General features: G+C 29.8%; 42 protein-coding genes, 1 other RNA gene, 1 riboswitch and 1 other annotated feature (2 of these 45 cut by a window edge). Of the genes, 36 read left to right on the top strand and 7 right to left on the bottom strand.

Features of this window, described 5'->3' with window-relative positions:
* The 17 genes from RSD37_RS08485 to RSD37_RS08405 form a co-directional block, all read left to right on the top strand.
* Nucleotides 1-1552, top strand: partial view of a hypothetical protein gene (locus tag RSD37_RS08485; protein ID WP_346946290.1) — the 3' portion only. Its footprint begins 554 nt before the window's first position; the window shows 1552 of its 2106 coding nt (coding positions 555-2106); its start codon lies beyond the left edge, outside the window; its stop codon occupies nucleotides 1550-1552.
* 19 nt (nucleotides 1553-1571) lie between these two features.
* Nucleotides 1572-2075: a prepilin-type N-terminal cleavage/methylation domain-containing protein gene (locus RSD37_RS08480; RefSeq protein ID WP_346946289.1), complete on the top strand. Its 504-nt coding sequence runs from the start codon at nucleotides 1572-1574 to the stop codon at nucleotides 2073-2075.
* Nucleotides 2076-2116: 41 nt separating this feature from the next.
* The gene (locus RSD37_RS08475) at nucleotides 2117-5074 is read left to right on the top strand and encodes a VWA domain-containing protein (protein WP_346946288.1); all 2958 of its coding nucleotides are present in this window, start codon (nucleotides 2117-2119) and stop codon (nucleotides 5072-5074) included.
* 208 nt (nucleotides 5075-5282) lie between these two features.
* Nucleotides 5283-5380: riboswitch (purine riboswitch) on the top strand.
* 333 nt (nucleotides 5381-5713) lie between these two features.
* Complete coding sequence (guaB, locus tag RSD37_RS08470) at nucleotides 5714-7168, top strand: IMP dehydrogenase (protein ID WP_346946287.1); 1455 nt, start codon at nucleotides 5714-5716, stop codon at nucleotides 7166-7168.
* 140 nt (nucleotides 7169-7308) lie between these two features.
* The gene (guaA, locus tag RSD37_RS08465) at nucleotides 7309-8838 is read left to right on the top strand and encodes a glutamine-hydrolyzing GMP synthase (RefSeq protein ID WP_346946286.1); all 1530 of its coding nucleotides are present in this window, start codon (nucleotides 7309-7311) and stop codon (nucleotides 8836-8838) included.
* Between the two features lie 846 nt (nucleotides 8839-9684).
* Entirely contained in the window at nucleotides 9685-10659 is a 975-nt protein-coding gene (locus RSD37_RS08460) for a hypothetical protein (RefSeq protein ID WP_346946285.1), read from the top strand.
* A 424-nt stretch (nucleotides 10660-11083) separates the two neighbouring features.
* Complete coding sequence (locus tag RSD37_RS08455; RefSeq protein ID WP_346946284.1) at nucleotides 11084-12439, top strand: glucose-6-phosphate isomerase; 1356 nt, start codon at nucleotides 11084-11086, stop codon at nucleotides 12437-12439.
* Nucleotides 12440-12441: 2 nt separating this feature from the next.
* Complete coding sequence (locus RSD37_RS08450; RefSeq protein ID WP_346946283.1) at nucleotides 12442-12888, top strand: YaiI/YqxD family protein; 447 nt, start codon at nucleotides 12442-12444, stop codon at nucleotides 12886-12888.
* Nucleotides 12889-13085: 197 nt separating this feature from the next.
* Nucleotides 13086-15095 (top strand): triple tyrosine motif-containing protein, encoded by a 2010-nt coding sequence (locus tag RSD37_RS08445; protein WP_346946282.1) that lies wholly within the window; start codon nucleotides 13086-13088, stop codon nucleotides 15093-15095.
* Nucleotides 15096-15314: 219 nt separating this feature from the next.
* Nucleotides 15315-16139 carry a lytic transglycosylase domain-containing protein gene (locus RSD37_RS08440; protein ID WP_346946281.1) on the top strand — a complete coding sequence of 275 codons (825 nt, stop codon included), beginning with the start codon at nucleotides 15315-15317 and terminating at the stop codon, nucleotides 16137-16139.
* A 319-nt stretch (nucleotides 16140-16458) separates the two neighbouring features.
* On the top strand, nucleotides 16459-17175 hold the full coding sequence (locus RSD37_RS08435) for a pseudouridine synthase (protein WP_346946280.1): 717 nt from the start codon (nucleotides 16459-16461) through the stop codon (nucleotides 17173-17175).
* Between the two features lie 656 nt (nucleotides 17176-17831).
* Nucleotides 17832-20027 (top strand): ribonuclease R, encoded by a 2196-nt coding sequence (gene rnr / locus RSD37_RS08430; protein WP_346946279.1) that lies wholly within the window; start codon nucleotides 17832-17834, stop codon nucleotides 20025-20027.
* Nucleotides 20028-20374: 347 nt separating this feature from the next.
* Nucleotides 20375-21541 carry an iron-containing alcohol dehydrogenase gene (locus RSD37_RS08425; RefSeq protein WP_346946278.1) on the top strand — a complete coding sequence of 389 codons (1167 nt, stop codon included), beginning with the start codon at nucleotides 20375-20377 and terminating at the stop codon, nucleotides 21539-21541.
* A 583-nt stretch (nucleotides 21542-22124) separates the two neighbouring features.
* Nucleotides 22125-22592: an SsrA-binding protein SmpB gene (gene smpB, locus RSD37_RS08420; RefSeq protein WP_346946277.1), complete on the top strand. Its 468-nt coding sequence runs from the start codon at nucleotides 22125-22127 to the stop codon at nucleotides 22590-22592.
* A 266-nt stretch (nucleotides 22593-22858) separates the two neighbouring features.
* The gene (locus RSD37_RS08415) at nucleotides 22859-23764 is read left to right on the top strand and encodes a DUF1002 domain-containing protein (protein ID WP_346946276.1); all 906 of its coding nucleotides are present in this window, start codon (nucleotides 22859-22861) and stop codon (nucleotides 23762-23764) included.
* Nucleotides 23765-24040: 276 nt separating this feature from the next.
* Nucleotides 24041-24395, top strand: a transfer-messenger RNA (tmRNA) gene (gene ssrA / locus RSD37_RS08410).
* Nucleotides 24396-24510: 115 nt separating this feature from the next.
* Nucleotides 24511-25479, top strand: a complete 969-nt coding sequence (locus RSD37_RS08405; RefSeq protein WP_346946275.1) for a tyrosine-type recombinase/integrase — start codon at nucleotides 24511-24513, stop codon at nucleotides 25477-25479.
* Between the two features lie 289 nt (nucleotides 25480-25768).
* On the opposite strand, the gene RSD37_RS08400 is transcribed toward RSD37_RS08405, so the two are convergent.
* Together RSD37_RS08400 and RSD37_RS08395 are read right to left on the bottom strand one after the other, a co-directional pair.
* Nucleotides 25769-26002 carry a hypothetical protein gene (locus RSD37_RS08400; RefSeq protein WP_346946274.1) on the bottom strand — a complete coding sequence of 78 codons (234 nt, stop codon included), beginning with the start codon at nucleotides 26000-26002 and terminating at the stop codon, nucleotides 25769-25771.
* Between the two features lie 97 nt (nucleotides 26003-26099).
* The gene (locus tag RSD37_RS08395) at nucleotides 26100-26504 is read right to left on the bottom strand and encodes a replication initiator protein A (RefSeq protein ID WP_346946273.1); all 405 of its coding nucleotides are present in this window, start codon (nucleotides 26502-26504) and stop codon (nucleotides 26100-26102) included.
* 624 nt (nucleotides 26505-27128) lie between these two features.
* On the opposite strand from RSD37_RS08395, the gene RSD37_RS08390 reads away from it, so the two are divergent.
* Nucleotides 27129-27764, top strand: a complete 636-nt coding sequence (locus RSD37_RS08390) for an HD domain-containing protein (RefSeq protein ID WP_346946272.1) — start codon at nucleotides 27129-27131, stop codon at nucleotides 27762-27764.
* Between the two features lie 262 nt (nucleotides 27765-28026).
* Nucleotides 28027-28311, top strand: a complete 285-nt coding sequence (locus RSD37_RS08385) for a hypothetical protein (RefSeq protein WP_346946271.1) — start codon at nucleotides 28027-28029, stop codon at nucleotides 28309-28311.
* Nucleotides 28312-28665: 354 nt separating this feature from the next.
* On the opposite strand, the gene greA is transcribed toward RSD37_RS08385, so the two are convergent.
* Entirely contained in the window at nucleotides 28666-29133 is a 468-nt protein-coding gene (gene greA, locus RSD37_RS08380) for a transcription elongation factor GreA (RefSeq protein WP_346946270.1), read from the bottom strand.
* A 188-nt stretch (nucleotides 29134-29321) separates the two neighbouring features.
* Between greA and RSD37_RS08375 the strand changes: the two genes are divergently transcribed.
* From RSD37_RS08375 to RSD37_RS08315, 13 genes are all read left to right on the top strand, one after another.
* Nucleotides 29322-31049, top strand: a complete 1728-nt coding sequence (locus RSD37_RS08375) for an NAD(P)/FAD-dependent oxidoreductase (RefSeq protein ID WP_346946269.1) — start codon at nucleotides 29322-29324, stop codon at nucleotides 31047-31049.
* 271 nt (nucleotides 31050-31320) lie between these two features.
* A complete protein-coding gene (locus tag RSD37_RS08370) occupies nucleotides 31321-32484 on the top strand; it encodes an SAM-dependent methyltransferase (RefSeq protein WP_346946268.1) in 1164 nt (387 codons plus the stop codon).
* 229 nt (nucleotides 32485-32713) lie between these two features.
* The gene (locus RSD37_RS08365) at nucleotides 32714-33157 is read left to right on the top strand and encodes a MarR family transcriptional regulator (protein ID WP_346946267.1); all 444 of its coding nucleotides are present in this window, start codon (nucleotides 32714-32716) and stop codon (nucleotides 33155-33157) included.
* Between the two features lie 71 nt (nucleotides 33158-33228).
* Complete coding sequence (locus tag RSD37_RS08360) at nucleotides 33229-33582, top strand: carboxymuconolactone decarboxylase family protein (protein ID WP_346946266.1); 354 nt, start codon at nucleotides 33229-33231, stop codon at nucleotides 33580-33582.
* A 123-nt stretch (nucleotides 33583-33705) separates the two neighbouring features.
* Nucleotides 33706-35397 (top strand): dihydrolipoyl dehydrogenase, encoded by a 1692-nt coding sequence (gene lpdA, locus RSD37_RS08355; RefSeq protein ID WP_346946265.1) that lies wholly within the window; start codon nucleotides 33706-33708, stop codon nucleotides 35395-35397.
* Nucleotides 35391-36338: a lipoate--protein ligase gene (locus RSD37_RS08350; protein WP_346946264.1), complete on the top strand. Its 948-nt coding sequence runs from the start codon at nucleotides 35391-35393 to the stop codon at nucleotides 36336-36338. The genes lpdA and RSD37_RS08350 overlap by 7 nt, the downstream gene beginning before the upstream one ends.
* A gap of 94 nt (nucleotides 36339-36432) precedes the next feature.
* Nucleotides 36433-36669: a binding site (T-box leader), on the top strand.
* Between the two features lie 122 nt (nucleotides 36670-36791).
* A complete protein-coding gene (locus tag RSD37_RS08345) occupies nucleotides 36792-38084 on the top strand; it encodes a dicarboxylate/amino acid:cation symporter (protein WP_346946263.1) in 1293 nt (430 codons plus the stop codon).
* A 381-nt stretch (nucleotides 38085-38465) separates the two neighbouring features.
* Nucleotides 38466-39851 carry a peptidoglycan binding domain-containing protein gene (locus RSD37_RS08340; protein ID WP_346946262.1) on the top strand — a complete coding sequence of 462 codons (1386 nt, stop codon included), beginning with the start codon at nucleotides 38466-38468 and terminating at the stop codon, nucleotides 39849-39851.
* Nucleotides 39852-40242: 391 nt separating this feature from the next.
* Nucleotides 40243-43467 (top strand): two-component regulator propeller domain-containing protein, encoded by a 3225-nt coding sequence (locus RSD37_RS08335; protein ID WP_346946261.1) that lies wholly within the window; start codon nucleotides 40243-40245, stop codon nucleotides 43465-43467.
* A 26-nt stretch (nucleotides 43468-43493) separates the two neighbouring features.
* Nucleotides 43494-44024 (top strand): DUF5662 family protein, encoded by a 531-nt coding sequence (locus tag RSD37_RS08330; RefSeq protein ID WP_346946260.1) that lies wholly within the window; start codon nucleotides 43494-43496, stop codon nucleotides 44022-44024.
* A 141-nt stretch (nucleotides 44025-44165) separates the two neighbouring features.
* Nucleotides 44166-45362 (top strand): sodium/glutamate symporter, encoded by a 1197-nt coding sequence (gene gltS, locus RSD37_RS08325; RefSeq protein ID WP_346946259.1) that lies wholly within the window; start codon nucleotides 44166-44168, stop codon nucleotides 45360-45362.
* A 176-nt stretch (nucleotides 45363-45538) separates the two neighbouring features.
* Nucleotides 45539-46252 carry a GNAT family N-acetyltransferase gene (locus RSD37_RS08320; RefSeq protein WP_346946258.1) on the top strand — a complete coding sequence of 238 codons (714 nt, stop codon included), beginning with the start codon at nucleotides 45539-45541 and terminating at the stop codon, nucleotides 46250-46252.
* 86 nt (nucleotides 46253-46338) lie between these two features.
* A complete protein-coding gene (locus tag RSD37_RS08315) occupies nucleotides 46339-47196 on the top strand; it encodes an undecaprenyl-diphosphate phosphatase (protein ID WP_346946257.1) in 858 nt (285 codons plus the stop codon).
* Between the two features lie 338 nt (nucleotides 47197-47534).
* Here RSD37_RS08315 and RSD37_RS08310 read toward each other — a convergent pair whose 3' ends face one another.
* Together RSD37_RS08310 and RSD37_RS08305 are read right to left on the bottom strand one after the other, a co-directional pair.
* Nucleotides 47535-48344, bottom strand: coding sequence for a TPM domain-containing protein (locus RSD37_RS08310; RefSeq protein WP_346946256.1), 810 nt, complete (start codon nucleotides 48342-48344; stop codon nucleotides 47535-47537).
* Nucleotides 48345-48346: 2 nt separating this feature from the next.
* Nucleotides 48347-48916 (bottom strand): LemA family protein, encoded by a 570-nt coding sequence (locus tag RSD37_RS08305; RefSeq protein ID WP_346946255.1) that lies wholly within the window; start codon nucleotides 48914-48916, stop codon nucleotides 48347-48349.
* Nucleotides 48917-49622: 706 nt separating this feature from the next.
* Here RSD37_RS08305 and RSD37_RS08300 point away from each other — a divergent pair.
* From RSD37_RS08300 to RSD37_RS08290, 3 genes are all read left to right on the top strand, one after another.
* A complete protein-coding gene (locus tag RSD37_RS08300) occupies nucleotides 49623-51143 on the top strand; it encodes a carboxypeptidase M32 (RefSeq protein ID WP_346946254.1) in 1521 nt (506 codons plus the stop codon).
* A gap of 224 nt (nucleotides 51144-51367) precedes the next feature.
* A complete protein-coding gene (locus RSD37_RS08295) occupies nucleotides 51368-51751 on the top strand; it encodes a metalloregulator ArsR/SmtB family transcription factor (protein WP_346946253.1) in 384 nt (127 codons plus the stop codon).
* A gap of 2 nt (nucleotides 51752-51753) precedes the next feature.
* Nucleotides 51754-52125: a NifB/NifX family molybdenum-iron cluster-binding protein gene (locus tag RSD37_RS08290; RefSeq protein ID WP_346946252.1), complete on the top strand. Its 372-nt coding sequence runs from the start codon at nucleotides 51754-51756 to the stop codon at nucleotides 52123-52125.
* A 219-nt stretch (nucleotides 52126-52344) separates the two neighbouring features.
* On the opposite strand, the gene RSD37_RS08285 is transcribed toward RSD37_RS08290, so the two are convergent.
* Together RSD37_RS08285 and uvsE are read right to left on the bottom strand one after the other, a co-directional pair.
* Complete coding sequence (locus RSD37_RS08285; RefSeq protein ID WP_346946251.1) at nucleotides 52345-53283, bottom strand: AEC family transporter; 939 nt, start codon at nucleotides 53281-53283, stop codon at nucleotides 52345-52347.
* A 227-nt stretch (nucleotides 53284-53510) separates the two neighbouring features.
* Nucleotides 53511-54410: a UV DNA damage repair endonuclease UvsE gene (gene uvsE / locus RSD37_RS08280; protein WP_346946250.1), complete on the bottom strand. Its 900-nt coding sequence runs from the start codon at nucleotides 54408-54410 to the stop codon at nucleotides 53511-53513.
* A gap of 382 nt (nucleotides 54411-54792) precedes the next feature.
* Between uvsE and RSD37_RS08275 the strand changes: the two genes are divergently transcribed.
* Nucleotides 54793-57671, top strand: partial view of an AAA family ATPase gene (locus RSD37_RS08275; protein WP_346946249.1) — the 5' portion only. 493 nt of this gene lie beyond the right edge of the window; 2879 of the gene's 3372 nt are visible here — the first part of the coding sequence; it begins with the start codon at nucleotides 54793-54795; the stop codon falls past the right edge of the window.

Genomic DNA, 57671 nt, shown 5'->3' with positions numbered 1-57671 from the left:
AGATGATTATAAAATTATAGATAAAACAGATGGTAAGGTTTCAAATATTCTAAATTATTCTATAGCTACAGATGAGAACCTTATTATTAAGAACAATTATGGAAATAAGACGAGCATGATAGTAGAAGGGAATGTTTGGGTACAAGGAACTAGAAGTGATAAAATTGCAATGAATCCTACTGTAGATAAATATAAAGGTGGAATAGAGATAATTAATACTAATGTTGATTTTATTGGACAAGTTAATACATCTTCTAATATATCTGTAGATGGAGGAAGTGTTAGTTTTGAAAATAAAGATTCCAATAGACAACAAATTGATACCAATGTGTTTGCAGAAAATATTTTTTTAGGAAACCTAGAAAATGCTGATGAGACTAGTGAGATAGAGTTAAATGGTGACAATGCTAATGTGTATCTAGCAAATGACTTAGTTATTAGCTCTAGTGATGCTAAAGTAAATATAAATAATTTATATGGTTTCAACGATATTAATGTTAAATCGAATATAGAAAATGAAAAAGAAGTTAGAGAATCTAGTTCTATAATAATAAATTCAATGAATTGGCCTAATAATAAGGGGAATTTAACCCTTAAGGGAAGTGCTTATATAATGGGTGCTGCTTATATTAAGACCAATACAACTCCTTATCAAACAGGTGAATCAGTGGCATTAAAAGGGAATTATAAGGCGTATACTCAACCAGTAATAGATAAAGATGGGAATATACTATACGACAAATATCAATATGAATATTTAAATCCATTAGTATTAGTAACTAAGAATGAAAAGGGTGAAAAATTAACCATAGAGGAAAAAGCAAATTATTTTAAAGAGTATAGTAATAGCAAAGACATACAATTAAGAACTGAAGGTATTTCACTTCCAGTAAACAATACATACACAGCTGGAGCATACATTTCAAATGATTCAATTAATAAACCTATGGCTACTGTTGAAAAACAGAATGGTGATATATTTAAGTTTAAAGGTGACTTTGTGAAATCAGTATATTATATGAATAGTGATGACTATAAAGAAGAGACTTTAACTGAAGATTTTTTATATGGAAGTCCTAAGAATACTGTTGCTAGTGAAGTTAATTGGAATGGTGTAGATATCTTAATTGCTGAGCATGGTAATATTATAGATTTAGGAGATATAAAGGTTATTCTAAATAATGAAGATGAGAGAACTGTAGAAGTTGATGAGAAAAATATAACTATTTTAGACAAAGATAAAAAACCTATTGCTGATGGGAAGATTTCATATGATAGTAACTACAAGTATGTGATAGTTACTAAGGGTGTAGTGAACTATAAGAGCTCAGCAGGGTATAATGGTACTATTATTTCCTTAAAGGATATAAATTTAAATAACCAAAGCGGAACTGTAGGATTAATAAATAAACTAACACCAGATGAAATAAGTAGAAAAGAAAATAAAGGGGTACTAGATTTTATCTTCGTCAGAGGAGAAAATCTTATTACAGAAAGAGTTATTACGGCTGCAGATATAATTAGTAAAGAAAAATGGACATTAGAAAAGTAAGCTAAGGGGGTTATAAACTATGAGTATTTATAAAAGTAAAAAAGGCGTTACATTAATAGAATTAGTTATAGCCCTAGGACTTTTATCAGTAATTGTTGCATTTGTTTTTTCATTTTTCTTTGCAAATGAAAAAAAATTAGATGAAGTAACTATAAAGTCAGATTTACAGTACGAGGCAAAGGTTGTAATGGATGCAATTTCAAAGTATGCAATGTCAGCTACAAAGGTGAAATATGATACATCGATAGATCCGAATACAATAACTTTTTCATTAGTAGATGAAGATGGAGCAATAATTGAAGATGGAGCCATGTTTAATATAAACAAGCCTCAGATTACACTAATAGAAAAAAACGCTGATGGTACAGAGATAGTAAGTAAAACAATATGTTCGAATTCAAAAATTATAAAAGTTTCAGGAAACAAAGAAAAAAACATAGACGTGAACTTGACATTAGAAAAAGATGGGGTAAGTTACTCCATAGAAGAAGGTTTTTTATTTAGAAATAGTCATCTGAAATAAATACATTATAAAGGCTACCAATAATTAAGGGGGTAGATAGTGTGAGAAGAAAAATTAATTACAAGTTTTTATTATCAATAGTACTTGTAATTTGTATAGGAGCTACTTTAATAGGACAAACAACTATAAGTGCAGAGGCAGAAGTGACAAATAAGCCTTCTTTTGATGTTAATATAACATCAGTAAATCCAAATCCTGCAAAAATAGGTGAAGATATTACTGTAAAAGGAGTTATAACGCCTAAGCCTTTTGAATCAGAAGTACCAAGTAAGGAGATTGTTTTAGTACTGGATGTATCGGGAAGTATGGAAGATACAATACAAGTTGAATGTACAAATGAGAGAGTTAATAATTATTGTACAATTCATAGGAAGACTGATTGTAAAGAGGATAAAGAGTGTAATATTGGATGGATACAAAAGGATAGAGGGGGTTATTATTATTGGTATTGTTATGAGCATAGCTCACATGTGGGTTGGGATTGGAATAAACCAAAGCATTGCTCAAATTATAATAACCATAACATTGTAGATAATTATTGCATAGAACACAACAAAGAAGGTAGTCATTCAACAAATACAACAAAAATATCAGAACTAAAAAAAGCAGCTAAGAGCTTTGTGGAAAAAATGAAGAATGAAGGTAACTTAAAGATTGGAATAGCTGCATACTCAAGTGAAGCTGCTGTAAATCCAAATGGAAAGGATAATAACAATCCTTATAAAAATGTTACAAGCTTAGGTAGTAATAGTAGTCATCAAATTCCAAATTATAAATCTATTGAAGCTCCATTTCTAGACATAAATGATAGCAGGCTTGAATCCATGATAGATGGATTAGAGGCTTTGGGAGGAACCAATACTGGTGACGGGTTAAGAAAGGCTGAATACATGCTTGAAAATGGTGATTCCAATGCGAATAAAACTATAGTTTTGATGTCCGATGGATTACCAACATTTTATTCAGTAGCATCAAGTCAAAAGGATTTTTATAAAACTATAGATAAGACAAACCCAAGATTTGCTGGCACAGGTAGTGGAACTGATGATACAGCAGTTTCATATGCAACCCAAATAGGTGGAATTATCAAGGAGACCGCTAATAATGTATTTTCTATTGGGTATGGATTAGGAGATACAAATAGTAATAGTAATAAAACTTTAAAGAAAATTCATGGGTCAATGGGTGGAGGAGAAAGTAACTTTTTTGCATCAGATGATGGAGCTATAGATAAGGTATTTGATCAGATAGCTACGGAAATACTTAAAACCTATGCTATAAGTAATATAGAAATGGAGATGAACCTTACATCAGGATTTGAACTAAGTATAGGTGGGAATATAGCAAGTGTTGACAGTGTTATGTATACTACAGATGGCGTACTTAACAATGGAAGAGTAACATATAAAGCAGAGCCCGTAAATTTTGAGTTTATAATTAAGGGGAATAATGCTGGAGACTATAATAAGTTATTTGACGAAACTCAAGTGAAATTTCCATGGAATGGTGAGATAATAACTGTAGACAAGGTAAATTCATTACCAATAAGTATAATAAATAATGAGTTGCCTAATATAGAAGCTAAACTAATAGGGGATACAACTAATCTAGCTTTAATTAATCAAGATGTGACAGTAACTTATGAAATTAAGCCTGAAAGCTTTCGGTTCCAAGATAATCAAGGAAAGCTAGTACCGAAGGATGTAGCTATTGTAATGGATTTATCACAAGGGCTAGATGATAAGCATATCCTTAAAGAAATTAAGACTGGACTAACTAATCATTTATTAAAAAAATTGGATTCTAAAAATGACAAAGTGAACTATGGATTAGTAACTTATAATGAAGCTATTATTAATACTATAGGACTTGGAAGTAATGACAATATGATGACGGAAATAGGTAAGCTTCAAGTTACTAAGTCTAATAAGAGAAACATAGGACTTGCTATGGAAAAGGCAATAGAGGTTTTATCATCAGGAAGAGTTGATTCTAATAAATTCGTCATATTAATATCGTCTGGAGATGTTATCTATACTGAAGAGCAAATAGAAACCTTGAAGGCAAAAAATTATAATGTTATAAGTCTAGAAATACAATCGCCTAATAGCATTAATAAAAGATTAGAAGATGTTCATAATGAATTAGGTGGAAATAAGGAAGATTATTTTATTAGTATTCCTAATAATGGTGGAAACCATAATGATATACAAAGCAAAATAATAAAAGATATTGAAGATAGAATATCCGTTAATAACTATATGTCATATGTATTTTCAAAGGCTAAATTGAATTTTAATATAGGTGATGAATTAAAAGTGGTTTCTGGGCTTAAGTTGGTAGAGGATAACCCATTAAATAACTATGTGTTAAACTTGCCTGAGATTAAGTATATCTATGATAATGGTGAGTATAAATCAAATCCATTTGAAGTATCCTTTGTGATTAAACCAACAAAGCATGGCAAACATATATTTAAAGATAAGAATGAGATTACTTATAATAGTCTTATAGGAAATCCTTTGAAAAAGAATATAGTAACTCCAACTATACTAGTTTCAGCACAAGAAGATATTAAACATGGTATTTATAATGGGGTTAATGGTACAGAAAAATCTATAATTATAGATACAGTAGAAAGAACTTTAGCAAAGGAATCAAGTGTAACCTTTGCAGCTGCCTTTGAAACTTATAATAATAAAGCAGCTATAGGACTTAAGATTGATAAAAATATACAAGTAGTAGGCAAACCAAAGGTTTATAGAATTGCTGAAGATGGAAGCCTTAAGTTATTAGGTGAAATGACTAATGAACATTTAGATTTAGGATATTCATACACCTTACCAGAAGGTGTAAAGGAAAAAGACGATATAGTTGTTCTGTATAGCGGTGTTTTACCAGTAGAAATAGGTACCTACACAAATATGATTTGTGTTGATGGTAGTGAAGAATCAGCTACAGTAAAGGTTGGAGAGGATAACCTTCCAGATTTATTCTAGACCCAGAATATAAGCCAATTAAAACAAGCTTACTGTGATGACTGAAATTATTACAGTAAGCTTTATTGTAAGCAAATAAATATGCGAATAAATCTTATTTGTATATTCTAATGAAGAAATTTATTGCTATTTATAACAGCAAAGGTATACATGAAAATTATCCTTGACAAAAAGGCTTATTTTAAATAAAATAGGTGTAATCAATTAATAAATATTAACAAAATTCACTCATATATACCTTGAATATGGCAAGGAGTATCTACCAGAAACCGATAATTTCTGACTATGAGTAAAATAGATGTATTTTTTGTGCAAACAAATGGACATGCTAATTTTACTTATAAGTGACACTCTAAATCTTAAATATGAATATAAATATCTAATTTAGGTATTCTAACTTATATAAGATGTGATTTAGTCAGTGAAACTTACTCATTCAAGGAAAGCGAGAATGAGTTTCTAATATTCAAAGCAATATGACAGGTTCAAGAAATTGAGAAGTTTTGCTTATGAATAGGATAAGGTAAAGTGGGCATGTTTTTCTCGTTTTAAATTTTGTGTAATTTAGTTATTACAACTTATATAATCAAAACATTGATAATTTTTATATAAAAAAGAAGAAGGAGAGGGTTTTTAATTATGGCAACAATATTGAAGCAAGCATATACGTTTGATGACGTTTTATTAGTTCCAAATAAATCAGAGGTTTTACCAAAGGATGTTACTTTTAAAACTAACTTAACTAAGAAAATTGAGTTAAACCTACCATTAATGAGTGCGGGAATGGATACAGTAACTGAATCTAAGATGGCAATCGCCATGGCTAGAGAAGGCGGAATTGGCATTATACATAAAAATATGTCAATCGAAGCACAAGCTAGTGAAGTTGATAGAGTTAAAAGACAAGAAAATGGAGTAATTGTAAATCCTTTCTCAACAGGAAAAGATAACATAATACAAGATGCATTAAGCATAATGTCAAAATACAGAATATCTGGAGTGCCAGTAACTGAGAATGGTAAACTAGTTGGAATAATTACAAATAGAGATATAGTTTTTGAAACTAATTATTCTAAAAAAATAAGTGAAGTTATGACTAGTGAAAATTTAATAACTGCACCAGAAGGAACAAGTATTGAAGAAGCTAAGGCAATTCTTGCAAAGCATAAAATAGAAAAATTACCTTTAGTAGATAGTGAATTTAATCTAAAAGGTTTAATTACAATAAAAGATATAGAGAAGGCTATTAAATTCCCTAATGCAGCAAAGGATTCTTCAGGAAGACTACTTTGTGGAGCAGCAGTTGGAGTTACAAAAGACATGATGATGAGAGTTGATGCTTTAGTTGAAGCTCACGTTGATGTTATAACTATAGATACAGCTCATGGACATTCTAAGGGCGTTATAGATGCAGTAAGAGAGGTTAAGACAAAATATCCAGAACTTCAAGTTATTGCAGGTAATGTTGCAACAGCGGGTGGAACAAGAGCATTAATAGAAGCTGGAGCAGATTGTGTTAAAGTTGGTATAGGACCAGGATCTATCTGTACTACAAGAGTAGTTGCAGGGGTAGGAGTTCCTCAACTTACAGCAGTTATGGATTGTGTTGAAGAAGCTGAGAAATCAGGAGTACCAGTTATAGCTGATGGAGGATTAAAATATTCTGGAGACGTAGTTAAGGCACTAGCTGCTGGAGCGAAGGTTTGTATGATGGGTTCAATGTTTGCTGGATGTGAAGAAGCACCAGGTGAAATTGAGATGTATCAAGGCAGAAGCTATAAAGTATATAGAGGAATGGGCTCTTTAGGAGCGATGGCTAATGGTAGTAAGGATAGATATTTCCAAGAAGATAATAAGAAATTAGTACCAGAAGGCGTTGAAGGAAGAATTGCATTCAGAGGAACTGTAGTAGATACTATATATCAATTAATCGGTGGTATCCGTTCTGGAATGGGATATCTAGGATCAGCAACTTTAACTGACTTATATGAAACTGCAAACTTTGTAATTCAAACTTCAGCAGGTTTTAGAGAAAGTCATCCACATGATATAGTAATAACAAAAGAAGCTCCAAACTATAGCGTTAACCAGTAATTTACGTTAAACTAAAATATATGTTAAATAAATAAAATGTAGACATTGAACAGGTAACTTCACCTCATGTTTATTCGGTGAAGTAAGTTCCACTAGCCAAATTACAGATTTGGAGTGTCACTTAAGGAGAGCTTATATATATGAAGAGAGAATTAGTATTAGTTGTTGACTTCGGTGGTCAATACAATCAATTAATAGCAAGAAGAGTAAGAGAACATGGAGTATATTGTGAGATAATTCCATATAGTACTTCTGTAGAAAAAATAAAAGAATTAGATCCAAAGGGGATAATCTTTACAGGTGGACCTAACAGTGTATATGGTGAAGGTACTCCAAGAGTAGATAAAGAGTTATTCGAACTTAATATTCCTATCCTTGGAATATGTTACGGTGCACAACTTATGTCTCATGTTTTAGGTGGAAATGTTAAAACTGCCACTGTTAGAGAATATGGTAAGACAGATGTTGAATTAGCACAAAACAACCCATTATTTGAGGGAATAACTGAAAAGCAATGCTGGATGAGTCATACAGATTTCATAGAAAGCGCACCACAAGGGTTTGAAATCATAGGATATACAAATCAATGTCCAATAGCTGCTATGGCAAATGTAGAGAGAAAACTTTATGGAGTTCAATTCCATCCAGAAGTTCAACATACTCTATTTGGAACAGCAATGCTTAGAAACTTCTTATACAATGTATGTGAAGTTAAGGGTGACTGGTCAATGTCAGCTTTTGCAGAAGAGAAGATTGCAGAAATTAAAAAATTAGTTGGAGATAAAAAAGTACTTTGTGCTTTATCAGGTGGAGTTGATTCATCAGTAGCAGCAGTACTTGTTCATAAAGCAATAGGTAAAAACCTAACTTGCGTATTCGTAGATCATGGCCTACTTAGAAAAGATGAGGGAGACCAAGTTGAGAAGATATTCAGAGAAGGTTTCGATATGAACCTTATAAGAGTAAATGCTCAAGATAGATTCCTTGGAAAACTTAAAGGAGTTTCTGATCCAGAAACAAAGAGAAAAATCATTGGAGAAGAGTTCATAAGAGTTTTTGAAGAAGAATCAAATAAGCTTGGTAAAATGGATTTCCTAGTTCAAGGAACTATCTATGCTGACGTTGTAGAAAGTGGAACAAATTCTTCTGCTACAATAAAAAGTCACCACAATGTTGGAGGACTTCCAGAGGATATCGAATTTGAACTAATCGAACCATTAAGAGAATTATTTAAAGATGAAGTAAGAGCTGTAGGTGAGGAGATTGGAATTGCCCATGATTTAGTATGGAGACAGCCATTCCCAGGACCAGGACTTGCAATAAGAGTACTTGGTGATATTACAGATGAGAAGCTACACATAGTAAGAGAAGCAGATGCTATATTCAGAGAAGAGGTTGCTATAGCTGGTCTTGAAAGTGAAATCTGGCAATACTTCGCTTGTTTACCTAATATAAAATCAGTAGGAGTTATGGGTGATGAAAGAACTTATAGCCATACTGTAGCTCTAAGAGGAGTTACATCTTCTGACGGAATGACATCAGATTGGGCAAGAATCCCTTATGATGTACTAGATAAGGTATCTAGAAGAATTGTTAATGAAGTTAACGGAGTAAACAGAATTGTTTATGATATAACTTCAAAACCACCTTCAACTATTGAGTGGGAATAAAATACATTTTAAATTAGTATTTAACATTTATATATGTTTAAATAAAATCACACCCAAACTTAGCCCTAGGTAAGAAATTACCTAGGGCTATAACTTTTACTCCGAATTTTATATTTGGTTAAGTGAAGGATACGCTACTGAGCACATGCGAGTGGGGAATAGGCTTAGGTGGCTTCAAGGCAGTAATATAAACCAATAGAGAGTTTTATTAGGTGTTTGTGATTAGTGGATTTTTAAAAGCTAATCATAGACACCTTTTTATATTCCATATCTAAAGGTGCAGTAAACCACACAAAGAATAAGAAGTCGAGGTAGTAATTCACTTGCAGAAGTATTAGAGAAGTATATACAACTTAGAGGTGGCAATGCAGAAGAGTATCTATTTCCAAGTATATATAACGACCAATTAGGATTAAAGAAAACAATCTTCTACAAATTGGTTAAAGAATATGAGAGCCAAAAATAATGGGCGTCCAATAATGGATACTCTTTTTTCATTGGTACTATGCAATGGTTATTAATGGGGATATTATCAATCTCACCTCACCCCCCTATTTTGAAGTTTTTGCCAATACATACTTAGACCCTTTTGCAACTCCAAGGATTTTGTAATGATTCGATTTTGACAAGAAATAAAAATTTAACTCAATTGTAAATTAGTATTTGGTTGGATGAAAGATGGTTTAAATTAAAGGTTCAGTCTAAGAATAATGTTAAAAGTTTGTATTTTGTGAATAACATAGCATAATATGACTATGTGAATGATTAAGACCCTTCATTTACTATATCATTGTTAATGTTCGCCTAGTATAATATGACTATGCGAATGATTAAGGAGGAATTGGTTTGTTAGTAAAAAAAATTATTAAGACATTAAAAATTACATATTTGATATTTGCGGTATTACTTACTATAGCTATGCTGTTTGAAGTGCCATCATTTTCAACATCTAGTAAAGATATTTTGATTTATAGGTTAAGTAATTTTTGTTTTTTTGCTATAAGTTTTGTATTACCAGCAGTATTCATTTTATTGCAATCTATTAGAAAGAAAATACCTTTATTTAAGAAAGAGAAATTAATATTCACTATTCTTGGGTGTTCATTGTTGTTTGTTATAGGAATGATAGTATATGGTGGTATTGATTCATTTCATTCTGCTGAATATAATGTTGCGAAATCTAAATATGATACAGTAATTGAAGCGAAAAAAGTAGAAGTTAATAAAATAAAAGCAGAGGCTAAAGCACAAGCAAAAGCTGAAGCTAAAGCTAAAGAAGAGGCTGAAGCTAAAGCTAGAGAAGAAGCAGATGCTAAAGCTAGAGAAGAAGCAGATGCTAAAGCTAAAGAAGAAGCAGATACTAAAGCCAAAGAAGACGCTAAGGCTAAAGAAATAGCAGATGCAAAGAAAGTAGCCGAAGATAAAACAAAAACAGATGCTGATGCAAAAGCTAAAGCTGATGCAGAAGTACAAGCTAAAGCTGATGCAGAAGTACAAGCTAAAGCTGATGCAGAAGTACAAGCTAAAGCTATCGCAGATGCTAAGGTTAAAGCAGAAAAGGATTTTGATGATTGGGTAAATAGTCAGTTTAGTCCTTGGGACGGTTCAAATTATAATCTTGTGGATCTTATAAAACAAAATATGAATGATCCAAAAAGTTTTGAGCATATAGAAACAACACAAAGTATAGAAAAAGGAAAAGGTATAACCTTATATATGAAATATAGAGGTAGAAATGCTTTTGGTGGGTTAATTATAAATACTGTAGAAGCCTATGCTGATTACAATACACAAGTTTTACAGGTTACCAAAGTTAATTGAGTAGATAATAAATAATAGAATTTATTAGGAATAGCTATTTCAACATTAATATTTTAACAATTTTAATGAAGCTTGTATTTGCAACAAAAGACTGGGAATTGACATTCATTTGGAAAGCTAGATATGAAATCTCAATTTAATTTAAAATAATAATTTAAACCTCTGATTAATTTCAGAGGTTATTTATTTTAAATGAGTGCATTAGATAAATAAGATGAATATTCATTCTATATAATAGTAAAAATTAATATGTTAATTGATAAATACATAAAATTGAAAAAAATTGCATAATAATGTATACTGCTAGTAGAGAAATAGTACAGTATTTTAAGAAAAAGGGTATAATGCGTATTAGTGTTTATACTATATATAGGTTTTTATTTTTAATGCTATAAATACACTATAATACAGGAGGGTGATATAAATGACAGAAGCTATAAACTTAGGACTTAGAAATCTTGGGGGATTTGTAAGCGAGAGTCAGATTAATAATCTTAATCCTATGGTAGCCGCTGCACATAAGGTCTTACATGATAAAAGTGGTGCAGGTAATGACTTTTTAGGGTGGATGGATTTACCTGTTAATTTTGATAAAGAGGAAGTTCAAAGAGTAAAGGAAGCAGCTAAGAAGATACAAGAAAATTCTAAGGTTCTTATTGTTATAGGAATTGGTGGATCATACCTTGGAGCAAGAGCTGTCATAGAGTCTCTTACAGGAAACTTTTTTAATAATATGTCTGATGAAAATAGAAAAATTCCAGCAGTATATTTTGCAGGAAACAACATAAGCTCAACTTACTTATCACAACTTTTAAGTGTTATAGAGGGTAAGGATTTTGCTATAAATGTAATATCAAAATCTGGAACTACTACAGAGCCAGGAATAGCCTTTAGAGTATTTAAAGAAATAATTGAAAATAAATATGGAAAAGAAGAAGCTAAAAATAGAATCTTTATAACCACAGATAAATCTAGGGGAGCACTTAAGAAGCTCGCAGATACAGAGGGTTACGAAACCTTTGTTATTCCAGATGATATAGGAGGGCGATTCTCAGTTTTAACACCAGTAGGATTACTTCCAATTGCAACTGCAGGGATAGATATTGATGGGTTGTTAAAGGGTGCACAAAATGGAAGAGAAGCCTATGGAAATGAGGATGTGAATACAAATATTTGTTATAAATATGCAGCTATAAGACATCTATTATATAACATGGGAAAAACTACAGAGATACTTGTTAACTATGAACCTTGTCTTCAGTATTTTGGTGAATGGTTTAAACAATTATTTGGAGAGAGTCAGGGTAAGGATGGCAAAGGAATATTCCCAGCATCGGTTAACTTTTCTACAGACTTACACTCCATGGGTCAATATATTCAAGATGGAAGAAGAAACATTTTTGAAACAGTAGTAAATGTGGAGAAAGTGCCTGTAGAATTATCTATAAAAGAAGATAAAGAAAATGTAGATGGTCTTAACTTCTTAAGTGGAAAAACTATAGATTTTGTTAATAAAATGGCTATGGAGGGAACAGCTCTTGCGCATACAGAAGGTGGAGTTCCTAATATGTTTATAAATATTAAAGAGTTAACTACTGAGGTAATTGGAGAACTTATATACTTCTTTGAGAAGTCTTGTGCAATAGGTGGGTATTTACTTGGAATAAATCCTTTTGATCAAGAAGGGGTAGAAGCTTACAAGAAAAATATGTTTGCACTACTTGGAAAGCCTGGATATGAGGAACTTCAAAAGAATCTTCTTGAGAAGTTGGAGAAATAGCTATGGCAATTATAGTAGACGGTGATGGATGTGCAGGAAGAGGAATAATAGAAGAAGTAGCAAAAATGTATAATATTCCTCTAAAAATATATTGTGATATACATCATGTAATAACTTCAGAGTATGGAGAGGTTATTGTGATGGATAGTGGATTTCAAGCTGTAGATATGAAGGTTGCTAATGAAGCTAAGAAAGGCGATATTATTGTAACACAAGATTATGGAGTAGCTGCCATGGTACTAGGTAAAAAATCCTATGCAATCAGCCCGAAAGGATATGTTTTTTCTGAAAATAATATAGATAAGTTATTATTTGAAAGACATATTAGTGCTAAGGTAAGACGTAGTGGGGGTAAGACTGGTAAGCATAAAAAAAGAAGTGAAGATGATAATATAAGCCTTAGAGATAATCTTATAAAGCTTGCTGAAAGAACCTTAATGGATGAATAGCTAACCATAGAATAGAATTAATAGACTACTTGTAGAAATATATTCTGCAAGTGTTTTTTTTCATGGATTTTGTCTAATAAATTATAGGGAATATACAACAATATGTCTTGTTACATAATATGGTAAGGTATATAATATAACTACAACGATAAAATGTAACAATAATACAATATAGGCATATATTTGGGGGAATGTACATGAATGAAATGATTATAGGTACAAGCTTACAAAGTCCACAAGAGAAGGGTGTAAAAATTAAATTATATATAGAAAATGAAATGTCAGATGATTTATTATATAAATTTATAGTAAAATGCGATGGAGGTTGTTGGGAAACTCTAAAAGACTTTCATGAGGATAGTTTTGCTTACTGGACACCAAGGGAAGATGGGAAATATATAATTATGGTTTTATCTAAGAGGGTGGATAGTAAGAAGTCTCATGATTTTACTTCAAGAATGGATTATATCATAGGATCAGTAGGAGAAAAACTCATAAAAAATATCACAATCAGTAGCAATGAGATAAGGTTAGGAGAAAAAATAGAGATTAATATTACAACTAGTAGACTTCCCATTATGTGTAAGTATTGGATAAAGAAAGAATGCAAATGGGACCTTATAAAGGACTATTCTTTAGATACTACACTAAGCTTCACACCAGATTGCGAAGGTGATATGGAGATGTTGGTTGAATGTAAAGATGAGAAGTCAGAAAATCAGTTTGATGATTTTGAAAATATTGAATTTAAAGTTACGCCTATGAAACCTATTGAAATAAAAAATATAAAGTGTCTAAGTGAGGATTTAATAGTAGATAATGAATTAATCTTTGAGATTGATGCTCAATTTGATGAGAGCAGAGTTGTGCTATACAAGTTTGTTAAGATTGATGAATATGGTGATATGAGAGTAATCCAAGATTTCTCTAGCAAACGGTTAGTAAACTTTATAGAGAAAGTACCAGGTAAATATAAGTTGTTATGTATTGTAAAGGATATGTATTCCCATGAAAAATATGATGCTAGAGCTATAGTTCACTATAATATAGTGAGGTACAAGCCTATAAAGATACTAAGTTTTACCTCTGATTTAAGTTCACCTCAATTAGAGAAGACTCCAGTGGAGTTTAAAGCTATATGTTCTGGAGGAAATAATATACTTTATAAATATGTTATCGATGGTAACTATAATGAGAGTTCAAACTATTCTACAAATAATAGTTACAGATGGATACCTGAGAGAAGTGGAGTCTATAGAGTGGAGGTATTAATTAAAGATAGTAGTTATAAAGGGGATTATGAAGAGAAATCTACCATGGATTTTATTATAGATGAAGATTGTACTCATAATATTTTTATTAAGGATATTATACTTGATAAGGATAAGCAAGTTTTAGTAAACAAATCTTTAAATATAAAGGTGGAAGCTGCTGGTGGAAATAATTTATTATATGAATTCATTATAAAAAGAGATGGACAACAAGTGGAATTTTGGGAATATGCTGAGGAGAATTATGGTGAATTTACTCCAGATAAGGTCGGTAAGTATGAGATAGAAGTTAAGGTTAAACATCCAAAATCTAAAAGGGATTATGATGTTCATTCAGTTATATACGTTGATTGCAAAGAGTTTATACCTGCTAAAATAGATTATATACTTACAGAGCAAAAAGATATGTATATATTAGGCGATGAAATTGTTCTTGAGGTTATAACAGAGAATACTAGAGATACATTAGTCAGATATAAGGTTGAAATAAATAGTAGGGAAGTAGAAACTACAGAATTCTGTAGTGAAAAAAAATTTAAACTTATACCAAAGTGCGCTGGATACTATAAAGTTAAGGTATATTGTAAAAATGCCTTTAGTAATAAGGAATATGATTGTAAAAAAGAGATAGATATAGAGGTGTTGCAGGGAATACCAGTTACAAATTGTAAGATAATCCTTGATAAAGAAGTTATAAAATGTAATGAAGATGTGAATTTTTATGTAGAATGTGATGGTGGTAAAGATAACTTATATGAGTTTTATCTAATGGAAAGAGGAGAATGGAAGGTAATACAAAAGTATAGTAAGAAAAATTATTATACCTTTATGCCTTTTCATAAAGGTTTTTATAAGATATTAGCCTTGTGTAAGAGCAACTATGCTAAAAGTTCCTATGAGGATTATTCAATTTTTGAGGTTCAATGCAAAGAATAAGTTTGTAAATAAGATAATAATTTAATGTTATCCTTAAGTATTATCTAATTAGTAACGAAATTTAATTATCTGGTATAATATAGTCATTGCTATAATAGTAAATATTTTTAATTGTAGCTATCGTATCAGGTTGTAAATAAAGATAAAAAATTCTATACATCTATTTATTTTAAAGATAAGATTATAGAAGAATTAAATGAACTAAAGGGAGATGAAGTAATGAGTTACGATGTAAGTCGTGTATATAATGGAGTAAGTACTTATGTTAATGATGTGATAAAAACTAAAGAATATACTACATCTAAGGAAAAAGATGAGAATGGAATTACTCAAAATAAATATGTTCAGGGTGTTGGAATTGTTAATGATACCTTAAGTTCTACTACAAATACAAATGATTTGCTCACACAACTTATGAATATGGGACTAATGTCAGGAGGTTTGACTTCAAATGATAAGGATGGCAGTTCATCAAGTACAAGTGGATTTAGTATGATTATGTCATCACTTCTTAAGGCTATGAGTGAAAAAGATCAACAAACACAATTAGCTATAGATAAAAACAGCCAGACTAATGGTTTAGATCGGTTAAGCAATATTATAAGTAGACCTTCAGGAAACGTTATAGATACAGTTAATTCTAATGTTCCTCAATCAGAAAGAATTGAAAGTGCTATAGCAACTGCTTCAGAAAAATATGGAGTAAGCCAAGGGTTAATAAGTGCTATAATTAAAACAGAATCAAATTATAATCCCAATGTGGTTTCTTCAGCAGGAGCTAAGGGCCTTATGCAACTAATGCCAGAGAATGTATCATACTATGGTGTTAAGGATCCATTTAATATTGAAGAAAATATTGACGCAGGAACAAGACACATACAGGATTATTTAAAGGATTATAATTATAACTTAGATATGGCTCTGGTAGCCTATAATTTTGGACCAGGAAATATGGCTTCTAGAGGGATAACAAGTTCTAGTGATTTTTATAAATTACCAACAGAAACTAAAAATTATTTAGTAAAGATTAATAATTTATTATAATAAAGATATAAACCCTTCGCAATATGAGGGGTTTATTTTATTTTCTAAATGGTTTAGAATTAGTGAGTGTTGATTTAAGTGTAATTCTAAGTCTATGAGTTAGTTAGTTGAATTTATTCATTTCAATAAATATGATAAGATGTTTTATATTAGTAAGTTATACATCAAATAATAGGGCATTATTTGAATAAGGTAATTAACTAAAGTGATATAATAACTAAAAGAAGTAGGTAGTATTATAAGTTAATTAATTTATAATATAAAAGCTTGGATAATACTTAATATATAAATAAAATATGAAGAAGTGTGAGGAGATTTTATGGAACGTTTAGATAAAATATTAGGAAACATGGGTTATGGTAGTCGTAAAGAAGTTAAAGCTAGATGTAGAAAAGGCGAAGTTACAGTTAATGGGGAGAGCGTTAAAGATAGTGCAGCAAAGATAGACCCAACTACTGACATTATAGATGTAAATGGGGAAAGAGTTAATTATAGAGAGTTTATTTACTTACTTTTAAATAAGCCAGCAGGAGTTGTTAGCGCAACTTTCGACAATCATGACGAAACTGTAGTTGATTTATTAGATCCAGAGTATCAAATATTTGAACCATTCCCAGTGGGAAGACTTGATAAAGATACTGTAGGGTTTTTATTACTAACTAATGATGGAACTTTAAATCATAAATTAATATCACCTAAGAATCATGTAAATAAGGTTTATTATGCAGAAATAAATAAGCCTGTAGATGAAAGTGATGTAGAAAAATTTAAAAAAGGAATAGTTATAGATGATGGATATAAGTGTATGCCAGGAATTCTAGAGATACTCAGCTCAACAGATGATGGTTCGGAAGTATTAGTTACTATACAAGAAGGTAAGTTTCACCAAGTAAAAAGAATGTTTGAAGCTTTGGATAAGTCAGTTGTATATTTAAAACGTGTTAAATTTGGACCAATGGATCTTGATGAAACCTTAGAAGAGGGTGAATATAGAGAATTGACACAGGAAGAATTAGATGTATTAAAAAACTTATAATAATAGACATATATACATCAATATTAGTACAACTTTCGACTATTGGAGTAAAATATTATAGATTTAGGGTATTTTGTAGAAATTAGAAGTATTAACAATTAATTTATAAAATTTATTATAAATTCACTTGAAAATATCAAAAACAATATGTATAATAAAAGTGTAAATAGAATAAATAACCCCTTTTTATTTATTGGTATAACCTCCCCCAAAGGTTATACAGTTATTTTATGTCGAATTTAATTGCATATTATTGCAAGGGAAAAATCCGTTGGCTAGGTCAATGGATTTTTTCTTTTTTTTATTAGAGTTTATAATATTTTTAAACTATAGTGACATAATTATATAAATATAGTTAAAATTTTCTTATAAATTAGGAAATTTTAGTATATAATAAGAGTGTATAGGTTAGCCTCTAAAATATGATGTGAAATATAGATTATTAAAAGGAAAACTTTACAATGTTGAATATGGATTATTGTATGTTTTATAAATAAGGAAATTTAGACATCCTTTTGTGGATTTTAAAAATATTTAATGCAGATTTCACATAATACTATATATGAAAAAGGAATACTATTATTATAAATATTAATAGTATATATTAAAGCACTATGATTTAAGAAAGTTGTAGTGAAATTGAGAGGACGTGAAGTATGAATATTAGAGAAGTGTTAATAAACTTTATGACAGAACAGGCTTATAAACCGATGAGTTTAAAAGAGTTATCAAAGATATTTGGAATAAGCAAAAGGGAATCAAAAGAGTTTATAAATTTATTAGATCAAATGGAAAAAGATGGGTCAATAATTAAAAATAGAGCAGAACTTTATGGCATACCAGAGAGAATGGGAATTATGAAGGGTACATTCGCTGCCAACCAAAAAGGGTTTGGATTTGTAATAGTAGAAGAGGACAGACCAGATATATTTATACCAGCTAGTAATGTTAATAGTGCTATGAATCATGATATTGTACTAGTTAAGATATTAAGAGATGAAAACAAGGGTAAAAAATGTGAAGGTGAAATTATTCGAATAGTAGAAAGAAAAAATACAAAACTAGTTGGAACCTATGAAGATAGTAAAAGTTTTGGGTTTGTTGTGGCTGATGATAAGAAAATATCCCAAGATATATTCATTTCAAAGGGCAATAGAAATGGTGCAAAAACAGGTCAAATAGTTGTAGTAGAAATAACAAGTTGGCCAGAGCAACGAAGAAATCCAGAAGGAAAGATTATTGAGATATTAGGGGAAAAAGGCGATAAAGGAATAGATATTCTAACAATAATTAGAAAGCATAATCTTCCTGAAGAATTCCCTATAGAAGTTGAGGAATTTGCAGAAAGAATAGTAGATGAAGTTCCTCAAAGTGAAGTTGATAGAAGAAGGGATCTTAGAGATGTAACTATGGTTACAATAGATGGAGAAGATGCAAAGGACCTAGATGATGCAGTTTCAGTGGAACTACTTAAAAACGGAAACTATAAGCTAGGAGTTCATATTGCAGACGTTTCTCACTACGTAAGAGAAAACAATGTGTTAGATAAAGAAGCCTTTAAAAGAGGAACCTCTGTATATCTTATTGATAGGGTTATTCCTATGCTTCCAAGAAATCTATCTAATGGAGTATGTAGTTTAAATCCAAAGGTTAATAGACTTGCTCTTAGCTGCTTTATGGAAATTGATCCTACAGGAAAAGTTGTAAACCATGATGTCTTTGAAAGTGTAATTAAAACTAATGCGAGAATGACATATACAGATGTTACAAAGATACTTAGAGATGAAGATCAAGAGACTATAGAAAAGTATAAACATCTTCATGAAGAATTTAAAAATATGGGTGAACTTTTCAAGATTTTAAATAAAAAGAGATTATCTAGAGGTGCTATTGATTTTGACTTTGAAGAATGTAAAATCATTCTAGATGAAACTGGCAAGCCAATTGATGTACTACCGCGTGAAAGAGCTATTGCAAATAGAATAATAGAAGAGTTTATGCTAATTTGTAATGAAACTGTTGCAGAACACTTCTTCTGGATGAATGCACCTTTTGTATATAGAATCCATGAAGATCCTGATATGGAGAAGCTATTACACTTTAGTGAGTTTGTATATAATCTAGGGTATCATGTAAGATTTAAGGATGATGAAGTACGTCCTAGTGAATTACAAAAGATACTAGAAAGTGTTAAGGGTAAGAAGGAAGAAACTGTAGTTAGTACATTACTTCTTAGATCTATGATGAAGGCAAAATACTCTCAACAGTGCGTAGGCCACTTTGGTCTTGCTGCTAAATATTATTGTCACTTTACATCTCCTATAAGAAGATATCCTGACCTTGCAATTCATAGAATTATAAAGGAAATGATAAATGAAGGATTAACTCCAAAGAGAGAGAAGAGATTAAAAACTTTTGTAGTGGATGCTTCAAAACAATCTTCGGATACAGAAAGAATGGCTGTAGAAGCAGAACGTGAAGTAGATGATCTTAAAAAAGCTGAATATATGCTAGATAAAATAGGTGAAGAATTTGAAGGAATAATATCATCAGTAACTAGTTTTGGTATGTTCGTAGAACTTCCTAATACAATAGAAGGTCTAGTACACATAAGTGAGCTTCATGATGATTATTATATCTATGATGAAAGACATCTATCATTAATTGGTGAGAGAACTAAGAATATCTATAGACTTGGGGATTCTATAAAAGTAATATGTTCTAAGGTTGATATAGATGCCCATGATATATACTTTGAAGTAGTAAAACCTAAAAAAGAAGAAGATGAAGAGTTGGAAGAAATATCTGTAGATGTAAATGAATTGATTTCGGAAAGTAATGGAATACATTAGAGTAATGAATAATTAAGAAATTTTAACTATAGATATATAAAGAGAAAAATAAAAATTTAACAATAATTTAATGATAATTTAACAATGATCTATGCCTTAGAATTATATTTAGAATATAAATATATAATTCTAGGGCATATTTATTTATATGAAATTAGGAATAAGATAGAATTATAATGAGGTATAAAGGGAATTGTAGGTCAAAATGTGATTGGAATTAAATTTTTAAATTTTATAATTAAATTTTCAGAAAGTTGTAGCAAATTTAACAATATATGATATAATCAATATATAAATAGTTAAATAAATAACAAAGAATAGGTGGAAATTTGGGGGGGGGTAATATTATGGCACGTTTTACATTACCAAGAGATATTTATCATGGAGAAGGGGCTTTAGAAACTCTTAAAGGATTAAAAGGTAATAAAGCTTTTGTAGTCGTAGGTGGAGGATCCATGAAGAGGTTTGGATTCTTACAACAAGTAGAAGACTATTTAAAAGAAGCTGGAATGGAAGTTGAACTATTTGAAGGTGTAGAGCCAGACCCATCAGTAGAAACAGTGATGAAGGGTGCAGAGGCTATGAGAAACTTTGAACCAGATTGGATAGTTGCAATTGGTGGAGGTTCTCCAATAGATGCTGCAAAGGCAATGTGGATATTCTATGAATACCCTGAATTTACGTTTGAACAAGCTGTTGTACCTTTTGGACTACCAGAATTAAGACAAAAAGCAAAATTTGTTGCAATCCCATCAACTAGTGGTACTGCTACAGAGGTTACTGCATTCTCTGTAATTACGGATTATAAAGCTAAAATAAAATATCCGCTAGCGGACTTTAACATAACTCCAGATATAGCTATTGTTGATCCAGCACTTGCACAAACAATGCCAAAGACTTTAGTTGCGCATACTGGAATGGATGCTTTAACTCATGCAATAGAGGCATATACAGCATCACTAAGATCAAACTTTACAGATCCACTAGCATTAAAGGCTATTGATATGGTAAAGGACAACCTAGTTAATTCTTATAATGGGTGTGAGAAGTCAAGAAACTTAATGCATGAAGCTCAATGTTTAGCAGGAATGGCATTTTCCAATGCATTATTAGGAATAGTTCACTCTATGGCTCATAAAACAGGAGCAGTATTTCATATTCCACATGGATGTGCAAATGCAATCTTCTTACCTTATGTAATTCAATATAATAGAGTTAAATGTGAAGATAGATATGCAGACATAGCAAGAATGTTAAAACTAAAAGGAAACAATGATATGGAGTTAACAGATTCATTAATAGAAATGATAAATGAATTAAACACAGTATTAGAGATTCCACACACAATGAAAGAATATGGAGTTAAAGAGGAAGATTTTAAAGCAAATCTTGAATTTGTAGCTCATAATGCTGTATTGGATGCATGCACAGGTTCAAACCCTAGAGAGATAGATGACAAGACTATGGAAAAAATATTTGAATGTACATTCTATGGAAATAAGGTAGAATTTTAAGTGACATTCTAAATTTATTATTTGTTAGTATCGCTGTTGAAATAAAATTCAACAGATTAAAAAAATATCTTTATAGATTCATCAAATCAAATCAAATTAGAAGAGCTGCCTCGAAGTAGAGTGAAAAATTCTATGATGAGACAGCTCTTTTAAGTTCTACCCTAGATAGTGTTAAAATTAGACTTTATGTATTTGAATAAACCTCTGAAATCCTCATGCAAACAACAACTTAAATAGGTATATAGTTTTCTATGGGAAATTTTAGAAAGTTAAAAAGTTTTATACATAAATATTTCAAATTTTAAATAGTTAAAATATAGCTTTGCTCTAGTGGGGTCAACCTCACTGATAACAATGGTTTTACCATAGAATAACATAAAAACATAAGAACATGAAAAGCTAAAAACATGGAAATTGATACAATTAAATTAATATGAAAATTACTCAGATATTTAAAGGTTAATAATTACAATACTTTTATTTTAGGTTATAATAAGGATATACTATTCAATGGATTTTAAATTTAGTAAAATCACATATATAAAGAAGAAAATATATATTAAATATAAAAGTAGGTGAGAACATGGCAAAGAAATTAGGGAATAAGACCTTAGCAGAAAATAGAAAAGCTAGACATGATTATTTTATAGAAGAAGCTATGGAAGCAGGTATAGTACTTGTAGGAACAGAAGTTAAATCTATAAGAGGTGGGAAAGCAAACCTTAGAGATAGTTACGCGGATATAAATAATGGTGAAGTATTTGTTAAAAATATGCATGTAAGTCCTTATGAACAAGGTAATATATTTAATAAGGATCCATTAAGAGAAAGAAAATTACTTCTTCATAAAGCTGAAATTGAAAAGCTTATGGGATATACAACGCAAAAGGGTTATACATTAATACCACTTAGCATATATCTTAAAGATGGAAAAGTTAAAGTAAATCTTGGCGTTTGTAGAGGTAAGAAGGATTATGACAAGAGAGATGTAATGCTAGAAAAAGCAGCTAAGAGAGATATAGACAGACAGATGAAAGAGAAATATAAGTAACACTCCAAATCTATGATTTGGCTAAGTGTTACTTACTCATTTGAACAAAGTGAAAAGGAGTTTCAACTTACACTCCAAATCTATGATTTGGCTAAGTGTTACTTACTCATTTGAACAAAGTGAAAAGGAGTTTTAACCAAGATGTTTTAAATACATTAGTATACTTTATTAAATAGAATATACTAATGTATTTTCTATTACATTTTCTTAAGGTTTATTCTAATTATAGAAAAGTTAAATATACTTTAGTTATAAGGAGAGTTAATATGTTGAAAAAAACTTTTAAAAAATTAGCTATATGTTTAAGTGTTTGTGTGTGTTTAGGCACACCGGTAAATGCATTTGCTGATGCTCATGGAGAATATCCAACTGGTGAAATTCTAAGCTTTGGGTCCAATCTAAATAAGGCTCAAGAAAATCAGTTAAGAAAGTATTTTAATGCACCAGATGACATTGATGCTATATATGTAGATAATAGTGTTGCAATAAAACAACTTGGACTTGATGAACATAATCTTGAGAATTTTACAGGTGGTTGGTATTCAAGTGCCTATGTTAAGCTTGTGGAAAAGGAGAGTGGGGTAACAGTTAAATCTACTAACTTAACTTTAGTATCAAATGATATGCTTGCAAATGCACTAATTACTTCTGGAATATTAAATGCAGATGTTATAGCATCTGCCCCATTTGAAGTAACTGGAGAGTCAGCTCTTGCTGGTATACTGGCTGGTGCTGAAAAGATAATGGGTGGTGAATTATCTTTAGAAGGTAAGCAAACAGCTCAAGAGGAAATAGAGGTATCCTTGGACTTAGCTGAAGAAATAGGGCAAACAGAAGCTTCTGCAATTATAAATGAAATAAAAACTGCTATTATTAAAGAAAAACCTTCTACAGAAGAGGAAATTCAAAAGATAGTAGAAGAGATAGGAAGTAAGTATGATGTAACCATAAGTGATAATATCCAAGGTAGAATGGTTTCACTAATGTCTGATATAAACGATTTAGATTTAGATTATTCTAAGTTAAAAGATACTTTAGATAAAGCTTCTTCAAAGTTTAAAGATGATATGACTGCTTTGGGTAAAGAACTTAAGGATTCAGGTTTCTTTGATAAGCTATTTAATTGGATAAGGGAGTTTTTTAATTCTATATTTAGTTCAAATAATAATTAAAGCTTTATTTAAATGACAAGTAAGATCTATGATTTGGTTAGGGAAACTCAGTTCATGGAACAAATGCCATGTGGATTTCTATTAATAGTATTTTAAAATGGCATATATGTAACATTAATGAAATGTTTATTGTAATTTATGTGTATACTATAAAAAAAGGAAGCTTATCCACAAACACTATAAATAAATTTACAAAACTTTACTTGATATAAGATGGTTTATTGTTTATAATGAATATATCATAGTAATATTAAAAAACGTTACTATGCCTAACATGGGGGCGCACTGGTTTCGACGGGGGTGCGTAACGGCTAAGAAGCGAGTGGAGGGAACTCATGGGCCCGCCTTAAAAAACTATGGGAAAAAGATAAACGCAGAAGATAATTTCGCGTTAGCAGCCTAGTCGCTGCTCGTTCTACCTAAGAGTCCTACGGCTTAGACTAGGGCGTCAAATTAGTAGGGAACCGAGTCTTAGAAAGCTTTGACTAAGAAACGGAAATTATGAAGCTACTGAAGTGAAGAACCTGTCTTTGGGTGCTTCATAGAGGGAATGTAAAAACAGAGACTGCACTCGGAGATGCTTAGTTGGAATGGCTTTCGGACATGGGTTCGATTCCCATCGCCTCCACCATACATACAGTATTATCAATGCTTTACAGCACTTTAATGATTAAGATTACAAGTTCGATTCGGAAGAAAATCTTCTGTGTCCGATACCTGTAATCTTTTTTATTTGAGGTGTTAAAATGGCTAAAAGACTACAATTAACAAAAAATGTTACTCCGATTGGGTTTGATAAGGAGGTAACAGCAGAATATTTCTCAGTACAGGACTTTATTGAAAAACAGAAAGATTTTATCATCTATAAGAGGTCTCAAAACCTGTCTACAAGGACTTTGTATGACTATGACAGGGCTTTTCTTTACATGAATAATTACATTAATGAGTACTACTCGGACACCACAATTCGATACGACATTACATTGATTAGAGGGTATATTTCATTTATGTTAGAGAAGGTTTCTCCCAACACTACCAATATCAGAATACGATATTTAAAGGTATATTTAGCCTTTTTAGAAGATGAAGGATTTGTTAAAGATAGAATAAATGAAAGGGTAAAAAAGGTTAGGGAAGTTAAGAACGAGAAGCAACCTTTAACCCAAACCGATATAAAGAAGTTACTCAAAGTAATTAATATGACTTCATATGCAGGATTAAGGGATTACGTTATAATACTTCTCATGCTATCCGTAGGCACAAGGGTAAATGAAACTGTCAATATAAAGGTTAAAGATGTGAATTTAAAGGATAAGTATATCATCATAAACGGAGAAACTGCAAAGAACAGGACTCAGAGGATTGTACCACTGAATAACAAGCTACAACCATATGTTAAGAAACTAGTGGAGATTGCAAATAGTGTTAACTGCGAGTATTTGTTTTTATCGAGTGTATCACACAGTAAGGTGGCTTTATCTCATATTAAAAGTCAACTGATAGAGTACGGAAAGAAGGCAGGTTTGGATAAAAGTACCTCACCCCATAAGCTAAGGCATACAGCATTAACTAACATGATAAAGAATGGCAGTAATCCGTTAGATGTCTGTAGAATAGCTGGGCATTCTTCTTTAGAAATTACTATGGCATACTATCATAATAGTATTAATGATTTACACAAGGCTATACAAAAAGATACTTTATCTGATTTATAGTACAATAAAAGCTATAAAAAAGAGTGGTTAAGGATTTTATTTCCTCACCACTTTTTACTTTTACTGTTGCTATATATAAATAGGGTTTTTATGACATTTATTGACACTTATAAAACAATTGGAAACACTCATTTTAGAGGGAGATTAGGTTAATTTTTAAGGGAGAAAAATAGGACTTTCCTTAAAGTAAATCCGTAAATTTTCTATGTACTCATACCAATGATATCAAAGGGAGGAATTTTAAACATCCCCCTCCCCAAAAAACAGTTCCATAGGATAAATGATTAATTTAAATTGCATCACTAATCAATTGTAATGCCTCCTCATAGTCAAAATTCATTGTAAAATATGCATCATCATCATTTCTATCAACGTAACAGCAAACAAAAAACTGGTCTTTGTTTGGGAGATAACGACAGTGTATTATACAGTTTTTATGAAGTACTTCCAATATTTTCAACAAGACACTCTCCTCAGCCTTTACTTCTTCTGATATCCTGTTAAATCCACCAATTAGTTCCATTTAATACTCCTCCTTGTTTTTATCTTTATTTTCTAAGTTAGTTCTTTATCGTTTATGGACACTTTTACATTTTCATTTGTAGCCGTTTCTTTAGGTTCTATGTCTTTACCTCTTTTATAGGCTTTTTGTTGAATCTAAGTCCTTTGTTAGCTGAAATTTGAGACGGTATAATTTCTTTTATAAATATCTTTGTTGGTTTATTTTTGCCTTGGACAATCATTTCCCATAATCCCCAAGTTTCTAATTCCTTTCTGATTTTAACAGCCTTTTGACTAGCACAACCTAAGTCCGCCATAACTTGGTCTACTGAATAGAAAATAAACTCTTGATTGTGTGTATAGTCGTACCACTCGTTTAATTTTGATAGTTGAAGCCTGTCCAAACCCCAAGTATAAAGTAACTTAGCATCACTAGATAAACCTTTGTAAGTTATTCCTTTAAATGCTTTCGGCATTTTTGCAAATAGTTGAGTTTCCTTTTGTAAAGTGGGTTGGTTATCCATTGATATCCTCCTTTCGCATGTAAATTTTATCTCATACCTATATAACAACTGAAATCGCCACTATGGGACATTTTTAAAAGCGATATATTATCTAATCGAGTTAAAAGGATAGTGTGGGACAACCAATTATTTTGAATAGTGGTTATCAAAAGTTTGAATAGTGATTATAAAACTATGAATTGTGATATTCACTACCGAATAAGACTTAGTTAGTAAGACTTAATTATAAAGACTTATATTTATCTGCTGAAGCAGATTGTATTCCGTTATAGATTCTATAGCATATAAAAGAGTAGACCGTTATAGTATAGAGGTTTTATTGAGAAAGCCGTTTTACATAAGGTCATAAAATAACGGTGGATTAGGAAAAATCAAATTGTATAGGTAGTATTAATATTTATTTGATGGTTGTGTTAAAGGCTAGAGTTGAAAATAATATAATCTTTTATTTGAAAAATTATCCAAGATGTGTATAATATATATTATGGATTAATATATTTTCGTTAGAGTAATATTACATAACACTAATGCCGCAAATACCATTGTTGAAATTCTATGAGACAGAGTTCTAGACCTAAAGGGAGAAAAAAATATTATATATTGAAATAACAAGGAGATGATTAAGTGAGAAATTATATTGGACAAGGAGTTCCAAATTTAGAGGATGCGAAATTAATGCTAATGGAAGCTGAGAAATTAAATCCCACGCCGTGGGTTAACCATTCATTTTATGTTGCAGAGGCAGCTAAATTAATAGCTGAACAAACTCCTAACATGGATTCAGAGTTAGCATATATTCTAGGCTTGTTGCATGATATAGGTAGAAGATTTGGGCCAAATGGGATGAGACACAACATTGATGGATACAATTATTTCGTTGAAAAAGGATATGATTTGGTAGGAAGGATTTGTTTAAGTCATACAGCATTCAAATACAATGATAAAGTAATTATAGTTGGAAAGTGGAATGGTACAAAAGAAGAACATGATTTTATAGTGGATTATTTATCTAAAACTGAAGAAACGGACTATGACAAATTAATTAAATTATGTGATTATATTTCATTACCTACTGGTTTTACATTGATAGAAAAAAGGCTGGTGGACATTGCTATAAGAGGTGGAATAAATGAGTACACCATACCTAGGTGGAAGTCTACCTTTGAAATAAAAAGTTATTTTGAACAGAAAATTGGAAAATCTATATACGAATTGTTGCCAGGAGTTATGGAAAACACATTTGAGTTACAGATTCTATAATATATAAAAGAATAGACCAACATAGATAGAAGTTATGTTAACAAAGCATTTATATAAGTTCTAAGTAATGACTGTAAGCAAAGCTTAACGGATAATATCTGCAATAAATCATACTACCTATTTTATGGAGAAGAATAGTCTAAGTAGAAGATTAGGTTAAATGCCTAATCTTTTTTTGTATCTGTGTCCCATTTCATCAACTCTACTTGTTATATGAGTATAAAGGCGTTTAAGCCTAATATAAAAAAGGAGATTGATAGAAATGGAAAATAAGAAATTTTATATGCTAACAATAGGCCAAGAGGTTGAATATGAACATATTAGAGATATGTCAGAGTGTAAAAAGGGTTTCTATTTAGAGAGTTTACAAGAATGCTTTAATGAGTGTGAATATGAGGAAGAGTTACTAGATATGGCTTCAAGCTATATTTTAGATTTATGCAATGAAGTATCTAATCTCATAAATCAATTAGAAACCAAAGATAGAGTTATCAATAACCTTGAAGGGTTTGCAGAAGCAAGAATAAATGATTTGAAGAATAAGTAATGATATTAGGGAAAGATTTTAAATGATTAAGATACTTTAAATTATTGATGACTTATAACATCTTTTAAAAGAATGCAAGAAACAACCTATGCTTTAATATGAGTTAGCATGGGTTTTTGCATCTTCAAATAATTTAACTACATAATCGACCTAATTGTTTACTCCAAGTCCATGTTATGATAAAATAAAAATTAACAGCAAATCGGATACTCCGAATGGGACTTTTGATTAATAATTGCTACAAGCATTGATATAACTGGAAAGGTTAAGGCAAGTGGAAGCTATCGGACATGGGTTCGATTCCCATCGCTTCCACCATTAAAACCCACGACAGGTTTGTCGTGGGTTTTTACGTTATTCTAATATTTCTAATATTTCTATTGTGTAGTTTTCTCCAGGAGCATCAACTTCAACTATATCGTGAGCTTTCTTGCCGTATAATGCTTTTCCTAAATTTGATTCTATACTTATACACATATTTTTAGGGTCTGAATCCAGAGTAGTTACTAATGTTACAATAGTTTCATCTTCATCCTCTATAAAGTGAACTCTAGCTTTACTATTAAGTCCTAATATTGATTTATCTACGGTTTTATCATTTATTATAGTTGCGGTGGAAATCATAGTTAATAAATATTGAATTCTATTATCGTTTTCTCTATAGTTTGCACAAGCTTCTTTGTATTCTGCATTTTCTGATCTATCTCCATGTGCGGCAGCTTCCATTTTTTCCTTTGCTATTTCAGCTCTTTTTACTGTTAATCTATATTCTAATTCCTCTTTTAATTTTTTAATATTTTCTTCTGTCAGTTGATTATTCATAAAATTAGACCTCCCATTAAATATAGTATATTAAGATTATATAATATATAGAAAAAAATAAAAGGTATTTTATTTACATAAATTATAATCTAGGTGAGGGGTTAAAAATTATTTCAAGCTATTTTTGAACTCTTTTTATTGTATTTGAATATTATATTTAGTGTAGAACTAAAAGGAGTTGAAATTATTTGGCTAGAGAAGTTAAATATGTACAACCAATTAATCCTACTGATGAAGAAAGGCATAGGATGCTAAGGATTGCTTTAGAAGAAGCAAATCATGTGGAAGATTATTATAATTTATTAGAATTACTTGGCCCACCAAGGGATATTACAAGCATATTACCGCCAGGTGGGTGTAAGGGAATTAGAGTAGGTATAATAGGTGGAGGAATTGCAGGTTTGTCTGCAGCCTTTGAACTTAGAAAACTTGGGTTTGACATAACTATATTTGAAACACAAGAAAAACGTATTGGTGGGAGGATTTATACTTATTATTTTGATAAGGATAAAAGGTTTTATGGTGAGTTAGGAGCTATGCGAATACCAGTAAGTCATGAAACTACATGGCATTATATAAATACCTTTGGTTTAGAAACAAGACCTTTTATTCAAAATAATGATAATGCTTTTATTTATGTAAGAAATGAAAGGGCAGTAAATGATCCAGAAGGTAAAAGTGTAATGAGGAAAATTTATCCTGAATTCGATTTAGCACCTTGGGAGAAAAAAGAACCATGGCAAAAGCTTATTGGATATGGTCTAGGAGCTAATTTATTAAAGCTTAGTCCAGAGATGAGAAGGGAAATATTGCAAAGTAAAAAGAAGTATTCACCTGAAATCAATTATCTAGATAGCTTAAGCATAAGAAAAAATCTTGAAGAAATGGGGTTAAGTGAGGGAGCTATACAGGTATTATCATGTATTGCTACTTTTCCAGGATCCCTTTATGATAATAGTTATGCAGAAGTTTTACAAGAAGAATATACTGTAGATTCTGCTTTTAGATATGAAATAGTTGGAGGTTCAGTTAAATTACCTATTGCTGTTTATAATTCATTAATATCTGAAAGGCCTAAGGAATATGGAAATATTAATGCGAGAGATTTAGGAAAGGTAACATGGAAAAATGGGAATACAGTAAACGGCATATATAAAAGTATGGAAAATAATAAAGTTATTCTTGAATATAAAAATGAAACTTCTTCAGATAGATTTCAACAAACTTTTGATTTTGTTATATGTGCTATTCCTTTTTCAAGTCTTCGTAGTGTAGCTATATATCCTATGTTTAGTACTGATAAAATGCAGGCTATTAAAGAAGTTAATTATGCATCTTCTCAAAAAACTATACTAATGTGTAATGAAAGCTTTTGGAAAAATGGACAGTTAAGTGAGGAAATAATAGGGGGGGGATCCTATACAGATTTACCTGTATCAAGTATATGGTATCCTGCTTATAATCCTTGGTCTAATATTATGAATTTGAAAAATAAAGAATTTCAAAATAAGGGCGAAGAGTGTGATTCATATGATGATGGAGGCGTTCTTTTAGCAGCATACAATTTAAATCGGGATGCAGTTCGTTTAGGGAATTTAGATTCTAGAACTAGAATTGAAAAAATAAAAAGACAAGTAGAGTTGGTTAATGGACTCCCAGAGGGATACCTTGATTCAGTAGTAGTAGATTTTAAAACTATACAATGGGATAATGAGAAAGGATTTTATGGAGGCTTTTGTTATTTTACACCTGGACAAAAAAGACTTTTTTCTTATTCTATGGAAAAATCAGAATATGATAATAGAGTATATTTTGCGGGAGAGCATATTTCTCAAGAGCATGGATGGATCCAAGGATCTGTAAAAAGTGCAATGAAAGCTGCTAATGATATAGCTGAATACTGTAAAAATATATAGAAGTAAGTATGTATTAGAATCAAAAGGATTCCTATTGCTATTAAGTAGTAGGGGTCTTTTATAGTTACAATAATATATTTAACTTATGTAATTTATATTACTATTTGTAATAGTTGATACATAACTTGTAAGATTTCAAATATGTAATAAAACAACTATAACATATATGTTACAGTTTAGTAGTTATTATATCCTATAAGCAGAGAAAAAGGTTATAATAATATTATTGAATATAAAGATACTGTTAAAATAAATGATAAGGTGTGTTGAAATGGAAGAGTTAAAGAAAGTAATTGAGGAAATTATACAAGAAGATATTATAAAGCTAGTTATTAGTAATAAAATGAATAAGGATGTTGAATACAATAAAATAACATTTATTCTTAAAGAAGATCAGGTGAAACAATATTATCAAATAGAAAAATATACTGATAAGCAAGTGTTCCATGAAAATATTGATGTAGATATTTTAGAAGAAAAACTTTTAGAATATGTATCATCTAATTATAAACAGGTTGCAGCTTGGTCAAATACAACTACATTTGATTTGAAAATATCTAAAAAAGGTAAAGTTCATTTAGGAAAGAAGAAAAGTGATAATGAAAAACTTGTAAATAAAGGACATAATAAAGAAAAGAATTATATTCTTAAAGAAGGTATGATAATAGAGCCTCTTATAGATTTAGGAGTTTTTACAAAAGAGGGCAAGGTTGTTAATTCAAAATATGATAAGTATAAGCAAATAAATAGATTTGTTGAAATTATTGATGATGAAATTAAGAAGAATGATTTTAAGGAACTTACCATATTGGATTTTGGATGTGGGAAATCTTATTTAACATTTGTATTATATTATTATTTTGTAGAAATTAAAAAAATTAATGTAAAAATGATAGGATTAGATCTTAAAGAAGATGTAATTAAAAAGTGCAATGACATAGCTAAAAGTTATAATTATGAAGATTTACATTTTGAGCTAGGGGACATAAATGGATTCAAATATAATAATAAAGTTGATATGGTAATTACATTACATGCATGTGATACAGCTACTGATTATGCTTTATACAATGCGATAAAGTGGAATAGTAAAATGATTTTCTCTGTTCCTTGTTGCCAACATGAATTTAATAGCCAAATGAAGACAGATTCATTATCTATATTAACGAAGTATGGCATAGTACAAGAGAGAGTTGCAGCACTAATGACAGATTCAGTAAGAGCTAATCTTTTAGAAAATATGGGATATAAAACTCAGCTTTTAGAATTTATAGATATAGCACATTCCCCTAAAAATATTTTAATTAGAGCTTCAAAAGCTAATATATCTAAGGACAAAAGAGAAAAAGCTTTAACTGAGGTTGATAGTTTAATGAACCAATTTAATTTAAATCCCACATTGTTTAATTTATTAAAAGAAGATAATTTGATTTAAGTTTTATTGACATGGTATACTAAAATTGTAACACTAGTGAGAATAACCTAGTATGATAACATTTAGGAAAATAGTGTTACAATTTTTCTTAACTAGGTCATAGTATGTAATTTATAGGGTATAAGTATTTACTACTATAATAAAGTATGCATCTTATAAGGGTTAAAATTTTAATTTTATTGGTATATAATAGCTATATTGATTTATATAAAGGTTGAAGGAGAAATTTATGTTTAGATTAGAGGAATGTGTAGGCTTTATAACAAGTAATGCTGCTAAAGAATTGTCGGATGAATTTAATAGAAGGCTAGGAGAAGAGGGGAGTACGAGAGTTCAATGGATAGCATTGTATTATATAGGTAAGGAAGATGGGATTTCCCAAAAGGCACTAGCCAATAAAATGAATGTAAAAGAGTCTACTATAGTAAGACTTGTAGATAGAATGGAGAAAGACAGTATAGTAAAGAGGGAGAAAGAAAAGGCAGATAGACGTGTAACTAACATATATTTAACAGATAAAGGAAATGAATTAAGAAAAGGTTTAATGCCAATGGGTGAAAAATTTTCTGATGATGCAACAAGAGGGATAAAGCAAGAACATTTAGATATATTTAGTAATGTTTTGAGAAAAATGGTTACAAATATTAATGAAAATGTTGACAATATAACTTAAAAGTGGTATTTTTTAGATAGAATACTTGTTATGCTAATTATTGCATATACAAGAAATAAGGAGGAAGAAAGATGAAAAAAGAACCAAGACAATTATTAAATGATTTTATGAATGGATTAAATGAAGTGGGTCAAACAAATGGAGAAAATGTTCAAGGATTTATGAACCTACTAGGAACAACTTATGCAGAAGGAAAATTAACTACAAAAACAAAAGAATTAATAAGTGTTGCGATTGCTGCATTTAGTCGTTGTGAATATTGTATAGTTTTCCATGTATATAAAGCACTGGAAGCTGGAGCAAATAGGGAAGAAATAATGGAAGCTGCTATGGTTGCTGTTGCATTTGGCGGAGGTCCAAGCATCGCTTATACTGTAACATTATTAAAAGATTCAATAGATGAGTTTGAAAAAGATTTCCAATAAATAATAAATAAATGAAGTAAAACTCTGCATGTATTAGATTGCGGAGTTTTATTTATATAACATAAACAGAAGATAATACAAATCAATTTTACAATATAACTAAAATATTAAGGATGTGAAGATATGGAATTGAAATTAGAAGCTTTAACAGGGCATGCTAAGAGTGCAAAAGTAGGAAAGATAAATGTAAATGTAGGAGATAGAGTAGAAGAAAATACTGTACTATTACAATTAGAGACTGGAAAAGGAAACTCTCCAATTAAAGCAAAGGGTACTTATAATATTGAAGATGTAAAGGTTAACGAGGGTGATGAAGTAAAAATAGGAGATATCCTTATGATAGTTTCAGAAGAAGCTAAACCTCAAAATAAAAAACCTAACTTTGATTACTTTGGAAGTATGATAAAAGGGAAAAATGAAAAAATAGAAACTGATCTAGCAATAATAGGAGCTGGTCCTGGTGGATATGTATCAGCTATATATGCAGCTAAGAAGGGATTAAAGGTAGTTATTATAGAGAAAGAAAATTTAGGAGGAACATGCTTAAATGTTGGATGTATCCCAACTAAATCCTTAGTAAAATCTTCAGAGGTGTATTCTCACCTAGTTAATTGCAAAGAGTTTGGATTAGAATGTGAAAATCCAAAAGTAAATATGGAAAAAATAATAGAAAGAAAAGATGGAATTAAGGATAAATTAGTTTCAGGCATAGACTATCTATTAAATAAAAATGAAGTAAGACAAATAAAAGGAACTGCTACATTTGAAAATGAAAATACTATAAATGTTGAAGAGGGCAGAGATAAATACTCTATAACGGCTAAAAATATAATAGTAGCATCAGGTTCTAAGATAGCAAAGATAAATATACCTGGAATTGACTTGCCATTTGTATTAAACAGTACAAAAGCTTTAAGTGATAAACATAAACCAGAATCTATAACTATCATTGGCGGTGGAGTTATTGGTATGGAGTTTGCATTTATGTACTCTAATTTAGGCGTTAAGGTAAATGTTGTGGAGTTTGAACCAAGGCTTTTAACTATGGTAGATTGGGAAATATCCGAAGAAATTAAAAGAATAGCAGAGGAAAAAGGGATCAAGATATTTGTAAATTCAAAGGTAAGTAGAATTGAAGAAACAGAAAATGGGGAAGCAATCGTAGTATTTAACAAAGAAGAGAAAGAAAAGTATATAGTTTCAGAAAAAGTATTAGTAGCAATAGGAAGAGAATCAAATACTGAAGGGCTAGAATTAGAAAAAGCTAATGTTGAATTAAATGATAACTTAAAAGGAATTAAAGTTGATGCATATTTTGAAACTAATACAAAAGGGATATATGCAATTGGTGATGTTAATAATATAATTCAGCTTGCACATGCAGCATCTCACCAGGGAATTATAGCTGTAGATAATATATTGGGAGAAAATAAAATTATGGATTGTAGTGAAGTTCCCAATGTTATATTTACATCTCCAGAAATAGCATCAGTTGGAATAATGGAAGATGAAGCAAAAGAAAAAGGAATACCATATAAGACAAGTAAATTCTACTTTAAGGGTAATGGAAAAGCATTAACCATGGGAGAAGAGAAAGGATTTATAAAGCTACTTAAAGATATTGAAAAGGATAGAATTGTTGGAGCTTCGATTATAGGAGCTGATGCATCATCATTAATAAGTGCATTAACTTTAATAGTTAAAAATAATATTAAGGAAGAAGCAATAATAGAAACTATTTTCCCACATCCAACAACAGGTGAGGTTATTCACGAAGCAACTCTTGAATTGGGAATAGGAGGATTACATTGTTAACAAATAGGATTATAATTTCAAAAACAACAGATCCTTACTATAATTTAGCAATGGAAGAGCAACTATTTAATAATATTAAGGATGATGAAATAATATTTTATTTATGGAAAAACCATAAAACAGTAGTAATTGGGAGAAACCAAAACCCTTATATAGAATGTGATGTTGATTATGTGAAAAAAAATGGAGCTAAAGTAGCAAGAAGGATGTCTGGGGGCGGAACTGTATATCATGATTTAGGAAATTTGAATTTCACATTTATAACAACTAAAAAAAATTATGATATGTATAAACAAATGATGGTTATAAAAAATGCAGTTGAAAAGTTTGGTATAACTGTATCTGAAAGTGGAAGAAATGATTTGATAGTAGAGGATAAAAAGTTTTCAGGACATGCATTTTATGAAGATGACGGCAAATGTTTTCATCATGGAACCATTATGATAGATGTGAATAAGGAGGAATTAAAGAATATATTAAGACCTTCTAAACTAAAACTGGAATCGAAGGGAATCACTTCAGTAAAAAGTAGAGTTATAAATTTAAAAGAATGTGAAAATAGCATAAACTTAGAAAATATTACAGAAAATTTAATTCGTAGCTTTGAGATAGTTTACGGAGAAATATCTGATATTAGAGATAGTTGCGAAGAAGATTTAAAAGAAGCTATTTTAAGTAAATATAGAAGTAATAAGTGGATTTATGGTGAAAGTCCACAATTTAATGTAAAACTTGAAACTAAATTAGAAATAGGCAATGTTCAGCTACTTATGAATGTTAAAGATAATTTAGTTGATAAAGTGAGGATTTACTCAGATACTTTAATGAAAGTTTCTTTTGATTGTTTAGAAGAGGCTATTTTATTTCAAGAATTTGACGAAGAGAAAATTTTAAGTATGGTTAAAGCCCATTTCAACAAGGTATCTATAAAAATCAATTAAACTTAGTGTTACAATTTTCATTGAATAGGAAAATATTATGGTGTTGACTTTTTAAAAAAGATGATATAGTATATAAATTAATGAAAAATGAATTTTAAATGCACTGAAAAGGGAAAGTATGTAATATAAATTACTACAGAGAAAGGTTAGTTAGCTGAGATAACCTGCAATAAGTATTATTGAAGTGCCCCTTGGAGCAGAAAAGCCGAACTAAGTAGGTTTTTATGGGAACTCCCATTATAGAGTTAGGGTATATTTGTACCTGAAATGAGATGGATATTTATTATCTAATCAGAGTGGAACCGCGGAAGTATAACCTTCTGCCTCTGTATATTACAGAGGCAGAAGGTTTTTTGTGTTTAAAAAAATAAGTTTATAATTTAATTAAGTTAAAATATATTTTTGCTGGCCAGCAAAACAATAAAAATTCTAAAACAAGGGAGAGGTTTACAAATGATAAACATTAAATTAATATTATCAATATTATTATCAATAATTTCAATCTTAGCTATATACATAGTGAAAGAAAAAACAAATAAATTTTCAATTTCAGTACTTACAGCACTTTCTTTAGGTTTGGTCCTTGGAATGATATTTAAAGATGATATTTTATTCTTAGATACAGTTGGAAAAGGATATATGTCTTTAATTAAGATGATAGTTATACCTTTAGTTATGACATCATTAATAACTAGTATACTAAGGCTTGAAAACTTAAATACTTTAAAATCAGTAGGGATTAAAACTTTTGCAATTTTACTAGGAACTACTGGAATTGCAGCAACTATAGGTATTGTTGTGGCTAATATATTCAAGTTAGGACAGGGATTAAATTTTGTAGGAGCAGAGAACTTTCAAGCAAGAGAGATACCTGGTTTTTCAAAAGTGTTAATAGATATGTTACCATCAAATCCAATAGCAGCAATTGTGGATAATAGAATAATTCCGGTTATAATATTTTCACTATTTGTAGCAGTTGCATTGGTTATAGAAGATAATATAAATCCTGAAAAAGCAAAACCTTTTAAAAATTTTATAATGTCTGCTTATACTATAGTATTGAGAATTACAAAAATAGTATTAGAAATAATTCCCTATGGAGTATTCGCATTAATTGCTACAGCGGCAGCTAGTAATGGAATGGAAACTATAAAATCATTAATGTGGGTAATTATAGCTGTTTATATTGCAGCGATAATTCAATTTGCAATTGTATATACACCTTTAATTGCTTTTATTGCAAGGAAGAATCCATTAAAGTTCTTTAAAGGGATTTTCCCAGCTCAATTATTAGCATTTACAAGCCAAAGTAGTTATGGAACTTTACCTGTTACAATTAAATCTTTAGTAGAGCGAGTTGGAGTTTCAGAAAGTATTGCAAGCTTTGTAGCACCTCTTGGAGCTACTGTAGGATTAAATGGATGCGGTGGTTTTTATCCAGCAATAGTAGCCATATTTGTAGCAAATGTTTTTAATATAGAACTTACATTATACTCATATATATTGATAATATTAACAACAATTATTTCATCTATAGGAATTGCAGGTGTGCCAGGGGCAGCTACAATGTCAACAACAGTTGTGCTTGCAACATTAGGTTTACCTATAGAAGGTATGGCTATGATAATTGCAGTAGATTCCATAATAGACATGATTAGAACAGCAACTAACGTTACGGGTGCATCAGTTGCAGCTTTAATTGTTGATGAAACAGAAAATAAAAAGAAGAGCATTTTACAGGGTTAGATCATAAAATATATAATATAAGAAAATCCATAAATTATATTTTGTTGAAGGGTAGCATCTAGTTATCGCTATAAATGAAATGTGAGTTTATGGATTTTTTTATTTTTAAAATTCATCTTAATATTGCGGTGTAGTTCTTTAATTTTAATATTAAATATACTAAAAAATTAATATGAAAACACACTATTTTATTAAATTTAACATAGTTGTATAAAAAAGTATAAAATGTTATGATGTTGAAAGGAATTATAAATGAAAAATAATTCATAATTAATATAAAAATTTATTTGATTTATATATTTGTAATTTTTAAATCAAGTAAATAGTATATATATAATATAAAAAGTATTATAGGGAGTGATTGTTATAGAAGTTAAAAATGTGGAAGTAGAAAAGAATAGAAGAATAAAAATAACCATATGCACTATAATTTCTCTTTGCGCATTGCTTGTTATATATTTTAGTATGTCCTTATACTTCATAAACCGTTTTTATTTTGGTTCTGTAATTGATGGTATTAATGCTTGTGGTAAAACGGTAGGACAAATAGAAGAAGAAATATTATCTAGAAGTAAGACATATGCATTGGAATTAAAGGAGCGAGGGAATGTAAAAGAAGTAATTCAATCAAATGATATTGGACTAAAATATGACTTAAATGGTGAAGTTCAGGTATTAAAAGATAATCAGAATCCTTTTGGGTGGATTTATGGGGTTTTTAATACACAGGAATTTAAAATGATTAAAAAAACTTTATATGATGAAGAACTATTAAGAAAATCCTTTGAAAATCTAGCATGTTTTGATAGTGGTAATATAATTGAACCTCAAAATGCTAAATTAGAATATATGAATAATGAATATGTTATTGTAGATGAAGTTAAAGGCAATAAAATTAATAAAGATGCTTTATATGAGAAAGTGGTAGATGTAATTCTTAAGGGAGAAACAATAATGGATCTTGAATCAATTAATTGTTATGAAGAACCGAAATATACTTCAGGCTCCAAGGAAATTATAGAAGCTAAAAATATACTTGAAAAATATACAGCGTCAAAGATTACTTATACTTTTGGAGAACATACAGAAGTATTAGATGAATCTATAATACATGACTGGGTTGAAGTTGACGAAAACTTTAAAATTTCACTTGACGAGGAAAAAGCAAAAAATTATATAGATACATTAGCTAATAGATATGATACTGTAGGTGGAACAAGAGAGTTTGTTACATCATCAGGAGTAACAAAAAACGTTAGCGGTGGTGACTATGGTTGGCTAATTAATAGGTATGAAGAAGTTGAATATTTAGTTGATGCAATAAAAGAAGGACAATCAATAACAAAAGAACCAATATATGCACAAAGCGCAGTAGCTTATGGTACTAATGATATTGGAAATACTTATGTTGAAATTGATCTAACAAAACAACATATATGGTTTTACAAAGATGGTTCTCTTATTGTAGAGGGAGATGTAGTTACAGGCAATGTAAGCAGCAATCACTCAACACCTGCAGGCACTTATAAGTTAGACTATAAACAAAAGGATGCTATATTAAGAGGTGATGATTACGCTACACCTGTTAGCTTTTGGATGCCATTTAATTCGGATATAGGTCTTCATGATGCAACTTGGAGAACGGACTTTGGTGGAAGCATTTATCTGACAAATGGTTCTCATGGTTGTGTAAATGCTCCATATTATGTAGCAGATGCAATATTTTATAATATTGAAGATGGGGCTCCGATAATTTGTTATTTTTAATGGATAATTTGTTATTTTTGCTACAATAGACAATTGTACCAATTTAATCCTATGTATAAGTTTTCTCGGATTTTAATGCTAGTTAATACCTAGCCTATACAACATTGTAAATAAAAGGAACAATATAATAGTGAAATCGCCTTAGGAATAAAAAGCCTAAGGTTTTTTGTTTAGCCCAAAATAGAAATTACAGTAATAGAACACATAAAATACTTTGTTAAAAAATTCAATTGTAATCCTTTAATTTCTAGCAAGAGGTATAAAGAAGATATGCTAGTATATTAACACAATTATCTACTTATAAAAAAATTAATAAGGTTGTAGTTATAAACAGTTCCCTATAGTATAATAACTAATACAATGATAGAAGAGTTAAAAGGCGGAAACCATGATGAAAAATAATAGATATAAGATTATATTTTCTATAGTAATTTTAATCATATGTATTTCCACATATGATGTATTTGCTTTCAGTAATATAAATTTTAAAAATATTACTATTGAAGATGGGTTATCTCAAGCTACAGTTCAAACTATATTTCAAGATAGTAAAGGATATGTTTGGATGGGTACTAATGATGGACTAAACAGGTACAATGGCTATAATATGAAAGTATATAAAAGTGATGAAGGAGATAGCGAAAGTATAGCAGATAATTATATTTTAAATATAACTGAAGATAAAAGTAATAACCTATGGGTATCTACTTGCTACGGACTTACTAAAATCAATATTGTCAATGGAGCTATAAAAAATTATTTTAATGGACCTAACAAAGGTAACTTGTCGGATAATTTTGTTAACTGTGTTTTAGTTACAAAAGATAATAAAATTTTAGTTGGTACTGGTAATGGATTAAATCTTTATAATGAGGAAACAGATAGTTTTCAAAGAATCTTAAATGAAGACGTAAAGCTCACAAATCAAAATATAAAGTCTATGACTGAAGATGTTCACGGTAATATTTGGATGGGTACTAAGTTTGATTTAAACAAGATAAATCTTAACACAAACCAAATTGATAAGTATTATTCTACAGAGGAGGAATCTATAAGTGGAAATGAAATAAATTCATTACTTGCTGATAAATCAGGATATGTATGGGTATCTACATCAATTGGTGGATTAAATAAAATAAATGTGAAAACTAAAGAAATAACCAGCTATAAACATAAGACTGAAGATGAAAATTCACTACCTTCAAATACTACTAAAAAGATGTTTCAAGATAAAGATGGTATTGTGTGGATAGGTACAGAAAAAGGCTTAGCAAAGTATACAAGTAAAGATGAAAAGTTTACAACTTATGTAAATAAGCCCTATTATTCAAATAGTCTATCAAATGATTTAGTGTATACAATTATGGAAGATCGTAGTGGATTAATCTGGGTTGGAACTTATTGTGGAGTTAGTATTTTTGATCCATCTAATAAAATTGCACATTATAAGAATGATCCCTTAAATATAAATTCTTTAAGTGATAATGTTGTACATGGCATTTATGAAGATAAAGATGGATTATTATGGGTTGGAACTAAGGATAATGGTGTAAATATAATTGATAGAAAAAATGATATAGTAAACCATATAATAGAAGGAAGTAGTGACTTAAATTTAAGTAGTAACTCAGTTAAAGTAATTACTGGTAAGGATAATATTGTTTGGATAGGAACTAAAGAAGGCATAAATGAAGTTAATAAAGAAGATATGTCTATAAAGAAATATACACTTAATGATGGATTAACAGGAGAAAATATAAAAAGCTTGTTTTTAGATAGCAAAGGATATTTGTGGATTGGAAGCCCAGATGGTTTAGACATTTTAAACACAGAGGATGGTACTATTAGCTCTATTACTGAACTTTTATTGGCAAAGAACATAACCGATGTTTATATAGAAGATATTTATGAAGATAAGGATGGAGTATATTGGGTAGGAAGTTTTTTGGGTGGAGGACTAACAAAGATAGATTTTAATAATAATAATAATAATATTATAAATTATAAAGACGATGGATATAAGGACAATAGTAACAAAAAAGGTATTAATAGCATAAGGTCAATAGCAGAGGATGAAAATGGGAATCTATGGATTGGAACTAATTGTGGACTTAGAAAATTTAATAAATCAAAGGGAGAATTTACAAACTATACAACTCAAGATGGTTTACCTAACAACACGGTTTATGGTGTTTTATTAGATGATGATGGAAATCCTTGGATGAGTACCAATAATGGTATTTCAAAACTTGATGTAAATACTGGAGAATTTAAAAATTTAAGTGTTATAGATGGTATACAAGGTAATGAGTTTAATGGAAAGGCATATCATAAAAGCATAAGTGGAGAATTATTTTTTGGAGGAACTAATGGAGTTAATAGCTTTAATCCTAATAATATTATACAAACTGATTATTCTCCAAAGGTTGTTTTTGATGAGTTTGAAATACAGGGAGAAAGTTATAAAGATATAAATGGTTTGAAAATCAAATATGGCAAGGACATTATTAGAATAAAGTATTTTGTACCAAATTATAAAGACAATAAAAACATACAATATCAATATAAGTTAGAAGGCTTTAATGATAAATGGATTGCAGTAAGTAATACTGAGGTTATCTACAGTAATTTAAGCCCCGGACAATATACCTTTAAAATAAAGGTCAGAAGTCAAAATGGGGTTATAAGCGAAGAAAGTAGTGTGAAATTTAGAATAGAACCTCCACTTTGGATGAGTAAATGTGCAATTATTATATATTTGTTAGCTATAGTAATAATAATTTATATAAATAAAACTAAAATGAGTAGGTTAGATAATTTGGTAAATAAAAGAACAGAACAATTAATGGATGAGATGGAAATGAATAATACTCTTTTAAAACAAGTTATAAAGCTTGAAAAGAACAAAAATAATTATTTTATAAATTTATCTCATGAGCTTAGAACACCTTTAAACGTAATAAATTCAGTAGAACAGTTAATTACTCATATTAATAGGAATGAAGAGAGTATAACTGCTGAAAAGCTAAATTATTATATGGATGTAATGCGTAAAAATACGAAACGTCTATTAAATTTAATAAATAATATAATAGATGCTAGTAAATTTGAGCATGGAAGCTATAAAATAAACTTGAAAGAGAATGATATTGTTTATACAGTAGAAGAAGCGGCATTAAGTTTAAAGGATTATGTAAAAGCAAAGGGAATTGAGTTGATAATAGATACAGATGTAGAAGAAAAGATAATTATGTGTGATGCATATGAAATAGAAAGATGTATCGTCAATTTAGTTAGTAATGCGGCTAAATTTACTCCTGAGGGAGGTATCATTGAAGTATCCATATATGATTTGGGGAATCAAGTAAAAATAGTTGTTTTAGATAGTGGAATCGGTATAGCTGAAGAATATCATGAATCAATATTTGATAGATTTAACCAAGTCATTGATCCAAACTCAGAAGAAAAAGGTGGAAGTGGATTAGGGCTTACTATTATAAAGCATATTATTGATATGCATATTGGACATATATCTGTTGAAAGTAAAAAGAATGAAGGAAGTAAATTTACTATAATACTACCTGTGGAAGCTAAAAAATTAATAAGTAGTATATAAGAGATTATTGGAATAGAGGGAGACGTATGAATACAATTAATCATTTCAGAACAATTACACACCATAAGTTATTGGTTATGAAATATTGCTTTAGGGTTGGTTTATATAAGCAGGGATTACTTCATGATATGTCTAAATATTCATGGATAGAGTTTTCAGCAGGTATAAAATACTATAGGGGCAATATAAGTCCTAATGGTATACAGAAGCAGATTGAAGGATTATCAAAGGCGTGGCTTCATCACAAAGGAAGAAATAAACATCATCTTGAATATTGGATGGATTACGGGTTAAAGATTGAGGATGGTATGGTTGGAATGAAAATGCCTATTAAATATGTAGTGGAAATGTTTATAGATAGAATGGCTGCTTCCATGAATTATCAAAAGGAAAAATATAGTGATAGAAGTGCATTAGAATATTATGAACGAGGAAAGAGCCATTGTATTTTACATAGTGAAACAAGAGAAATTTTAGAAAGGTTACTTAATATGCTTGCAAATGAGGGCGAAGGAGTAACTTTAAACTATATTAAGAAGGAGCTTTTAAAGTCCTAAGAAATAGCTATAGTCTTAAACTATAATTTGAAATGATTTTATGGAATCTGTAGATTTTTACAGAGTAAAATATTATAGCATTATTTTTCAAATGATAAATAGGAATTATTAGATACAAAGGAAGAAAAGAGGAAACAACATATGAAGTTGACATTAGATATATTTCAAACAATGGCTTTGGCAACTATTGTATTCTATTTAGGGCAACATTTAAAGAAAAGAATTACGGCCTTATCAAAATATTGTATACCTGCTCCAGTTATAGGTGGACTTATTTTTGCAGTATTTATACTTATTTTAAAGCTTACCAATATTGCTACTATTAATTTAGATATAACATTACAGAGTGTTTTTATGACTGCATTTTTTACCAGCATTGGATTTACTGCTAGTTTTAAGATATTAAAAAAAGGTGGAATTAATGTTATAATATTCTTGGCTTTATCAATTATCTTAGTAATTTGTCAAAATATCATGGGAGCAGCTTTAGCATTAATATTTAAGCTAGACCCATTACTAGGTATTTGTACCGGGTCTATTCCAATGATTGGGGGTCATGGAACAGCAGGTTCCTTTGGACCACTTTTAGAAGATATGGGAGTTGCAGGTGCAACAACTGTATCCTTTGCTTCAGCCACTTTTGGATTAGTTATGGGTAGCATTATAGGTGGCTTAGTTGCTAAAGAATTAATTGAACGTTATAAACTTAAGACTCCTAAAGCATCAGGGGATAAATCTATTTCTATAAGTGATTCAAATGAAGACAACCAAGCTTTTTTATGTAATAAAAGATTGATGAACGGTATTTCTTGGATATTTATTGCAATGGGAATTGGATCTATAATCTCTAATTTTATTCAAGATTTAGGGTTAACATTTCCATCATATATTGGAGCTATGCTTGTGGCTGCAGTTATAAGAAATATATGTGATGTCACAAATGTTCAACTTGTAGATAAGGAGATTGCAACAATTGGTGGTATTAGTTTATCATTCTTTCTATGTATGGCATTAATGGGATTAAAGCTATGGGAGCTTTTTGATTTAGCATTTCCTATGATTGTTATGCTTATAGGACAAACTATCCTTATAGGATTTTTCACTTATTTCATAACCTTCCGTGTTATGGGTAAAGATTACGAGGCTGCTGTATTTGCATCTGCTAATTGTGGATTTGGAATGGGTGCTACACCTAATGCTGTAGCTAATATGGATGATTTAGCTAATAAATTTGGATTTGCACCAACTCCTTATTTGGTAGTACCAATCGTAGGAGGATTATTTATTGATTTTATAAACTCTGCAGTAATAACAATATTTATTAATTTTTTACGTTAGTCCTGCTATGATTTATAGAAGTTGTTGAAGATAATTTCTATAAATTCAATATTTGAGTATTTAGAGTTCTATAGTTTTACTCTGAAAATATAAAATTAATAGGAATTTTATATTCTCAGAGTAAAATGGTATAATATGTTTGTGTATAGTATAATTTATATTGGAGATGACAACTTATGACAAGGAAATTGGCTATAGAAACGTTATCAAAGGATTTTTTATTAAATGTGGATATGTTAGAGTGCATAAGAAGAGATAGTGCTGAATTAATGGTAGTGTCTGATAAGGGTGTATTACTATGCGATAAAATTTCTGGAGCTTATATGATGTCTACAGATAACATGAAAATAGCGGAGGTTATGATTAGTAAGATTCCAGATGAGATAGAAATGATAGTTGGACATCAAGAAGTTTACTATGATTTACTTATGAAAAAGTTTAAGTGTAGAGAGAAAATGGTTTGTTATCAGACTCTATATAATAAAGACAAGCCATTAAAAATACCTACATGTTCAGCAGAAATAACTATTCTTACAGAAGAACATATAAGAATAATTATGGAAAATTACTCTGGTGTAGATTTAGCTAACGAAGAGTATATTAAAGAGAGAATAGCAACAAAAACTATGTTCGGAGCCTTTATTAATTCTAAATTATGCGGATTTATTGGTACCCATGAGGAGGGATCCATAGGAATTCTCGAAGTTTTACCAATGTTTAGAGGATTAGGTATTGCCACAGTGCTTCAATCAGTAGCAACAAATGATGCATTGATAAATAACAGGTATCCCTATGGTCAGGTAAAGATAGGGAATGAATCATCCATGAATTTGCAGAAAAAATTAGGATTTGAAATTTCGACAAATACTATTTACTGGCTTTTTAAGTAAAGCTAATAGGTTCTTCTCTTAAAATAGTCAGTTAAACTGAATTATAGAGTCAAGGATATTTATATAATTAACAAGGAGTGATATTAATGGGATTAGATTTATTATTTATATTTAAGGCGATTATAATAGCAATTGTGGAGGGACTTACAGAGTTTATTCCAGTGTCATCTACAGGGCATATGATATTAGTAGGAAATGCAATTAATTTTCATGGTGACTTTGCAAACATGTTTGAGGTTGTTATTCAACTTGGAGCAATACTTGCTGTAGTAGTTCTTTATTGGAAAAAGATAAAGGATAGCGTAATAGAGTTCTTTAAATATATATTTACTGGTGGAAAAAAGGGGAAAACGGGATTTAGATTTGGAATAAATGTTATAATAGGATCTATTCCAGCGGGAATAGTTGGTATGCTATTCTATGATAATATAAAAGATTTATTTAAGCCAGAAGCTGTAATTGTTGGATTTATAGTTGGGGGTATTTTATTAGTTATAATAGAGAATGTATTTAGCAAGATGAAGCATTCTACAAAGAATATAGATGACATAACACTTATGCAGTCATTAAAAGTAGGATTATTCCAAGTTATTTCTATGTGGCCAGGAATGTCTAGAAGTGCATCTACAATAATGGGTGGTTGGGTTGCTGGAATTGCAACACCTATAGCAGCAGAATTCTCATTCTTTTTAGCTATTCCAGCTATGATAGGTTCTTCAGGAAAAGATTTATTTGAGTTTGACTATTCTATAATGAATTCAACTCTATGGATTGCGTTGGTAATTGGATTTATTGTTGCATTCGTAGTATCTATAGTAGTTATGGATAAGTTTGTTGATTTCTTAAAGAAGAAACCAATGAGAGTATTTGCTATATATAGAATAGCAGCTGGAGTACTTCTTGCCATATTAGTATTTACTAAGGTTATAAATTTAGTTGGTTAATATACACATATAGTAATGACTTAGTTGAAGTTAGATTTATTTTAATATTAGGCATCTTCAAGAAATAAATAAGTCAATCTCCTAGACTATTTTGAGTGATACGTCGTCAGAAGAACCCTTAGATAGTTCTACTATCTGCGGAACCTGCTTCCTTGTCTAACTCAAAATATCCTTCGCATCTTTGACTTATTATTTATTTTCAGATGCCTTAGTTATCAACAGATTATAAGAATAACATAAAATTATCCCCATAAAGAAATAAATTTTATTTCTTTATGGGGATAAAATTTAAAAATAAACTTTTAATTTGTGTTAATGGTAAAGAAAAACTATGAAGTTTACCAACTACCAGAGGATCCGCCTCCATTAGAAGAACCTCCTCCGAAGCCTCCAAAGCCGCCGCCACCGCCACCGCCACCGCCGGAACCACCTCTAGGACCTCTTCCGCCTCGTCCTATATTACTCCAAAATAGAAGTTGCAATAGACTAGAAAAAATTCTTCCTCTATTAAAGATTAAGTCTATGAAGAATAATACTACAACAATAATTATGGGTATTTTACTATTGACGATATTTTCATAGTTATAACTACTTTCATTAGGGAGAGTTATATTTAAGGATTTATCTAGAGTAATTCCATATTCAGTACCAATGTAATCAGCCATTGCACTGTAGCTTTGAAGTAAGCCTTCACCATAGTTACCAGATTTAAATTGAGGCGTTGCTAAAGAGTTCATGACCCTACTACTTAGAGCATCTGGAATAGCACCTTCAAGACCTCTACCAACCTCTACTTTCCACTTTCTATCGTCTAAAGCTAAAAGAATTAGAAGTCCATTATCTTTTTCTTTCTGTCCAATTCCCCAGGTTCTAAAAAGTTTATTAGCATAATCTTCAATAGGTGTGCCTTCAGTTGAATTTATTATAACTATAACCGCTTGGGCACCTGTTTTATCTTCTAGTTCTTTTCCAATAGATATAATGCTCTTAGCTTCTGAATCTGTTATTATGCCAACATAGTCATTTACATATTTGTAGTCAGTTGGAGTAGGATACTTATCTTCAGCATTTGCAGAAAAAGATGAAAATAGAATTAATAAAATAAGAGAAGATAAAAATACTTTTAAAAATCTATTTTTAGTATTCATAATTATTTAGAAAAATCCACTGAAGGAACTTCACTTGCACCTTCACTTGCTTTATAAAGAGATTTTTCTTCAAAGCCAAATAGTGATGCTATTATATTGGTTGGGAATTTTCTTCTCTTAGTATTATAAGTTGTTGCTGCTGTATTATAGTCTTGCCTTGCTATTGCAATTCTATTTTCAGTTCCTTCTAGTTGAACTGATAAATCAGCAAAGTTTTGGTTTGATTTTAAGTCAGGATATTGTTCTACAACTACTAATAGTCTTGAAAGTGCACCAGAAAGTTCAGTATCAGCAGCAGCTTGTTCAGATACGTTTGAGGCACCTGCTAATCTAGCCCTTGCATCAGCGATATCTGTAAATATGTCTTTTTCCTGAGTAGCATATCCTTTTACTGTATTAACTAGGTTAGGAATTAAATCAGATCTCCTTTGAAGTTGGGTATCAATATTTGACTCCGAATTAGTTACGCTCTGCTCCAATCCAACTAAATTGTTGTAACTTCCAATTATAGGGAAGGCTATAACAATCAGAATTAGGATTATAGCTATTAAAACTTTTAAACTGTTTTTCATATGAATTATTCTCCTTTCTATTGTTAGTTTATTATATGCTTTGCCTTATGATATTATTGAAATATTATAGGCTTTTTATTTTATAGACATATTTTATCTCATATATACAATTTTAACAAGATTTAAGCCTTGTGTATATTAGAAAAAGCATAGTAAATAGTATTAAACATATGTAAATAACCCCTTAGTGTAGAGATGGTCATACTTAAACTATCTCTGCATTAAGGGGTTTGCTTCATTTATAATCAGGGGAGATTATTTATGAAATTTTTATTTCAGGGTTTGATTTAAGATTTATAGCTATCATAAGGACTATCTTATACACATAAATAATGTTTACTGCCTTTTGATACTATTATCATAAATTTATTATGTGACAGTAATGTGGCAAATTTATGATTATAATATAAACATTTTAAATACATGAGGTATATATAAGAATACTAATTTACATAAATACAAATAAATAGTAGTTAGTAAAGAATTTTAAAATTGCAGTTAAAGAATATATAGAAAGGGAAATTAGTACTTGAATAAAAAAATACAAATAAAAACATATAGTATTACAATAATAGCCCTTATATGGTATATTATGTATATGAAGAAATTAAGGTAGCGTTATAGTAGAGAGATACGTGATAAACTTAAGGACATATGATAAATCAATTTGAGAATGATATAACTATATTTTAAAGGGAGTGGGGAAATGGAGAATATTAATAAGAAGTTAGATGAGGTAAAAGAACACATTAAAACAAGCACATATTTAATGCATGCACAAAGTTTAATAAATTGGGATATGAATACTGGAATTCCAAGTAAAGCTATAGAGGGAAGAATTGAAGTGATGGGATATTTATATTCTGAAACCATAAAGCTTATAACTTCACCTAAAGTTGGGGAATGGATAGAGTATTTTTCTGATAAAATGGACATGTTATCTTTTAAAGATAAAAGAATTATTGAAAATTTAAAAAGAAACTATGATGAATTTATTAAGATACCAGCGGAAAGAAATAAGGAATATCAAATGCTATGTTCAACTTCAGAAGCATTTTGGAAGACTGCTAAAGCTAACAATGATTATGAGAGTTTTAAGCCATATTTAGAAAAAATAATAGGATTTACTAAGGAGTTTGCAGAATACATTGGTTATGAAGGCAATGTCTATAACAAGTGTTTGGATGATTATGAAAGAGGACTGACTATTGAAAAGACGGACAAAATATTCCAAGAGATTAGAGATGGAATAGTAGAACTTTTAAATAAAATTAAGTCATCAAAGGTTAAGGTAGATGATTCATTCTTTAAAAAGCATTTTTCAACTAAAGATCAGGACGAGTTTGGAAAATTTGTATTAGAGAAAATTGGATATGATTTTGATGCTGGAAGACTAGATACAACAGTGCATCCTTTTACAACTAATTTTGGAAATAAAGATGTTAGAATAACTACAAATTATGATGAAAATGACTTTAGAAGTGCATTCTTCAGTAATATTCATGAAGGTGGACATGGAATCTATGAACAGAATTCTGATGATGATTTGGAATACACTGGACTTTCAGGTGGTACTTCCATGGGAATTCACGAGTCTCAATCTAGATATTATGAAAATATTTTAGGTAGAAGTAAGGAGTTTTGGGCTTATTTTTACCCTGAAGCTCAAAAAAGATTTCCGCAGTTTGAAGGTGTATCTTTAGAAGAATTTTATAAGGGAATAAATAAGATAGAAACTTCTCTAATAAGAACAGATGCAGATGAGTTAACCTATAGTTTGCATATTATAATAAGGTATGAACTTGAAAAAGAGTTATTAAATGACGAAATCACAGTAGATGAATTGCCAAAAATGTGGAATGAAAAATACAAAAAATATCTTGGAATAGAACCTAAAAATTATACAGAAGGTGTTCTTCAAGATGTACATTGGTCAGCGGGATTAGTTGGCTACTTTCCAAGCTATGCTCTTGGAAATGTGTATGGGGCACAATTCTTAAATAAGATGAAAGAAGATATTAAAGACTACGATGATATAGTTAAGAATGGAAACTTTGAAGTAATAAAAGAATGGTTAAAAGAAAACATTCATAAGCATGGAGCACTGTATACTCCATCAGAATTAATTGTTAAGGTAACTGGAGAAGACATTAACCCTAAATATTTCTTAGAGTATTTGAATAAGAAATATCAGGATATATATGAACTAAACAGTTCTAAGTATTAATATGTTTATAAAACCGTGTACGAAAAAAGTATGCGGTTTTCTTTATGGCAAAAGTAGTTAGATTCACATTAAACTAAGATAAAATTAGATTATAATAAGGAGATAAATTTATCTTAATACATATTATTTAGTATTTTACATAAATGGTTGAATAATTTAATTAATAGTATTATAATTTACTTAAGCTAATACTTAATTAAATTAAATGAGTCAGAGGAGAGTATATGATAGATAGCGTAAAAATATTTAAAGCCATTGGAGATGAAACAAGAATAAAAATACTAATACTATTATCCAAGAGAAATATATGTGCGAAGGGCATATCGAGGCATTTAGAAATATCTGAAGCAGCAGTATCTCAGCATATTAAAGTTCTTAAGGATGTAGAATTAGTTACGGGATATAAAAAAGGATATCATGTAATCTATGACTTAAATAAAGAAGTTTTAGAAGAATCTATAGGATTTATAAAAATGCTTATAGATGATGACATATGCTCAATAAGTGATAAATTTAGTTTGGAAGTAGAAAATTTTAATGTTTTACAGTGCAACGATAGCTGTAAGGCAATGAAAAGCTGTTGTAAAAGAAGATTAAAGGAGGAATAGTAATGAAAGTTTGTTTTCCAGTAAATTCTAATGAAGGTATGGATAGTGTACCATATGGACATTTTGGAACAGCTCCAATGTTTGTAGTATGTGATTTAGCAAAAAATGAAATTAAGATTTTAGGCAATGGGGATTTAGGTCATGAACATGGTAAGTGCCAGCCAATGAAGGCTTTATCAGGAGAAGTAGTAGATGCTATAGTTGTAGGTGGAATTGGTCAAGGGGCTATAGTTAAATTAAACTCCATGGGAATTAAAGTATACAGAGCACAAGAGGGAACTATAGGAAGTAACCTAGAAATGCTAAACAAAGGAAATTTAGTAGAGTTCTCCATGAATCACACTTGTAGTCATGATGGATGTGAACATCATTAAGATTAACATATAAATAAATTTAAATTTAGATTCAATCTAAATTTAAAAGTGGATATATCAAAAAAGGAATTAATTTCTATTTTGATATATCCACTTTTAATTTAAAGGACAGTTTTAATTTAGAAGGTAGTTGTAAAAGATTAATTAAGAGGGAAAGTTTTGTATCTTCATAATTTAAGATATTTGTTATGAATAAATATTAAGAGTATTTTCAACTATTTAAAGTAAACATAATTGCTTTAAAATAAATATCCATAGAAACACTGTAAGTATGCAGAAGGCAGAAGTAAATACTACTATCTGTGCAGCTAGATCGTAATCTCCATCCATCTTCTGAGACATAGTAAATGATGAAATTGCAGTAGGAGATGCAAAAATTAGCATAAGTGATAAAAGTTCTACGTCTCTAAATCCAGCCCAAATGCTTATAGGCATTAATATACCAGGAACTAAGATAAGTTTGCCAACTACACCTATTATGGTACATTTTAGATTAGTTTTAACTTGAGTGAAATGAAATGAGCCTCCTAGTAAAATTAGTGAAAGTGGAGTAGCTATTTTAGCAATCTCACTTACTGACTTTTCTATGGTGGTAGGAAGTTTAATTCCTAGCAATAAGAAAGATATACCAATTGCTGAAGCTATGATAAGAGGATTTGTAATAACACCTTTTATTATTTGTTTGACATTTATTTTTCCGCCTCTAAATACTTCAAGTATAACTACTGATAGCATATTAAAGAGAGGAACTACAACCGCTATTAATATAGCGACAACACCTATTTTATCATCTCCAAATATTGAGGATGCAACAGGTAGTCCAAAGATTACAAAGTTACTACGGAATATTCCTTGAATCAATACACCTCTTTTTTTATTATCTTTTTCAAGAAGAGGAATAACTGTAGATACTACAGCAAAAACAATTAGTATACTAACTAGAGCAAAGCTTATTAGTTTTGGATTTAATGCTCCTTGTAAATCAGTTTTATATATATTATAAAATAATAATAGTGGTAAAAAAGTTTTAAAAGTTACACTATTCATAGTTTTTAAGGTATTGTCATCATATAGTTTAGCCACTTTTAAACTATAGCCTAAGGCCATTATAAGAAATAAGGGGAGAACTACATTAAGTGATAAAATTAAATTTTCCATAACATATTACCTTTCAATTGAGTTTGTTTAAATTACTTAACTTATCAAACTTGTCCTATATTATTTTACTTAATAATTCGATGAAATTCAACGTTCATTGTCATACAAGTCCATTAATAAAATAAGTATCTATTTAAAAGGTTTATGAAAAATAGAAGTATCAGAGAAATAAATATCTGATACTTCTACTTGAAGTTTATGAGTATTTAATGTTTATATTGTAAATATTAAATACTCATAAAGTTTTTTAAAGCTAAAACCGCCTGCTCTTTCATCTTAGCTTCAACCATTAGGTCAACTGTTATATTATTGGTAATTTCACAGAAGGAAAAGAAATCTCCGGGAGATATGTAATCTGCATGACGTTTATCTCTATAATCTGTTATTCCACTACTAATATGGCACTTAGGAATAAGCGTAGTTTCGTTCCAACTATTACAGATGTCTTTAATTAAAGGATTTATATTCAAGATGCCATCATTATTACAATTATGATGATGAATATCTAGGATAACTGGTATGCCACAAGCCTTTGAAATCTCTATAACATCTTTTATGCTATATGAAACATCATCATTCTCTAATCTCAGGTACTTATTTATATCATAAGGTAGATTATTAAAGTTTGATATGAATCTTTCCATAGCAGCAGGCTTATATCCATAAACTCCTCCAGTATGAATTATTAAGTCACTTCCACCCATATATTGTAGGAGCTCTTTATGATAAATTAGATTATCAATAGAATTAGTTATTACATCCTTTCTTAAACTATTGATAACTGTAAATTGATCAGGATGCATAGATAATCTAATATTATTCTTAAGAACTATCTTTTTTATTTCATCTAAAATTTCTAAGACGTTTTCATCTTCATACCATCTAAATGAAAAGTCTTTCAAAATGTCTTTATGAGCAGCGAAAGGAATCATTTTAGAGGTGGCACGATACATAAATATGTTATTATTTATGTTCCAGATTAAAGTATCTTTAGTTAGATTTAAGTTATGAATAATTATATCTTTTAAATATAAAATTCCTTGTTTATATATGGAATTAAGTCTACAATCTCTAAAATTAGTTTCAAGAGAAGTATTAATACAAGCATAGCCAATACGATTAATCATACAAAATAGTCTCCTTAAGATATAGTTTTAAAATAGGATTTTGCACCTGAGAAGAAGTAATATCTTTACTAGATGCTAAATATAGAATCAGTTACCTATTAATAATAGGGTACACTAAAATTTATAAATAAATACAAATAAATCTCTTATAAATATTTAGTTTTAAAAAATATATGAATATTTAACTTAGAGTTTATCTTTTAAAGTGAAGAAATATTTTTAATTTTAGAAAGTTTAAGGTTTTTCTGTTAAAATAGAATTAAGTATATAATATACATAAGTTACTTATAGATTAAATATGTTGGGGAAAAGATATATAAGATTCAAATAAATCAAATAGATATATTATTTCTTTTACATAGGAAGGGTGAGGTAAGATTATATGGAGAATAAGAGTATAGAAAAGAACTTAATAAATATAGAAAAGAAGTTAAATAATGAGTTAATAGGTCAAGAGGATTTTGTACATAGTTTGTGTAGTTACTTTGAGGGAGAGTTGTCAAAGGACCAAAGGGGTATATTACTTTTAGTAGGAAAAAGAGGAACATTTAAAAAGGCTAGTATAAGATTGCTTATGGACCAATTGAAAAATAATAAACTAATAGAAAAAGCTCAAATAGATGAAATAAATTTAGCATCATATAACTTTAACTTAGGATATAATGCTTTTCTAAGTGATTTATATGAAAAGCTAAATAGTAACTCTGCTATGATAATGTTTAAAAATACCGAGAAGGCTAGCCATGAAATATTAGAGGTGTTGTCCCAGATATATCCTAACACATGTTTAAAACTAAAAGATGATTACATAATGAAAAATAAGTTTTTAGTTGAAGCTGAAGAAAAGGATAATAATAAGATAAATGAGTTAATATGCAATAATAAATTCTTTGTATTTATTTATAATAATGAAGATAAAGAATTAGAAGAAGATTTCTTAACTAACAATGATAAGACTTTATATACAAAGGAATTAACGGAAGATGAGAGAAATATAGTACTTAGAAGCGAAATTTTAAAAGCTATTGATAAAATACAAGAGGACTTAAAGATAGATATACTGTTAGGAATTAGAGGAAATAATGAAACCGAGGATAACTTTGGAATATGTAGTTTTCTACAAGAAAATTTTAGAGAAGATATCACCTTTGGGATTAGTGAATACATATCATACAAGATATATAAACCTATAATAAATTTAATAGAAAAGGAAGGACTTTATGGAGAAGGACAAATTCTAATATATACAAATGAAAATGAAATTTACTGTAAATCTAATAATGAAATATTTAAATTAGATGATTATTTAACTCCAACTCTTGAGGAAGCAAAGTATAAGCTAGATTCAATAATTGGAATAAAGGAATTAAAGGATTTTATAGTTAATGTTGAGAACAATTATAAGGTTCAGAAAATAAGAGAGAGACTTGGACTTAAGACCTCAAAGATATCTATGAATATGATATTTACAGGTAATGCAGGAACAGGAAAGACAAATGCTGCAAGGGTTACATTTGAATATCTAAATGCTCTAGGAATATTGTCTAGAGGTATATTTAAAGAAGTTAGTAAGGCTGATTTTGTTACAGAAAATATCAATGATACAGCAAAGAGAACTAACGATATTATAAGTTCAGCTTTAGGTGGAGTACTGTTCATAGACGAAGCTTATTCTTTATGTGAAAGTGAAGATGATAAGGTTGGAAAAGAAATAGTAGATGCTCTTTTAAAGGGAATTGAGGATAATAGGGATAACTTAATTGTTATACTAGCTGGTTATGAAAAGGATATGGAAAACTTCTTAAGTTTTAATCAAGGGCTTAAATCTAGATTTTCTAATACTATAAATTTTCAAGATTATAACCCGGTAGAAATGTACGACATAGCTGTGAATATAGCTAAGTCAAAGGGATATAGAATAGCTAAAAATGTAAAACCTGGATTAATAGATTTATTTACAAGAAACCAACTTACAGGTAAAAATGATTTAGGGAATGCTAGATTTGTAAGAAATATAGTTGAAAATGCAATAATGGATGCATCTAAAGAATATTTAACCAATAGTGAAAAGCAAATAGATTTATTAGATAGAAATAATTTTAACTTTAAGGTTAATGCTAAGTTTGATTTAGAAGAAAAATTAAATGAAATCATAGGCCTTGAAGATGTTAAAAAACTTTTAAGAAGTCAATATAAATTAATAGTTGCACAAGAAAAAAGAAAATCAGTAGGTGTAAACACAAAAATAGAACAGAACTTAAATATGGTATTTACAGGAAATCCGGGGACTGGTAAAACTAGTATAGCAAGATTGGTAGCTGAAATGCTAAATAGTATGGGACTGTTAAAGATTGGACAATTAATTGAAACAGATAGATCTAGTTTTGTGTCAGATGTTCCAGGTGAAACTTCAAAGAAAACTGAGGAAAAATTTAAAGAAGCTATAGGTGGAATTTTATTTATAGATGAAGCCTATACTCTTGCTAATGATTCACTAGGTATAGAGGCTGTAGAAACTCTTCTTAAATTAATTGAAGATTATTCTAAGGAAGTAATAGTAATACTTGCTGGATATGAAGAAGAAATGGAAGATTTCTTTGATGTTAATATAGGGTTAAGATCAAGGTTTCCATTATGGACTAACTTTGAGGATTATAATCCAAATGAACTTCTAGAAATGGCTATAAAATTAGTTGAAGCAAAGGGGTTTAAATTATCTAAAAACGCTTATACATCGCTAAAGAAAAGTTTTGTAGATATCTACCAGAATGCTGATGCTCAGTCTGGTAATGGTAGAATGGTAAGAAACTATGTTGAGAAATTAATTAGAAATCAAAGTATAAGAATAGTAGAAGAAGATATTAGTGTTTATGAAATGAATCTAATAATTTCTAAGGACATAGAGAAGATAAATCTATCAGATTATGATAATAATTTTGACTTGGAGAGAAGATTACAAGCTTTAGTAGGAAATGAAAAGTCGAAGGAATTCCTAAGAAATCAATATAAATTAATGAAGATTAAGGAAAGAAGAAAGAAATTAGGTATTGGTGGAGACATAAATAAGTATAATAATATAATCTTCACTGGAGAAGCTGGAACAGGAAAGAAAGCGGTAGTAAATATACTATCAGAAATGTATTATAGTATGGGCATCGTTAAGGCAAAGACTATAGTCGAAATGGATAAATATGAAATTATATCTATGATTAATAAAGGTGTAAAAATAGAGGATATATTTAATAAGTCCATAGGAAAGAT

It is taken from the genome of Clostridium sp. (genome assembly GCF_036646415.1).
Lineage (GTDB): Bacteria > Bacillota > Clostridia > Clostridiales > Clostridiaceae > Clostridium_J.
The sequence above is the reverse complement of the archived record's forward strand: the minus strand, read 5'-3'. Positions and strand labels throughout refer to the sequence as shown.

Bases quoted from the DNA above. Each gene is read 5' to 3' on its own strand.
- RSD37_RS08480 (WP_346946289.1), top strand. From the start codon at position 1,572: ATGAGTATTTATAAAAGTAAAAAAGGCGTTACATTAATAGAATTAGTT.
- guaB (WP_346946287.1), top strand. From the start codon at position 5,714: ATGGCAACAATATTGAAGCAAGCATATACGTTTGATGACGTTTTATTA.
- guaA (WP_346946286.1), top strand. From the start codon at position 7,309: ATGAAGAGAGAATTAGTATTAGTTGTTGACTTCGGTGGTCAATACAAT.
- RSD37_RS08455 (WP_346946284.1), top strand. From the start codon at position 11,084: ATGACAGAAGCTATAAACTTAGGACTTAGAAATCTTGGGGGATTTGTA.
- RSD37_RS08450 (WP_346946283.1), top strand. From the start codon at position 12,442: ATGGCAATTATAGTAGACGGTGATGGATGTGCAGGAAGAGGAATAATA.
- RSD37_RS08445 (WP_346946282.1), top strand. From the start codon at position 13,086: ATGAATGAAATGATTATAGGTACAAGCTTACAAAGTCCACAAGAGAAG.
- RSD37_RS08440 (WP_346946281.1), top strand. From the start codon at position 15,315: ATGAGTTACGATGTAAGTCGTGTATATAATGGAGTAAGTACTTATGTT.
- RSD37_RS08435 (WP_346946280.1), top strand. From the start codon at position 16,459: ATGGAACGTTTAGATAAAATATTAGGAAACATGGGTTATGGTAGTCGT.
- rnr (WP_346946279.1), top strand. From the start codon at position 17,832: ATGAATATTAGAGAAGTGTTAATAAACTTTATGACAGAACAGGCTTAT.
- RSD37_RS08425 (WP_346946278.1), top strand. From the start codon at position 20,375: ATGGCACGTTTTACATTACCAAGAGATATTTATCATGGAGAAGGGGCT.
- smpB (WP_346946277.1), top strand. From the start codon at position 22,125: ATGGCAAAGAAATTAGGGAATAAGACCTTAGCAGAAAATAGAAAAGCT.
- RSD37_RS08415 (WP_346946276.1), top strand. From the start codon at position 22,859: ATGTTGAAAAAAACTTTTAAAAAATTAGCTATATGTTTAAGTGTTTGT.
- RSD37_RS08405 (WP_346946275.1), top strand. From the start codon at position 24,511: ATGGCTAAAAGACTACAATTAACAAAAAATGTTACTCCGATTGGGTTT.
- RSD37_RS08400 (WP_346946274.1), bottom strand. From the start codon at position 26,002: ATGGAACTAATTGGTGGATTTAACAGGATATCAGAAGAAGTAAAGGCT.
- RSD37_RS08395 (WP_346946273.1), bottom strand. From the start codon at position 26,504: ATGGATAACCAACCCACTTTACAAAAGGAAACTCAACTATTTGCAAAA.
- RSD37_RS08385 (WP_346946271.1), top strand. From the start codon at position 28,027: ATGGAAAATAAGAAATTTTATATGCTAACAATAGGCCAAGAGGTTGAA.
- greA (WP_346946270.1), bottom strand. From the start codon at position 29,133: ATGAATAATCAACTGACAGAAGAAAATATTAAAAAATTAAAAGAGGAA.
- RSD37_RS08370 (WP_346946268.1), top strand. From the start codon at position 31,321: ATGGAAGAGTTAAAGAAAGTAATTGAGGAAATTATACAAGAAGATATT.
- RSD37_RS08365 (WP_346946267.1), top strand. From the start codon at position 32,714: ATGTTTAGATTAGAGGAATGTGTAGGCTTTATAACAAGTAATGCTGCT.
- RSD37_RS08360 (WP_346946266.1), top strand. From the start codon at position 33,229: ATGAAAAAAGAACCAAGACAATTATTAAATGATTTTATGAATGGATTA.
- lpdA (WP_346946265.1), top strand. From the start codon at position 33,706: ATGGAATTGAAATTAGAAGCTTTAACAGGGCATGCTAAGAGTGCAAAA.
- RSD37_RS08345 (WP_346946263.1), top strand. From the start codon at position 36,792: ATGATAAACATTAAATTAATATTATCAATATTATTATCAATAATTTCA.
- RSD37_RS08335 (WP_346946261.1), top strand. From the start codon at position 40,243: ATGAAAAATAATAGATATAAGATTATATTTTCTATAGTAATTTTAATC.
- RSD37_RS08330 (WP_346946260.1), top strand. From the start codon at position 43,494: ATGAATACAATTAATCATTTCAGAACAATTACACACCATAAGTTATTG.
- gltS (WP_346946259.1), top strand. From the start codon at position 44,166: ATGAAGTTGACATTAGATATATTTCAAACAATGGCTTTGGCAACTATT.
- RSD37_RS08320 (WP_346946258.1), top strand. From the start codon at position 45,539: ATGACAAGGAAATTGGCTATAGAAACGTTATCAAAGGATTTTTTATTA.
- RSD37_RS08315 (WP_346946257.1), top strand. From the start codon at position 46,339: ATGGGATTAGATTTATTATTTATATTTAAGGCGATTATAATAGCAATT.
- RSD37_RS08310 (WP_346946256.1), bottom strand. From the start codon at position 48,344: ATGAATACTAAAAATAGATTTTTAAAAGTATTTTTATCTTCTCTTATT.
- RSD37_RS08305 (WP_346946255.1), bottom strand. From the start codon at position 48,916: ATGAAAAACAGTTTAAAAGTTTTAATAGCTATAATCCTAATTCTGATT.
- RSD37_RS08300 (WP_346946254.1), top strand. From the start codon at position 49,623: ATGGAGAATATTAATAAGAAGTTAGATGAGGTAAAAGAACACATTAAA.
- RSD37_RS08295 (WP_346946253.1), top strand. From the start codon at position 51,368: ATGATAGATAGCGTAAAAATATTTAAAGCCATTGGAGATGAAACAAGA.
- RSD37_RS08290 (WP_346946252.1), top strand. From the start codon at position 51,754: ATGAAAGTTTGTTTTCCAGTAAATTCTAATGAAGGTATGGATAGTGTA.
- RSD37_RS08285 (WP_346946251.1), bottom strand. From the start codon at position 53,283: ATGGAAAATTTAATTTTATCACTTAATGTAGTTCTCCCCTTATTTCTT.
- uvsE (WP_346946250.1), bottom strand. From the start codon at position 54,410: ATGATTAATCGTATTGGCTATGCTTGTATTAATACTTCTCTTGAAACT.